Source organism: Sulfitobacter sp. F26169L, from assembly GCF_026410285.1.
GTDB lineage: Bacteria > Pseudomonadota > Alphaproteobacteria > Rhodobacterales > Rhodobacteraceae > Sulfitobacter.
On the sequence record NZ_JAPMLP010000001.1, the window covers coordinates 400,598 to 457,102 of the forward strand.

A 56,505-nucleotide genomic window follows, 5' to 3' on the forward strand; every position below is an offset into this window, starting at 1 on the left:
TACGGAAAGATCTCCAACTGGGCGTTCAAGACGGTTCCGCAAAAAGGGTTGAACGGACGCAGGGGCTATCAGCCGCGTGGCAAGGCACTGGGCGGGTCCAGCGCGATCAATGCGATGTTATATGTGCGCGGGCATCGCGGGGATTATGACGGTTGGGCAGAGCAGGGGTGCGATGGTTGGGATTGGGACAGCGTATTGCCCTATTTCAAAAAGTCCCAGAACAACGAAGACGGTGATAGCGAAATCCATGGCGGCGCTGGGCCGTTGCAGGTGTCGCACCAGAAATCGCCCCGCCCGATCACCCGCGCGTTTATTGATGCGGCCACGCGATTGCAGCACCGCGAGGTTGCCGATTTCAACAGTGGCGATAACGAAGGGGTCGGCCTGTTTCAGGTGACGCAGTTCCATGACCCCGCGCGCAACGGCGAGCGGTGTTCGGCGGCGGCGGGCTATCTGCATCCGGTGATGGAGCGGCCAAACCTGACCGTCATCACCCGCGCCCACGCAACCCGCCTGGCGCTGGACGGCAAGCGCGCCACAGGGGTGCATTACCGACAGGGAAAAGAAGACAAGCACGTCAGCGCAAAGCGCGAAGTGATCCTGTGCGGTGGTGCGTTCAATTCGCCGCAATTGTTGCAGCTGTCCGGTATCGGGCGGCCAGAGGATATAACCCCGCATGGTATCGAAATGGTGCATGAGTTGGCCGGCGTCGGGCAGAACCTGTCGGATCATCTGGATTTTACGCTCGGCTATAAATCCAAAGACACCGACAATTTCGGCATCGGCCTGACCGGAACGGTTAATCTGGTGAAACACATTATGGACTGGCGCAGAACAGGCAAAGGCATGATGGCCACGCCCTTCGCCGAAGGGGCAGCTTTCCTGAAAACCGACCCGTCGTTGGACTATCCCGATATCCAGCTCCACTTCGTCATTTCAGTTGTCGATGATCACGCGCGCAAACTTCATGCGGGATATGGCTATAGCTGCCATGTCTGCGTGTTGAACCCCGCATCGCGCGGCAGTGTCACGCTTGCCAGCGCTGATCCGATGGCCGCACCTGCCATTGACCCCAACTATCTGGCCGAAGATTCCGATCTGCGCACCCTGATCAAAGGGGCAAAGATGTCGCGTGAGATTATGAAAACCCCGCCGCTGGCTGCATACGAGCATAAGGAACTGTTCGGCATCCGCGACGGGATGAGTGATGCGGACTGGGAAAAGATCATTCGCAACCGCGCCGATACGATCTATCACCCTGTCGGAACATGCAAAATGGGGATTGATGACACGGCCGTAGTTGATCCACAGTTGCGCGTACACGGGATGCAGGGATTGCGGGTGGTTGATGCCTCCGTGATGCCTTCTGTCGTCAGCGGCAATACAAATGCGCCGACCATTATGATAGCCGAACGGGCGGCAGACCTTATCAAAGCAGAGACAGCGGAAGCTGTTGCTGCGTAATAGTTACACCAGACGGGAGAAAAAGTTCATGCTTGGACAAATGATGCACATGCCGCTGACCATCGGCAGCCTGATTGACCATGCCGCGCGGTTCCATACCGCGGGCGAGATTGTCTCGGTAGAGACAACCGGCGGGATCGAAAAGTCGACTTGGGGTGAGGTCGGCGCCAACGCGCATCGTCTTGCAAGCGCGCTGCGTAAACTCGGGCTTGAGCAGGGCGCACGCTGTGGCACGATTGCATGGAACAACCGCCGCCACCTCGAAATTTATTTTGGCGTCGCGGGGGGCGGTTTTGTGTGCCACACAATTAATCCGCGCATGGGACCGGAACAGATGGTCTATGTGATCAACCACGCCGAGGATCAGGTGCTGTTCATCGACGCCACCTTTGTGTCTGCCGCAGGCAAGCTCGCGCCGGCGTTGAAGCACACAAAACACATTGTGCTGCTGGGCCCGCGCGACGAGGCCGCGGCAGAGGCTGTTCCGGGGCTGTTGTTCTTTGACGAACTGCTTGAAACCGGCGACCCGTCAGAGCCTTTCCCCGATCTGGACGAACGCGCCGCATCGAGCCTGTGCTACACGTCCGGCACCACCGGCAATCCCAAGGGGGTGTTGTATTCGCATCGTTCGACAGTGTTGCACACGCTTGCAGGAAACCAGCCCGACGGACTGGGCATTTCTGCAAAAGACACGGTGCTGCCGGTTGTACCGATGTTCCACGTCAACGCGTGGGGCGTGCCGTATATCTCGGCGATGACGGGCTGCAAACTGGTGTTGCCGGGGCCAAATCTGGACGGCAAAAGCCTTGTGAACCTGATTGACGAAACCGAAACAACCATGGCGCTCGGGGTGCCGACAATCTGGATGGGCCTGCTGGGTGCGTTGAAAGAAACCGGATCGAAAATTCCCAGCCTGACGCGCACCCTTGTGGGCGGGTCGGCGTTGCCGCCCTCGATGATCCCGAAGTTCGCGGAATACGGTGTGGAATTGATCCATGGCTGGGGGATGACGGAAACATCGCCGCTTGGCACGATGAACCAGTTGTTGCAGCGTCATACCAACCTGTCCGAAGACGAGCAGGCCGAAATCAGGGTCGGTCAGGGGCGGCCGCCCTTTGGTGTCGATCTGCGGGTGATGGACGAAGAGGGCAACGTGCTGCCCCATGACGGAAAGGCGCAGGGTGATCTGCAAATTCGCGGACACTGGATTGCCGAGACCTATTTCGGCAAGGAGACATCCGCGCTGACCGATGACGGATGGTTTGACACCGGCGATGTGGCCACAATCAACGAAGAAGGGTATATGATCATCCGCGACCGGTCGAAGGATATCATCAAATCGGGCGGTGAGTGGATTTCCACGGTGACGCTGGAAAACATCGCTATTTCCCACCCCGCCATTTCCAATGCCGCAGCCATCGGTGCGGTGCATGAAAAATGGGATGAACGTCCGGTTGTGGTGGCCATCAAATCTGGCGAGGTGAGCGAGGACGAGCTGATCGCCTTTTACAAGGGCAAGGTCGAAAGCTGGCAAATTCCCGACCGCGTCGTCTTTGTCGACGAACTGCCCATCGGCGCCACAGGCAAGGTGCAGAAAAACAAGCTGCGCGACGAATACGGCAAGATCCTGTTGGACGCGTAAAACACATGCGCGCCGCCTGATTAACAGGCGGTGCGCAGATCGGGAGTTCGATGCGAAACAGGTTCCTTCTGAAATTGTTGCTCGCTCGGGTGCGGGTTCACGAGGGTTGCATTGGCAACCAATTCAGTAGGCAGGCACTACACAGTCCGGCAAACCGTATCCAGTGCTTAATCTCGTTGCGCATAGACCTCCTTCACAGTCTTTGGAGGTTCCGATTTACTGCGCAGCTCAGCTAAATGGTAATTGGGAAGCAGCGGGGTAAGACAACCGATTCATATTGCCGGTTGCGATAAACAGATACGCCTCACCAAACCCACGGCACGCCATACCCGTGTTTTCGTACCAAACGTGCAGTCCCGGTGTGGTTTCATAGAACGAAACACACTCATCAAATTGCTCGGTTCCGAGAAAGATGATGCACGAGCAGATTTTGACATAAAACCAGACTAGCGGGAGCCCCCAACCGAAGCGTTAGACTCTGCACGCTCGGCCACATCCGGCAAAACACCAATAAAAGTTAAGGAAATTATTTCAGATCTTTGGTGACCTTTTCAAAAGCAGGATGGCTTGCGGCCGCTTGGCGCACCAGTGCGGCAATGGCACTCAACTGCTCGGACAAGGCCGATGTCTTGCGCCAGATCATCCCGACGGTACGCTTGGGGCGGGGCGAGCCGAGAGCGGCAACGCTTACATTGGCCGAGCGTGTTTCCACCGGTACGGCCATTTCGGGGATCAGCGTCACGCCGATGCCGGCCCCCACCATCTGCACCAAAGTGGACAGGGATGATCCGTCCAGCCCTTCGCGGGGCAGGGTGTTCCGCATCGCGCAGAATGACAGCGCCTGATCGCGGAAACAGTGGCCTTCCTCAAGCAACAGAAGTTTCATCCGGCCAAGGGCGTTCATGTCGGGTACGGGACGGTTGGCATCACTGGCGGGGCGCACCAGCACCATCGCCTCGTCAAACAGGGCAACTTCGCTGAAGGCGGGTTCGGAGACAGGCAGGGCGACAATCGCGCAATCCAGCTTTCCGTCGCCCAACTCATCAATCAGCTTGTGGGTCATTGTTTCGCGCACCAGCAGATCGATTTCGGGATGTGCGGCGGTGATCTGCCCGATGACAGAGGGCAGCAAATAGGGCGCGATTGTAGGGATTACGCCAAGGCGCAGACGTGTAAGGGCGGACCCGCCTGCACTGCGCGCCAGATCCGATACAGCCTCGGCCGCGCGCAGGATATCGCGCACCCGCGGCACAAGCTGCTCGCCCACAGGGGTGAGCCTGACGTGCCGCGCGCTGCGTTCGAACAATTGTTGGCCAAACGAGGCTTCCAGAGCCGCGATCTGCGCCGACAATGCCGGTTGCGAGATCGCGCAGCTTTCGGCCGCGCGGCCGAATTGCCCCTGCCGAGCGACGGCTTCGAAATAGCGCAACTGTTTGAGTGTGAAATTGATCATAACTCAATCCTATCACATCTATCGGAAAAACAAACTTAAACATATCATCACCACAGGTTAGAACCGTTCTAGAGAGGGGTGCGAATCCCTGCGAGATTCACAAACACGGGAGAGTGACATGGACGGATCAGATAACGGACAGCAGGGCGGTTGCCCGATGGGGTTTGGCGCAAGTAAGGCCGCAAATAATTCAGCGCGATCAAACCGCGACTGGTGGCCGAACCAGCTTAACCTGAAGATGCTACACCAGAACACGCCGGCATCAGACCCGATGGGCAATGATTTCAACTATGCCGAAGCATTCAAGCAGCTTGATCTGGATGCGGTAAAGGCCGACATTTACGCCCTGATGAAAGACAGTAAGGACTGGTGGCCAGCCGATTACGGTCATTACGGCCCGTTCTTCATTCGCATGGCGTGGCACTCGGCAGGGACGTACCGCACGGCAGACGGGCGCGGCGGTTCTTCATCGGGGACACAGCGGTTTGCACCGTTGAACTCGTGGCCTGACAACGGCAACCTGGACAAGGCCCGCCGCCTGCTGTGGCCGATCAAGATGAAATACGGCAACAAACTGTCCTGGGCCGATCTGATGATCCTGACAGGCAACTGCGCGCTTGAGGATATGGGCTTCAAAACCTTTGGGTTCGCCGGTGGACGTGAAGACATCTGGGAGCCTGAGGACGATATCTATTGGGGTTCCGAAGAGGTCTGGCTGGAAAACTCGGGCGGTAAAAACAGCCGCTACACCGGCGAGCGTGATCTGGAAAACCCGCTTGCCGCTGTGCAGATGGGCCTGATCTATGTGAACCCCGAAGGACCGGATGGAAACCCCGATCCGCTGGCCTCTGCCCGTGACATCCGCGAAACATTTGCCCGCATGGCGATGAACGACGAAGAAACCGTAGCGCTGACCGCGGGGGGGCACACATTTGGCAAAGCCCACGGCGCAGGGGATGCAGCCCACGTGGGAGCAGAACCTGAAGCCGCAGGTCTGGAAGCACAAGGCTTTGGCTGGTTGTCGACCTTCGAGAGCGGCAAAGGTGTACACACGATCACCTCCGGCATCGAAGGGGCGTGGACGCCAACGCCGACAAAATGGGACATGTCCTATTTCGACACTCTGCTGAACAACGAATGGGAACTGACCAAGTCACCGGCAGGTGCAAACCAGTGGCGTCCAGCCAATGGTGCGATGGCCGATGCTGTGCCGGATGCGCATGATGACAGCCGCCATGCGCCAATGATGACCACCGCCGATATGGCGATGCGCGAAGATCCTGCGTATCTGGAAATCTCCAAGCGGTTCCATGCCAACCCTGACGAGTTTGCCGATGCCTTTGCGCGCGCATGGTTCAAACTGTGTCACCGCGATATGGGCCCGACCACCCGCTATCTGGGCAAGGAAGTCCCGACGGAAGAGCTGATCTGGCAAGACCCGATTCCGGCGCCGGATCACCCGCTGGTGAATGACGCAGATGTGGCCGACCTGAAGAAGCAGATCCTCGCCTCGGGCCTCAGCACGGCTGAACTGGTGTCCACTGCGTGGGCTTCGGCATCGACGTTCCGCGGGTCTGACAAGCGCGGTGGGGCAAACGGCGCGCGTATTCGTCTGGCACCGATGAAGGATTGGGAGGTGAACCAACCCGATCAACTGGCCAAAGTGCTGGACAAGCTTGAGGAAATCCGTGCCGGTTTCGGCAAGCCCGTTTCGATGGCGGATATGATCGTGCTGGCAGGGACCGCAGCGGTTGAAGCAGCTGCAAAAGCAGGCGGCCATGATGTAACCGTTCCGTTCACACCGGGCCGTGGGGATGCCACCCAAGAGCAGACAGACGTGGAGAGCATTAATGTGCTCAAGCCCGCCATTGACGGGTTCCGCAACTATCAGTCACGTCAGTTCAGCGTTTCTGCTGAAGAACTGCTGGTGGATCGCGCACAATTGCTGACGCTGACCGCTCCCGAAATGACTGTTCTGGTCGGGGGGCTGCGTGTGCTGGGCGCAAACTATAACGGCACACAGCATGGTGTCTGGACCGACAAGCCCGGAACGCTGAGCAATGATTTCTTCCGCGCTCTGATGGAAATGGGCATCACATGGAAAGCAGTCGACGACAGTGAACAGCTGTTCGAGGCACACGATATCAATACCGGAGAAGTTGTGCGCACGGGTACACGGGTGGATCTGGTGTTCGGCTCCAACAGCCAGTTGCGCGCGCTGGCCGAGGTTTATGCCGCCGGTGATGGTGAAGCGCTGTTTGTGCAGCAGTTTATCAAGGCTTGGGTGAAAGTGATGGAGCTTGACCGCTTCGATCTGGACCGTTCTGTCCTGCGCTAAGAGATCCGAATCCAAAGAACGGCACCTTTGAAGTTGGTGACGCATTCCGGCTTTTGGGGCACAAAAATAGCGCTTGCTGAGACTTATCTGGGCAGGCGCTTTTTTTATGGGTCATTCATTTTTACACTGCATTCAGTGGTGAGGGACCTTTGTGCCGTAGCATCATCAAAAATAATGCTATCAGCGCTTCTTGTTTCGAGAAAATGGCAAACATCTTTGTTGGCTTACGGAGCCCATCTTGACCCAACGCCGGAGAGGCAAACTAATGGTCAAGAGCATTCGCCAGCTTTCGCTGATAGCAGCGATACCCTCATCCAACGTCAAAAATCAACATGAACACCTGTTGTGATATTGATTGCGGAAACTATGGTTTTGCGCCAAATTTTCTCCTTTAGTGGTCAAGCGAAGTGGGGCCGCACAAAGGAAACTTCTGGCTTCCGTACAGACGTCTGAACTTGCAACTGGACTGGGCGGATATTCATTTATCAGCAATAGCAAAAGAGCACGATCTCCAAAGCATTTAAGTATCAAGACGACCCAAGGGCATGGGATTATGGAAGGGAGATCGCGTGCCATCACCAAAAGGGGAATAGTGAATGCGGTATAGAGTTCAACATTATGTCCAACGAACTTCACTCGGAGAAATCGACCGACTGCGGACGTAAAACGGGCCCTTGGAAAGTCCTCAGTGCGGTCATTGAGGCACCCCGCTATCTTGATCCGCCGGATGAGCTCATCTTCAATAGCGCACAGGGCAAGCTTGCCCCTGAGGGAGACAGGCGCGAAGAAAAAGCAGCCGGATTTCGAATGAACCACAAGCCCTGCAAGGGGAAGCCTGGCGCACGGCTTTCGACCACACTTGTTCATCAGGGCCAGAAAAAACAGCATGATAACCTTCGAATACTTCTATCGTTGGTCAATAGCGCGAGCATCAACGACCTTGCGCGGCTGCTGTCTGATCGAGATTTGGGCAAGAAATGCGGTGTCAGTCCGACATACAGCCGCATAATCCGGCTTGAGAAGACAATGCATGCTTTTGAACAGGCCAAGCTGCGCGATTGAAAGAAAAAAAGACGATACTGGACGCTTCAGTCACACGCGTATCGCCCACGACGGTGTCCACATTTCAATCAAACGGGGGAAAGCCGTCAGGATCGCCGACTGATACCCCTGACCGGTTCGATGAGGCTGCATTCTTTGCGAGTGCAGAAGAAAGTCGACGTGTTTTCACTGACCGCATTTAGCGCGCCTACGAAGACGCTATCGCTGCGGGGTTGGCATTGCCGCCAGATACCCAAGGAAAGCGGGAAGATGCGCGTGATCGATGTGCGCTTCCTGACAAAAATCGCAATGGATGTTTCGGGTTTGGTGATGGCGATCGCGACTTTCGGGGAAGTTTGAAGGGTATCATCGTCAAGCTGACCTACACGAAAACCGCCCATCTCGCGCGTTTACAAGAAATGTTTCCAATTAGTAAAATCACCCTCGTCGGTAAGCGCGAAGCCGCGATGGGTTGCGTCGTGCCACACATCTTTCGCGATATGGTTAAGGCCGACTTTTTCGAGTGATTGGTGATTGCCTTCGACAAGGAAACATCCACACCGAAGAGCCAGAGCCGCATCAAGAAGTATGAGGAGGCATTTGTAAATCAGGAGATAGTTTCAGCGGGTAAGGTAAATCCCAGATACGAGCTTTTACGCCGCTACTGTTCCAAACACTTAGAGCCCGCTGTCAAACAGGATCGACAAGGAAATGCATTGTCCTTTGCCACTGCCAACTTCAAGTCTGCGCAGTTCCCGAAGTTTTTTGGCAGCATCACCGGTGCAGCACTTTGGCGAAGCAGAGAAGGTGGTTGGTTTTCCGTATCAGGGATCAGAATTGCAAGGCACTTCGGCCGGTAGGGTTCAACCAAAACGTCACGGATACCGATCTACGAAATGCGCTCGCACGGCGCGTGCTTCATACAACGATCCAGCCGGTTTCTTCATTTGTGAACTCACTGCGGACACGCGTCAGCCTCACCAAGCGGGCCGGCGGAAAATCCGCAAGAAACGGCCCAAGCTATATAAACGGCGCTGTATTCAACACAGCGGTCCTGCTCGCAATGTTCAACATCTATCGGTTCAATTATAACTGGTTCGAGGCGCGGCAATATGTCGGGCCAGGACCTGCTGACAAAGCACCCTCAGATGTTGAAATGGCATTCGCCTCGGTGCGTGTTCCAGGTTCGCTTGAGGCCGTTCAAATTCCAAAGCGTCGATCAACGACACCGATGATGCGGACGCCTGCGATGCGCCTTGGACCCGCTGATGAAAAGGAAAAGGCACCCGCACCCTCTCTATGTCCCGGCACTCGGAATGCGCCATGCAGTTTCAGGGGGGCCTTTTTCATTTGCGATGGTGGTGCAACCGGATCAGAACAGCGCCATCCAGATACCGGCGAACATGAACACACCGCCCAGGTTCACGCACAAATGCCAGATTGAATACCTGAACGGCATGGATTTGCGCGCGTAAATCGCGGTGCCAATCACATAGCTGAGCGCCCCTGCAAGGATGCACCACAAAGTGGCAATCGGGACATCGCCCAGATCGGGCAGGGCGGACAGACCGATTGCGCCCAGGCCAAGATAAGAGGCTGTAGACCAGCGTGATTTGATTGTCTCGTTGGTGATTTTGTTCCAGATCGCAACAGCGGACAGCGCCCATGACACGACCAGCAATGTCAGCGTCCAAGTGGTATCTGCCTGCACAAAAAACGGCGTGAACGTGCCTGCGATGCTGGGATAGATTGCGGCATGATCAATGCGGCGCAGCAGCTTGCGATAGGTGTGCCATGTCGAGAAATGATAGGCAATCGACGCCAGATTAGAGACAAGTGCGCAGATCACATAGACGGCCACAGCCAGCACCAGCGGCATTTCGAGCGTGCCGGCGGCTTTGGTGATGATCGCAAAACCGGCACCAATGATCAGCGCAAGGCCAATAAGATGCACGTATAGATCGGCGCGTCTGTGGTGCGCGACGGGACTGGGAAAGGTGGCTGCGATCATGGAAATCTCTGACAGTTCTTTATCCCGCCCTAGTGGCGAAACCTGTCAAAGTCCATGATGCCGCGCTGGTGACGCAGCGGCAGATCAGCCGCGTGCGCCTTTGGTCATCAGCGTACCTGCAATGCCACGCGGAAAGAAATAGACCAGCAGAATAAAGATAATGCCCAGCCAGAACAGCCAGCGATCGGGCGCCAGAAGCTCGGGGAGGAGGGGGATAGCGGCAGTCGCCTCTGATGCGGCGCCCATAAGATCGCGCAGATAATACTGCGCCATTACCATCAGCACCGCACCAATTACCGCCCCCCACATGGTGCCCATGCCACCGATCACAACCATCAGCAGAATGTCGATCATAATGGCAAACGACAGCGCCGTGTCCGGACCGGTATATTTCAGCCATACTGCATAAATCGAACCGGCAAGCGATGCCGCAACCGCCGACAGGCAGAACACAAACGTGCGATAGGCGACAACACGGTAACCAATCGCCTCTGCGCGGCCTTCGTTTTCGCGGATCGCCTTTAGCACCGTACCCAAGGGGGATACAGTGATGCGCAGCATGATCAGGAACAAGACCAGCGACGTGAAGAAGACAAAGTAATAGCCCGCCAGCTTGCCGTTCAGTTTTACACCGAACCAGCGCACAACCTTGCCGTTTTCATCGACCATAAGCTTGGTTGCTGTTTTGAACAGGTCGGGCGCGCGGTAGGTGATCCCGTCTTCGCCCCCCGTCAACTGCGACAACTGCGACGCCAGCACAAGCACGACAGACGCCGCCGCGAGGGTGATCATTGCAAAAAAGATCGCCTTCACCCGCAGGCTGACCAGGCCGATCACCGTGGCAACCACCAGCGATACACCAACGCCTGCAACCGTGCCTAGCGCCACAGCGTCCCATCCCGGGCCCATCTGTTTCAGCGCAATCGCTGTCCCGTAAGAGCCGAAACCGAAAAACATCGTATGCGCAAAGCTGACGATACCCGTGTACCCGATCAGCAGATCATAGCTCGCCACCAGCACGATAAAGATGCAGATGCGCGCCGCCACTTCCAGCGCGCGCACATCCTGAAACAGGAACGGCGCAAACAACAGCAGGGCCGCAATCAACATCATTGTGGTTTTGACGGCAAGCGCGCCGTAGGTATCCTTTACCGGTGTCATATTATTTTACCGCCGGACGCAGGCCACTGGGCCGCCACATCAGAATTGCCATCATCAGGATCATGTTCGAGGCCAGCGCCAGCTTTGGTGCGAGGTAGCCGATGTAGTTGGCTGTCAGCCCCACGATGATCGCGCCCAGCAGCGTCCCCTCGATCGAGCCGAGGCCGCCGATGATCACAACGATGAACACCACAATCATCATTTCGCCGCCCAGTGCCGGGGTGATCAACGTCTCGTATCCCGCCCACATCGCGCCGCCCAGTGCCGCCAGCGCAGAGCCGAGCATGAACACACCGATGAACAGACGGTTGATCTTGAAGCCGAGGCTTTCGACCATTTCACGGTTTTCCACGCCCGCGCGGATCAGCAGGCCAACACGGGTGCGGTTCAGCAGGCCCAGCAGGCCGACAAAGACCACCGCGCCGACACCGAAGGCGAAGATTCGGTAAATTTCGATGCTGACATCGCCGATGATCCACGCACCATCCAGAAAGGACGGGCGCGGCACAGTGACAGGGGTGCCACCCCAGACCGCAAGAATGATCTGCTCGGACACGATCAGCGCGCCCATGGTGATCAGAATTTGGCGCAGGTGGTCACGGTACACAGGGCGAATAATCACGGTTTCAAAGAACAGCCCCGCCGCCAGACCAAAGGCAATTGCCGCCAGCAGAGCAAGCCCCAGCGCGGCAGAGGCGAGCAGCACGCTGTCACTATCAAGCCATCCGCCCAGTGCCGCCAATACACTGGCCGCAACAAAAGCGCCAAAGCTGACAAAGGCGGAGTGGCCGAAGTTCATCACATCCATCAGGCCGAACACAAGGCTGAGGCCTGATGCCATCAAAAACACCATCATCCCCATCGACAGCCCCGCGATGGTCAGCGTGACCCATGACGAGGGCGCGCCGATCAGCACAAATGCAATGGCGGCCAATGCAACAGGCAGCAGGTTCACACCGCCGAACCGGCCTAGTGTGTTTGACAGTTTATCCATGGAATTCCTCATGCGGACAGCCCCAGAAGCTGTCCTTGCAAATCGCTGTTTGCGGCGAAATCGGCCATTGATCCGCGATGAACCACGCGGCCATCCTCGATCACGGCCATATCGCGGCCAAGACCACGGGCAAAGTTGAAATTCTGCTCGACCAGCAGAATGGTTGTGGTTTGCGAAATCTCGCGAAAGGCCTCGCTCATCGCGGCGACAATTGACGGGGCGAGGCCCTTGGTCGGCTCGTCGATCAGGATCAGGTCACGCTGCTCGATTATGGCGCGTGCCACAGCCAGCATCTGTTTTTGACCACCAGACAAGCTCCACGCCTGTTTTGACCAGAACTTTTCCAATGCGGGGAACAGATCATAAATTCGTTTCAGGCGGATCTGGTCAAACTTTCCCTTTGCAGTGGCGAGGATCAGGTTTTCCTCAACTGTCAGCCCGCCAAAGATCCCCATATTCTCAGGAACGTAGGCAATGCCTTTTCGCGCAATATCGGCAGTGGCCATGCCTGCGATATTACTTCCCTGAAATGTGACAGAGTTCGGAGAGGGCTGCCACAGCCCCATGATAGAACGCAGCGTGGTGGTTTTGCCCGCGCCATTACGGCCCAACAGCACAAACACGCCGCCCTCGGGAACATCAAAACTGATCCCGTGCAGCACGGCATATTGGCCGATATCGGTTTTCATGTCTTGGACGGACAACAGGGTCATGCTGTTTCCTCTGTCGCGGTGCCAAGATAGACATCACGCACGATCTGGCTGGCCATTACCTCATCGGGTGCGCCGTCTGCCAGCAATTCGCCGTTGTGCAGCACAATGATCCGGTCGGCCAATGCGCGCACCACGTCCATCTTGTGTTCGACCAGCAGAACAGTTTTTGTCGGGTCCGATTTGATTGTCGCGATCAGGTCCAGCACGGCAGGGGCCTGATCCAGCGACATACCGGCAGTGGGTTCGTCGAACATATAAATGTCGGGCTCCATCGCCATCAGCAGGGCCACTTCCAGCTTGCGCTGATCGCCGTGGGGCAGGGCAGAGGCAGGCATGTGCGCCTTGTCGTTCAGCCGCGCGGCCTCCAGATATTTCTCGGCGCTGTTTTTCAGGGCGCTCAGACTGTTTGCAGGGCGGAACAGGCCCCATCCCGCACCGGCACGGGCCTGCACCGCAAGGCGGATATTCTCAAGCACCGAAAGTTGCGGAAATAGGTTGGTCAATTGAAACGCCCGCCCGATCCCGTGGCGTGCACGCGATGACGGTGACAGATTGGTGATATCTGTATTGCCCTTGTGTACCTTGCCCGAAGTGGCAGGCAACTGGCCGGAAATCAGGTTGAAATAAGTTGTTTTACCAGCACCGTTCGGCCCGACGATTACTGTCGTCTCACCGGGGTGAAAGGCACAGGTGACGCGGTTGACAGCAACATGGCCGCCAAAGCGGATCGTGAGATCAGTGGTGGTGAGGGAGGGCTGGGGCATGGGGATTTTGCAATTCGTTAAAGTGTCCGGCCCGCGCATGTGTGGCGGGCCGGACCAGTTGGTTAATCGTTTGTACGACCAACGGGGATATTCATCTCGTCCGCTTCGATGATGCGCACCAGATCGGGGATCGCCCAGTCAACATCATCATCAACACGGATTTTGAAGTGGACCATGGATTGCAGCGCCTGATGGTCTTCGGGGCGGAATGTCATTGTGCCTTTCGGGGTTTCCCATGACATGCCTTCCATTGCGGTGATCAGATCTTCAGTCTCATAGCTGGTTGCGGTTTCGAGGGCTTTGACCACAGCCAGAGCAGCCGCCATACCACCTGCGGTAAAGAAATCAGGCGGGCCGTCGAAACGCTCCTGATGGGTTTTCACCAGCCAGTTGTTGACCGGATTGTCATAGGCTTCGTAGTAGTAATAGACCGCGCCCTCCATGCCGGGGAAACGCTTGTAGGTCGGCAGAACGGGCAGGATATGACCACCCATCGAAATTTCGATGCCGTAACGATCAGGGTCAAGCGCCTGAATCTTGCCCGGTGCATCACCGCCACCGGCAACATAGACCAGAATGACCTTGCGGCCTTCCTTGTCCTTTAGGGCGTTGAACATACGCTCGGTTGCGGCAGTGAAATCTGCGGTGCCCTGGGGCACGTACTCTTCGGTGACAACAGTGGCACCACTGCCATCCAGCGCATCCTTGAACGCGGTAATGCCATCACGGCCAAACGCATAATCCTCGGCCAGTGTCGCCACAAACAGGTTCTCGTCAGGTTTCAGCGCAAGCGCCTGCGCCTGCATGTCCATGGATGAGTTGCGCGACGTTTTAAAGATATAGCGGTTGCTGTCCGGCCCGGTCAGGCTGTCGGCAACAGCCGGTTCTACGATGAGGATTTTTTCGTATTCTTCAGCGATGGGCAACATACCTTTGGTCACACCGGATGATGTGGCCCCGACGGCCAGCAGCACTTCGTCATCGCCATAGGCTTCGGCCAGTACGGCGCGCGCGACATCGGGTTTGAACTGCGTGTCCTTGATGATCACTTCGATCGGGCGGCCCTTCACCTCATTGGTGCCATCGGTCGCGTACTCCAGCCCCAGTTCAAATCCCGTCTGCGCCTGTTTTGAGAAAGCTTCGAAGCTTGAGCCGGACAAACCGTGGATCAATGCGATCTTGATCGGGTCCTGCGCCCATGCCGCGCCGCACAGGGCCAGCGATGTTGCAATAGTTGCGGCGAACCGCGTGAATGTCTGCATTTTATCCTCCCAGATCAACAGGTCCGGCAGTTGCGCCACCGGTTCCCATCGTTTACGTATACTCCATCATCCGGGACATCAGAGCGCGGGGCAAGATCGTGGAAATACGTATCGATGACTGCTACAAAGAAGGCCGCTTTGCCGAGCTGGCATTCGCTTATGCGCCAATCGGTCTGGTGGTGACGGAAAACAGGGTGATTTGCGAATGTAACAAGGCGTTTGCGCAGATGTTCGGCTATGCGCCGGCAGATTTGCGCGGACAGTCCTTTGCCATCCTGTACCCGTCCGACGCAGAATTCGTAAACATCCGTGACCGCGGGGTCAGCAAATTGCGCGAATTCAATTCCTACTGGGACGAACGGATCATGGCGCGGCGCGATGGTAGTTTGTTCTGGTGTCGTGTGCGGGGCCACTCGTTTACGCCTGACACGCCGCTGGCCCGCGCGGTGTGGAGCTTTGCCGATCTCTCTTCCGAGCGGCCATACTCTCCGCTGACACGGCGCGAGCGTGAAATCCTCAGCCACCTCAGCGAAGGTCTGACCAGCAAGGAAATTGCCCTGCAACTGGACATCTCGCACCGCACCGTTGAAGTTTACCGTGCAAAACTGTTGCGGAAATTCAAGGTGAATAACACCGGCGGTCTGTTCCACTCCATCGGTGGGATCGGCGGCGAACATCTGGCATCACCAGCGGATAAACCGTAATGCCGGCAATAAAAGCGGTCAGGGCAGAACGCCGGATATGCCCGTGACATCAAAGAACAAGTCGCCCGAACGAGGACCAGATTACAATATGGACAAAGAACTATTGCACCGTGCATCCCTGCTTTCAAAGGAAGGCAGGCCGCAAGAAGCTTCTGAAGTTTGGAAGCGTGTCCTTTCAATGAATAAAGTAAGTATTCCAGCGATCAAGGGGGCTTTGGGCGCAGGATTACAAAACCGGTAATTTCGACGTTTCCCTACCATTTCTGACAGCAGCCTATGGCGAGTTGCCTGACAATCAAACCATCGTTGATCTGCTTATCCGAAGCTATCATGGTTGCGATCAGCCCGCGAAGGCGGTCGCGTTGATAACGCAGCATTATCCAACCATTCAGGATATCGCGGCATCACCTAATTGCGTAATTTTCGCACGTATTCTTGCAGCCAACAATCGGATTTCAAAGGCAATCTCGGTTTTGCACGAAAGAATTGCCTTGAAACCGGACGATATAAATGCACGCAAATCAATGGCTGTCCAACTGGGGCGGCAAGGACGGGTAAGTGAGGTTGAAGCCATTTTGCCAGCCGAACCGGCAGCGGGAAATCCGGCGCTGCTGTCCGTGCTGGCGCGCGCGGCACTCCATCGGGATGATGCAAGCCAATGTCTTGCTTATGCGGAGATGATGGGCGCCCTGCAAACAAGCCCCGAAGCCGCGCACAGGTTCAGAAAATCAGCTTTGCGTTTGCAAGCTGAACTGGAAGCGGAGTCAAATTCATCTGCATCCGATATCAATGTTATCGCCATTCTGGGCATTTCGTTCTGCGGCAGTACGATGCTCAGCTCCGTCTTGGGAGCGTTGGACGGGTGTGAAAATCTAAGCGAAAGCCACGCAATTACAAAGTATCGCCGCGCAGCACGGGAAAGCGGTGAGTTCGACTTTGACAACGGCAAGGTCGAAGACCTGGTGCCATGCAGTTCTTGCGGTAGCAACTGTGAGGTATTTGACTTTGAGTTCCGAAAAGCCCTTCAGGCAGACCCGACAAACCGACTTTTAAAGATTTGCAAACACATCGGGTGCAAAACAGTCATCACGGCTGACAAGACCGAAATAAGGGTAGTGGACCCGCTGCAAAGGTACAAAGCGGTGATCCTTTTCAAGACGCCGTACAATGCCTTTTGTTCCTTTTACAAACGTCAAAAACGCTGGCTCAAAAGTGATACGGTAGAAGGCAGTATAAATGCGTTTCTGACGGTGTATAAACGCGCTTATTCCAGCTTCTTAAATGAACATGCACCTAAAGAAGGTCGTGTCTTCATGCACTGGGACAGCTTTGTCACCGACCAGGCAGACCATCTTGAAATACTGTGCAAAGAACTGGATCTCGTTTTTGACAAAGACGTTCTTACTTCACGACCAGACCCGCAACATACGTTTGGCGGAAATGGTCCCGTGCGAAAGGCCGCGAAAGAAAGCGAAGGAACCGTGAAGATCACCAGAAAAGCCATATCAACTTCCGAACAGGACTTGTTCAACCGTTTGGCAGATCAGGACGAAGACCTTCAGATCCTCTATCAACAGCTTATGGACCAATACCGAGAAACATTCGGGAGAATGTAGAAAACAAGTTTAAGGATTAATTTGTGATCAAGCACTCGTCGCTCCCCTATCCCGACGCGTTTGTTAAGGATTACCTCGAACTGGCCACCGGCCCGAGGCAGACTATATCCTAAACAACCCGCCATTTATCCGGGCCAAGCGGATTCGTTGGGGGATGGCCATGCCGAGACTTTGCGGAAAGCCCATCCGCAAATGCCGCGGAGTCCGGATCTTGGTATGTTTTGTTGGGAAAAAGGGGCTTTGGCGACGCGGGACCACAAAACGATTACCCCAGCGCGAGGGCCAAGGCCACCCCTCATCCTACCAAACGTGGGCAGTTTGCGGCGTAATGAAAATCAGTGTCATAGAGACGCGACGGCCGTTTATTGCTGGAAGAGAGGTTGATTCCCTAAGTCACATCGAAACAGATCCGGGGCGGCAGCTGGTTTGTGAGCAATCGTTGGTTGGGAGTTTCCCGTCTATTAAGGATTAGAAGGGGACCCAAGGGCATATTTAACGGGATGGCAGAAAGGAGAAGTGTGATTTTGTGTTCAAAATTTTGCGTATACTTCCCTCAGTGAGGATATTTGGTTCCAATATCTGAGGAGGGGACGGCCGCCGCGTTTTCGATTGTATCGTATAGCGGCAACTTCTCAAAGCACTGGCAGTGATCTGGTTGAAGGAGGGGCTATGCGGCAGAAGCGGATGTTAAACTGCGAATACGTTAAGGAACTGCGTCCTCAACGAAACACCAGGAATGATTTCATCTGAAACCTTCAGGCTCCTTCCCCCTCTCGAATGTCTGTGCGCGGGGGGGGCGTCTTCACCAAGTAAAATCGTGTAACTCTCACGATCAAAGTTAACGGCGATGAGGAAACCGTTCCGTGCCCCATCGCCATGATCTTTACGTTGCCTTGCGCGATTTCCTGCGTGAAACAATGCCGAATGCGCCTAACGCTCCCAGCAACAAAGGAAGACCTGCTGGCAGAGGTACTACACTAACAGGAGGACCGGAATTACAGAAGTTATTTGCCGGTGATGGAAGACAAACTTGAGTAATAGTACCTAATCCGACCGAGTGGCTCAAACCGCCTTCTGCGCCAGTAGCCTTAGCATACGAAAATTCTTGCTCGCCGGTGTGATCGTTTCGAATCATGAGGTAGGTAGGGCTATTACCGATTTTCATGATCGCATACAGCGCATCAGTGGTGAATGGATCGCCGTTGTCTTGTTTGCCGTATTCCACGTCAACCCCAGTGAACAACGGGCTAGTGCCCGTCATTGACAGAATTACAGAATTCACCCATCCGGCTTCACTTGCGCTGCCCGAATTACTGGGTCCATCAAACATCTCACCGGGATCGCCGAACCCAAATGCATTGCCAGTATAATACAGCGCTGAACATGCCTCCGAACATGTCACCGTGCCACGCAACGCTCCTTCTACACCGCCGACGCCAGTTGATGCTGGATCAGTAATATCGGTGTCATTGAAAATCTGTATCGTGGTCGCACTTGCTGCGCCCGTCATGGCGATGCAGGCAAATAAGCCGGCGGCAATTGTCTTCTTCAGGTCAAGCATTTCGAAACCCTCTCGAATAAAATTTTAGTTTTGCATAAAAATTGCAGCGAACTCAAATGTACTTGAGCCTATAATTACATAGTGATGCCCCATAATCAACTTATTGTTGCCGGAATGGTAGTTATTCACGTTAAGGTAGATTTGGCATGCGGCGTGACCCCATAGTTCGCCTCAAGGTAGTAAAGACATGTCAGTTCAGGACTGATTTTTAGCGCTCACAAGGAAATTTGTGTTCATCTGTTGACCTGTTTCGGTTCTGCTGCCCGACAGATTCGCAGGTATTTGATGGGTTGATATCGTCAGGATGGAAAGCTGAGCGAGCTTGAAGCCGCCCGCTGCCGCAAGACGATCTGGTCGCAAAATAACGGCGCGGTCAGGAGTCGCTGGCCACTTCTAAGTCTGTTGGATCAGGAGAATGTTCGACTTGCGCCGCTTGGGAGACGCCCGGACAGATCCGATCTGTTCTCCGACGTCGCGATCGCGTTTGAGCTGTCGACCAATCCGCCGGAATGGCGGACAGCGTTGTGGGTTCTACTGTCGAGACCACCGCCGTTTGCGATCACTGGTTGCTGTGAGCGGGTCGCGCACGGACCGCGTATCATCTCTCAGCCGGTCCTCTAGAGCGCAGGACGGCTGAAATCCAAATCCGAGTGGCCGTGATGCATCGATTCTCTATACTAGACACTGGCGAAATCTTGAGCGTGGTTCGTGTGTTTGAGCCGAACCCAAGGGCAGGGCACGCACCAGTCGCCGGTTCCTGCAAGACGAACTTGACAGTGCGCCTTATTTTGGTCCTTACGTGCGCCTTATTTTGGTCCTTTTCACAAAATAAAAATTAATAAGAAGGCCCGTGGGGGCTTGGATCTATTGAGTGAGCTGTAGAATGAGAAAATCAAAAGCGGCCTTTGCCGCCCAAAAATCTGCGGGTGTTCAAATCTTGCCACCTGAGTTTGACGCCGATTCCATCCATGCGTTTTTCGAAAGCGGAAAGCCAACTTCAAACCAAAGCAACTACAACGCATTCTCGGCGCTTCAGTCGGCGGATAATATGGCACGCGTCGATTTGAGCGACCGTGCACGGCCCTTGCGCGACAGAGAAGACAAAATTGTAGAAGAAGATAAGGACACTGGTCTGGGCTTTGATGACACGGAGGGCGCTTTCGCCAAACCGAGCCATGCAGGTGGTGGCGGAAAAGGCCGCACTAAAAACAAAGATGCTGAGCCGGAGCCAACACCGGAACCCACGGAAGAGGCCGACCCGACGCCAATTGCGACTAGCCCGGACGTGGAGCCGGAGCCAACTTCGGAACCCACGCCAGAGGCCGACCCGACGCCAATTGCGACCAGCCCGGACGTAGAGCCGGAGCCAACTCCGGAACCCACGCCAGAGGCTGACCCGACGCCAATTGCAACCAGCCCGGACGTAGAGCCGGAGCCAACTCCCGAACCTGCTCCTCAACCAATGGCTGGCGAGTTCAATATTGATGTCGAGTTTTATGGTGCGTGGACACAAGAGTACAAACAGGTTTTGTACGAGGTTATCGATCAGATCGAAACGATAATCTATGGCGATCTTCCTGACGTTAACGGAACTGACGATTTCAAGCTATGGGCAGGTGTCGGATCAATCGACGGTGCAGGCGGCGCTTACGCAATGGGAAACACTGTTTATCAGCGCGCCGACAGCGATCTTCCGTACGAGGGTTTTTTCAAGCTGGATGAGGCCGATGTTGCGAAAAGCTACTCCGACGGCAACCTTGATGATGTAATAGTACACGAAATTTTCCACGCACTGGGCTTTGGTACCGCATGGGATGAAATGGGGCTGACCAAGGAAATCGGTGGCGTTACTCGGTTTACCGGTGAGAACGCTATCGAAGCGTACAACACCAGCTATTCGGGTTTGGCCGCGTCGGACCCCTATTCACATTTGGGTGTTCCAATGTCGAGCGATGATGCGCATTGGGATCATGCGACATTTACAAAGGACGTTATGACCACATCTATCTACAAGGACGGCAATGTGTTGTCTGATATGGACATCGCCGCGCTGGAGGATATGGGGTACGAAACCATCTACGGGGATGATTTCCTCTTCGTCTGACCCTTAGGCGCTGACGCCATTTATTCAGCGGCGGGTTTGCCACCCGCCAGCTTGGGCGCTGCCCATTCTGTGTAGGGGTATTCAGGCAGGACAGGGCGTTGAACGGTTTACCTTCCATCTGCGCTTTGGCCTGCCGCTCTTCCTCAAGTTCATCGAGGTATTTGAGGAAGAGCATCCAAGATGATTGCTCTGCATAATCCAACACCGAGTTGCAGTCGAATTTTTGAAACATGATGCCGTCGAGGGTTTTGAAGGTTTGTTCAAACTTGAAAGCTATTCTTTCAGCGATTTGCCGCGTAAGGCGGCGGGGCGGTTGGCAAAACGCTAGGCGGGCTGAACTTTCTTGATCAATTCGCCCTGCCGCTCAGTTGAGACGGGGCAATAGGCGCTGACAGTGGTGATCACGCTGGAATGCCCGATGTTCTGGAAAAAGGCTTTGAATGCTTCGCGCGTTAGGTAGGCGGTGTCTGTCCATTTCACCAGAGTTTTGCGGAAAGCGTGGGGCGTGAAGGGGGTTAGGTCGGCGCGCGTGAAGGCGTCTTTGATTGCTGCCCGAATAGCATTGGCGTTTCGGTAAGTCTCACGCCGCAATCCTACGACTTTGACCTCTCCGTCGATGGGCTTGTGCATCGGAGGCGGGAAAAGCGCGTCATCTGGCCCGAAGAGTGCGGCGTCTTTGAGGTGGGCCACCCACAAAGTGAAACAGGTGAGATATTTGGGATCAACGGGCAGGACGTACGTTGCGATTGTCTTGGAGTTCTTGGTCTTCACGTCACGGGCATCCTGATAGAAGCAGCCGTCGATTATGTTAATGTGTTTGAGGCGGAGAGAGGCAACCGCGCCATCGCGCGCGCCTGTGAGCATTAGTAAAGCGAAGAGCGCTTTGTTGCGGCAATAGATCTCCGTCGCTTCGGGCATGTTTGAGCACCCATGTCGCGCCATTTGCATAGAAGGAGATGGGGTGTCGCGCACTATGCTGGCAATGCGCGCACCTTTGGCATCCATGTTGAACTAGTCGGCATCAGAATGGCGGTTGCGGCTCTTGTATCCACTCTGCTCGGCTAGGGGAACGAGGTGATCACGCCGCATCTTCATTTTTCAAGCTGGGATGGCCCAAATCTTGTTTGTAAAGTCGAACTCGGCCCGCTTGGCGTTTCTGATTTCGCCCGGGCGCTGGGCGAGCATGGCAAGTAACTGCAATCCGATGCGAGTTGAGGCTTGACCGTCGAACTGTGCAACTTTGCGCATGAGCTGGCCCAGTGCCTTTGGGTCTGTGATTGCTGCGCGATGCAGGCGGGTAGGGCGGATCAATGCGTCTCGCAGAGCATAGGTAGGGTCAGCATCCGCAACACCACTCGCGACTGCATAGCGAAAGACAGAGCCGATGCGGGCGCGTAGACGGTGCGCGGTCTCGTAGTTGCCCTTGGCTTCTACCTTGCGTAGCGTTTTGAGAATAAGCGGCGCGGTGATCTCTGTGATCGGCTTGTGTCCAAAGTCTTGGTTGGCAAGTTTGAGGTGGTATTCGGTCTTGTCCAACGTGGCTTTGGATTTCCCCTCTTTGCGTTGTTTTGCCAAAAATGCGTGACCCAACTTCTTGAAAGTCTCTCCCTTGGCCGCTTCTCTAACGCGCCTTTCTTCTTGTTTGGCTTCATTGGGATCGATGCCCTGCGCCAATAGAGCCTTCGCCGCGTCGCGGGCTTTTCTGGCCTGTGCCAAGCTGTGAGCAGGATAATCGCCAATGACGAGCAGTTTTTCTTTGCCATCGACTCGATATTTGAAGCGCCATGACCTCGAGCCACTAACTTTGATCAAGATAAACAGGCCTTCGAAGTCGCTTACCTTGTAAGCCTTTTGGGCGGCTTTGAGATTTTTGATCTTTATGTCGCTCAACGGCATGGTGGGGGTACGCACCTTTTTCAGATTTCATCGTACCCCCAATAATACCCCCAAACAGGGGGTACGTTGCTGGATGCTATAAAACAGCATCGGACGAACGATCTCGATAAAACCTATATAACACAGGGTGTTTCGGATGTCTTTGGACTATTCTGGATGATGAAATGGTGCCCCCACACGGACTCGAACCGCGGACCTATTGATTACAAATCAATTGCTCTACCAGCTGAGCTATAGGGGCACTGGGCGGTTCTCTAATGCCTATGATCCGAACGTGCAAGAGGATTTTATCATCCTTTTGCAGGTTTTACAGCAGAGTTACAGACGGCTATACGGAGACGGAAACAGATGGACGGATAAGAATGAAACTGGTCTTACATGTAGGTGTGCATTTTACGGAAGAAGACCGGCTGATGAAGTGCCTATTGCGTAACGCGGACGAGCTTGCGGCGCAGGGGACAATGGTTCCCGGCCACGGCAGATATCGCGGTATCATGCGCGAAACCCTCAATGCTATGGTGCGCGCAGAGCCGTCGGATATGGCGCGCGATGTACTGCTGGATGCGATGCTCGACGATGTTGAAGCGCAGAGGTTGATCCTGTCGGATGCCAACTTCTTCCGGACCCCGAAAACGGCAGTGCAAAACGGTGTTCTATACCCCGCCGCGGCAGAGCGTATGTTGAATATGTCGCGTATATTCGCCCAGGACGACATCGAAATCTTCATGGGGATTCGCAATCCCGCGACATTGCTGCCAATCTTGCATAGTAAATCGGGCGATCAGTCGGTCGAGAGATTCTGGGGGGGGCGCGACCCGCGTGATATTCAATGGTCGCACACGATCGGCATGATCCGCGATGCAGCGCCCGAGGTGCCGATCACCGTCTGGTGTAACGAGGATACACCGCTGATCTGGGGGCATATTATCCGCCAGATGGCGGGGCTGTCGGATGACCAAAAGATTATTGGCGGGTTTGATTTGCTCAGCTCGATCATGAGCGCAGAGGGCATGAAGCGGTTTCGTGCCTACCTCAAAGACCATCCGATCATGACCGAACACCAAAAGCGCCGCGCAATCGCGGCGTTTCTGGATAAATATGCGCTCGAGGGCGAAGTTGAGGAGGAACTCGACATGCCCGGATGGACCGAGGAACTGGTCAGCGAGATGAGTGAAATCTATGACGATGACGTTTCTGAAATCGCTCGGATGTCAGGTGTGAGGGTGCTGATGCCTTGATGTCCCGCGCTTTTCGGGGGCCATTGTTCTGTGTGGATTTGACGTGCTAGGCGTTGGGCACAGTGCCGCATAAGGAGCAGGGATGAGCAATTTCGAAAAGGCCGCTGATGGCGCGAAAATGGATTTTTCGCAAGATATGTCCTATACGGATTATCTGGGCCTTGATCCGATCCTGAACGCGCAACATCCCCTGTCGGATGCCCATGACGAGATGTTGTTTATCATCCAGCACCAGACATCTGAATTGTGGATGCGGCTGGCGCTTCACGAGCTTGAGGCGGCGCGGCGCGCGATGCAGTCGGGCGAATTGCCCACCGCGTTCAAGATGCTGACGCGGGTGGCGCGGATATTTGAACAGTTGAACTCGGCTTGGGATGTCCTGCGCACGATGACGCCCAGCGAATACACGGCCTTTCGTCCCAGCCTTGGTAATTCGTCCGGCTTTCAGTCACACCAGTACCGTTTGATCGAATTTTTGCTGGGTAATCGCAATCAGGCGCTTATGAAGCTGCACAAACACCGCGCCGCTGCTTTTGCGCGGTTGGAGGCGGAGCTGGCGCAGCCCAGTCTGTATCAGGTGGCGATTTCACTACTGTGCACGCGGTTTGGCCATGCGCCACTGGCGGGTGATCCCGGACAGAGCGACTGGACGGCCGACACCGCCGTGCAGGATTTGTGGCAGCGCGTCTATGAAGACCCGCGCGCGCATTGGGATTTGTATGAACTTGCGGAAAAGCTGGTTGATCTGGAGGATTATTTCCGGCGCTGGCGGTTCAATCATGTCACAACGGTTGAGCGGATTATCGGATTCAAACGGGGTACCGGAGGTACTGCGGGCGTAGCATATTTGCGCAAGATGCTCGAGGTCGAGCTTTTTCCCGAATTATGGAATGTAAGAGGAGCGTTGTAAGTGGCTGACATATTGAGAAAAGAATCATTCGTTCTCCCTGAGGGAGTAATCTATCTCGATGGTAACTCCCTTGGCCCGATGCCAAAAGCAGTAGCTGCAAGGGTGCAGGGCATGCTGACTGACGAGTGGGGTGAAATGCTTATCCGTGGCTGGAACGCAGCGGGCTGGATGGATCAGCCCAGCCGCGTAGGCCAACAGGTTGCGCGGATTGTGGGCGCCGAGGCCGGATCGGTTGTGATGGGTGATACGCTCTCGCTCAAAGTGTTTCAGGCGCTGGCAGCCGCAGTCAAAATGGTGCCGGATCGCCGTGTTATTCTGAGCGATACGGGCAATTTCCCGTCCGATCTGTATATGGCCGAAGGTTTGGTTGGTCTGCTGGAGCAGGGGTACGAGTTGCGCACCGTTGCGCCGGAAGAAGTGCTGGATGCCATTGATGAAAGCATCGCCGTGGTGATGCTGACGCAGGTTGATTACCGCACGGGCCGTATGCACGATATGAACGAGCTGACCAAAGCTGCACACGCCAAAGGTGCGGTCATGCTGTGGGATCTGGCGCATTCGGCGGGCGCTGTCGAAGTTGATCTGGCCGGATCGAATTGCGAATTCGCCATTGGCTGTACCTACAAGTATCTCAATGGGGGCCCGGGGGCGCCTGCGTTTATCTATGTGCGTCCCGATCTGGTTGATACAATTCAGCCTGCGCTGAGCGGCTGGTTGGGTCATCGCCAGCCCTTTGCGTTTGATCTGAATTACAAGGCAGGCGAGGGGATCGAGCGGATGCGCGTTGGCACGCCGCCGGTTATCCAGTTGACCGCGCTGGAAGTCGCAATGGACCTTTGGGCAGATGTGGATATGGCGCAATTGCGTGCCGCCTCTGTTGAGTTGCAAGAACAATTCATCGCCGAGATCGAGCGGGATGTACCTGCGCTGACCCTTGCAAGCCCCCGCGACAGTTCTGTGCGTGGCTCGCAAGTGTCTTTCCGTTTCCACGAAGGCTACGCCGCGATGCAGGCCGTGATTGAGCGCGGCGTCATCGGCGATTTCCGCGCGCCCGATATTATGCGATTTGGATTTACGCCCCTGTATCTGGATAGTGGAGATATCAGTGCGGCTGTCGCGATTATCGCTGATGTGATGAACAACAATCTTTGGGATCAGGATAAATACAAGGTGAGATCAAAGGTTACTTGATTTATCAATTACTTAGCGTAGGTTTTTCATCTGTTGGATTAACGCATCGGGGATCGTTAAGATCAGATATCTTCTTGTTTTTATTCAATGGTATATCGGGTGATCTTAAACGAATTTGATCACCGATATGTGCCTGCAAATTAGCGAGGTTGACGTGTCAGCAGCGGCGCGACGACAGCGCTCAGCGCGAATAGGATTGCGGCGGCGGTCACGATACTTGGGCCGGCTGGGGTGTCAAAGGTGAACGCGCCGGCCAGACCACCCAACGCGGCAAAGCTGCCCACGGCCACGGCATAGGCGGCCATTGCTTCGGGGGTGCGCGAGAACGGACGCGCGGTGGCGGCAGGGATCACCAGCATCGCAGCAATCAAAAGCGCGCCCACAACCTTGATCGCAACGGCAACCGTGATGGCCAATGCAAGCGTCAGGATCAGTTGTTCACGCTTTGGTGCAATGCCGCTGGCAGTGGCAAGGTCGGGCGACAGTGTGGAGGTCAGCAGCGCCTGCCAGCGCCAGACCAGCAGCGCCAGCACCAATCCCGCCCCCGTCCAGATCACCACCAGATCAGCCACCGTAACAGCAAGGATTTCGCCGAACAGATAGCTTTCCAGATTGACGCGCACACCGTCGATCAATGATACCGCGACAAGCCCCAGCGCCAGCGCCGCATGTGCAAGAACGCCCAGCAGGGCATCTGTGCCGACCTGACGTTCTGCGAGGGTGCTGATGACCAGCGCCATTGCCAGTGCCACGCCAAGTACGCCAGCAAAGACCGGCAGGTCGGTGGCCAGCGCCAGTGCTACCCCAAGGATTGCAGCGTGGCTGGTTGCATCGCCGAAATAGGCCATCCGCCGCCAGACCACAAAACACCCCAGAGGGGCCGCAGCCAGCGCCACACCCAGCCCGGCGAGCGCCGCGCGTATAATGAAATCGTCCAGCATTATCGGGCATCCTCGTGCGGGTGGTCGTGATCATGATCGTGGTGGTGATGGTCGTGGTCATGGCGGTAAAGCGCCAGCGCGCCTTGTGTGCCGGTGCCGAACAAGGCGCGATACTCCGGCGCGTCTGCCACAACCTGCGGCGTGCCTTCGCAGCAGACATGGCCGTTCAGGCACAGCACGCGGTCCGATGCGGCCATAACGACATGCAGATCGTGGCTGACCATCAGAACAGCGCAGCCGTGGGTTTGGCGCACGGTTTCGATCTGTTGGTAAAATCGCGCCGCACCGGGCTGGTCAAGACCTTGAGTCGCTTCATCAAGGATCAGGATATCGGGCGATTGCAGCAGCGCACGGGCCAGCAGAACACGCTGGAACTGTCCACCAGACAGCGCGCCCAGCTGCCGCTGCGCCAGTTCCGGCACACCGGCATCACTCAGCGCCCCAAGGGCCGTGTCGGCGGGCACGCGCGCAGGAAGGTTCAGAAATCGCGCCACGGTCAGGGGCAGGGTGGTATCGATCGCCAACGCCTGCGGCACATATCCGATACGCAAACCGTCCGCGCGAATAACCTGACCCGTGACAGGCCGGATTGCCCCGATCAACGCGCGTAACAGGGACGATTTGCCGGATCCGTTCGGCCCCACAATCGTTACGATTTCACCGCGCGATATAGAAATATTCACATCGCGTAGCACAGTGCGCCCGCCGTACGCCAGCTCCAGATTGCGGGTTTCGATCAACGCCATCAGGCGGCCTCGCCCACGCAGTCGGGGCATAGCCCGGTGGCCTCGACAACCGTGCGCTCAATCACGAATCCCGCAGCGCGGGCAGCATCCCCCAAACGGCCCTTTGCCGGTGCCGTGTCGGCCTCTGCCACGCTCTGGCAGTTGCGGCAGATCAGAAAAGCCGGCGCGTGATCCTGTCCGGGATGCACACAGGCCGTGTAGGCGTTCAGGGCTTCGATCTTGTGGGCAAACCCGGCCTTCACCAGAAAATCTAGCGCGCGGTAGGCAACGGGGGGCTGCGTGCCCAACCCTTCGGCAGCAAGATGTTTCAGCACGTCATACGCCCCCAACGCGCGATGCTCTGCCAGCAGTATTTCAAGCGTGCGGCGGCGCACAGGTGTCAGGCGCAGACCAAGCGCCGTGCAATGGTCCTGTGCCTGTGCCAACATCGTGGACATGCAAACGCTGTGATTTTGGCATTGAAAGCCGATAGGGCCGGACATGGTGCAGAACCTTTGCTTTGGCGAATTTTTCGTATTGATATGTTATAACATCCGGTCTAGCAAGAGCCGCATCAGAGCCTGAAGGGATTTATTTTATGCGCCGCCTGTTTGCCATCCTGCTACTTTTGTCATCCCCCGCTGCCGCGCGTGCAGCCCCCGAAGTAGTTGTAGATATCGCCCCGATACGCGCGTTGGTTGCGCAGATCATGGAAGGTGTGGGGGAGCCTGCGCAGATAATTCCGACAGGGTCGTCACCGCACGATTACGCCATGCGCCCGTCAGAAGCGCGCGCTTTGCGCAACGCCGATCTGGTAATCTGGGTTGGTCCCGCGCTGACCCACTGGCTCGAAGAGCCGCTGGACAGTCTGGCGGGAGATGCCGGGCGTATGACGCTGATGTCATTGCCGCTGACTCATAAACTTCCTCTGCGCGAGGCTGATACAGACGCGCATGATCATTCGCACAGCCATGAACATGAAGGCGATACTGATCCGCATGGCTGGCTGTCACCCCTAAACGCCGCTGTCTGGGCCGAAGCTGTGGCGGAAAAGCTGGCGCAGATCGATCCGGAAAATGCACAGATTTATGCTGCAAACTGGCAGACCTTGCGCGGCGAGCTTGCCGCGCTGGTGCGCGAACTCGACGCGCTTTTCCTCCCTTACCGCGAAACCCCGTTCATTGTGTTACATGACAGTTTTCACTATTTCGAAGCGGCATTCGATATCGAAGCGCAGGCGTCCATCATCCCCGCTGACGGGAGTAGCCCGGGCCCCGCGCGCCTGAAAGCATTGCGCGATGATCTGGCCGAGCATCCCGTCGTTTGTGCCTTCACCGCGCCGCAGGAAAATGACGCGCTGCTGCGTACAGCGCTGGCAGAGCAAGGGACGCATATAGCCGTGTTGGACCCGATGGGGGATGGCGAAATGTCGTACGCCACGCTGATGCGCCGTTTCGCCGATGACATGGTGTCGTGTTTGGCAAAAGGGACGCGCTGATCAGCGTGCAAATCGATCCAGCAGATCGGGGATGTGTTTGCGAAACTTGAAGAAACCGGCAGTGGCGTGGGGCCATGCGGCTGTGTCGATGTCGCGCCTGATCTGCGTGAGCGGCGCACTATCGGACCCGCGCAGGTGCGCCAAAGCTGCCGGCGTTGTCCCTACAGGGGCATAGGGTGTGATGATTTGGTCAAGCGCATTGTCGCGCGCCCAGTCAATCACACCCTCGGGTGTGTCGGTAAAATGCGCCATCGGCGCGATATCGCGCGCAAGGTCGCGGCGGAACGCGGTGACCTTGGCGGCCATATTCCACGGGCTTTGTGCTGCTTCGGTTGAGAGATACGCGGTGGAGACGGGCGTGATTTTCATTTTTGCCAGGAAAGGCGCGCCCAGATCATCGGAGTGCAGCAAAAGCCCGACACGCGCATCGGGCGCGCCTGAATAGGGCGCGATCGCGGGAACGGGCTGGCGTTCGGGCAAAGGGGGCGCATCGAGCGGATCAGCGCGGGTGGCCAGCCCCCGCACATCTGTAAATCTGCCGTCCGTGAATTTTTCGATGTTTGACGGATCGGCAAGGTAGGTTTTGCCCTGTGTCTGTATCCCCGCCACCCACCGCCAGCTAAGCGTATTTACAGCGGCATCACCGTCCAGCAGATGACGCAAAAAGAAATCCGCGCCCAATTGCCACGGCAGTTTCAATGTAAAAATCCAGATTGATGCGAACCACATGCGCGCGTGGTTATGCAGATATCCGGTTTCTACCAGTTCATTTGCCCAGTGATCAAAGGGAGCAATACCGGTATCGCCCAGACAGGCGGCTTCCCATTTTTGGCGCAGGCCTGATTGTGTTTGCACCGCGTTGTGCAGACGCGTGAGATCGGCGCGGTACTGTGCCCACACCGCAGGCCGCTGCTCCATCCAGCCTTTCCAATAGGTACGCCACCAGACCTCTGCCAGAAACTTGTCGGCGCTGCGCGCATCATTCTGCGCCAGAACCGCGCGGGAGACATCGGCCTCGTCCAGGATCTTCATCCGCAGATAGGGCGACAACCGGGAAACATGATTATGCGCGCCGCTGCCAAGATCGTAATTGCGCAGACGGGTATAATTTGAGACTGCATCTGGCGCGAAATCGGCCAAACGGGCGGTTGCAAACATGGCGTTGGGCGGGAAGATTAAGGAGGATCTATTCATCCCGTGCAAACTAGGGCAGGGCGGACGCTGTTCAACTTGGGGCAGATCGGCTGTCAGCCCCCCTTGAAGCTCCCCAGTCACGCGACTAATCTTGTGTAAACACTTGTGCGGGTATTGTCCCGCGCATCCCCATTAAAGGCAGAGCACATGCAAGATCCCGTCGAGACGTATATGAACCTTGTTCCCATGGTTGTGGAGCAGACAAGCCGTGGCGAACGCGCCTATGACATCTTCTCGCGTCTTCTGAAGGAACGTATTATTTTCGTAAACGGCCCGGTGCATGATGGCATGTCACAGCTGATCGTGGCCCAGTTGTTGCACCTTGAGTCGGAAAACCCGTCCAAGGAAATCTCGATGTACATCAACAGCCCCGGCGGCGTGGTGACGTCCGGTCTGTCGATTTACGATACCATGCAATACATCCGCCCCAAGGTTTCCACGCTGGTGATCGGGCAGGCGGCCTCTATGGGCTCGCTGTTGCTGACGGCGGGTGAACATGGGATGCGCTTTTCTCTGCCCAACTCGCGGGTGATGGTGCACCAGCCTTCTGGCGGATATCAGGGGCAGGCCACGGATATCATGATCCACGCGCAGGAAACCCAGAAGCTAAAAACACGCCTGAACGAAATTTACGTCAAACACACCGGAAACTCCCTCAAAGACGTAGAGGCGGCGCTGGAGCGCGACAACTTCATGTCGCCCGAAGAAGCCAAAGACTGGGGTTTGATCGACGAGATCGTTGAAAATCGTGGCAAACAGGACGACAAGGACGCGCCCAAGAAGGGCAAGTAAGACACAACGTCACGCTGCGCGCTTTTCGCGATTGCAGGACCGCGGAGCGTGACTTAGACTTACCGGCAAATACAATTTCGTGCTGCCTGTTTGTAGGCGGCCAAACCTACGCTCTAGATCTGAAAGGGCTCACATGGCCAATTCAACCACCGGCGACAGCAAAAACACCCTCTACTGCAGTTTTTGCGGGAAAAGCCAGCATGAGGTGCGTAAGCTGATTGCTGGACCAACCGTGTTCATCTGTGACGAGTGTGTTGAACTTTGCATGGATATTATCCGCGAAGAGACAAAGGCATCGGGCCTTAAGGCCACTGACGGCGTGCCGACACCAAAAGACATCTGCGATGTTCTGGACGATTATGTGATCGGTCAGGCAATGGCGAAACGTGTGCTGTCTGTTGCGGTTCACAACCACTACAAACGTCTTAATCACGCCCAAAAGGGCGGCGACATCGAACTGGCAAAATCCAACATCCTGCTGATGGGCCCCACGGGCTGCGGCAAGACGTTGCTGGCACAAACGCTGGCACGGATTCTGGATGTGCCGTTCACCATGGCTGATGCAACCACACTGACCGAAGCGGGATATGTTGGGGAAGATGTCGAAAACATCATTCTCAAACTGCTTCAGGCGTCCGAGTACAACGTCGAACGCGCACAGCGCGGGATCGTCTACATTGACGAAGTTGATAAAATCACCCGCAAATCGGAGAACCCTTCGATCACGCGTGACGTATCGGGTGAGGGCGTGCAGCAGGCGTTGCTCAAGCTGATGGAAGGCACTGTTGCCTCTGTACCGCCACAGGGCGGGCGCAAGCATCCGCAGCAGGAGTTTCTGCAAGTGGATACCACGAACATCCTGTTCATCTGTGGTGGTGCGTTTGCGGGTCTGGACAAAATCATCGCGGCGCGCGGTAAGGGTTCGGCGATGGGCTTTGGCGCGGATGTCCGTGATCAGGATGCACGCGGCATCGGCGAGATTTTTACCGATCTGGAGCCTGAGGATCTGCTGAAATTCGGATTGATTCCCGAATTCGTGGGCCGTCTGCCTGTTTTGGCGACCCTCGAAGACCTTGACGAAGATGCGCTGGTTACAATCCTTACCCAGCCCAAAAACGCTTTGGTCAAACAGTACCAGCGCCTGTTCGAGCTTGAGGATACGCAGCTTACGTTTACCGATGACGCGCTTGTGGCGATTGCCAAACGCGCCATCCAGCGCAAGACCGGCGCGCGCGGGCTGCGCTCTATACTTGAAGATATCCTGCTGGATACAATGTTCGATCTGCCCGGTCTGGACACGGTGACGGAGGTGGTCGTGAACGAAGAGGCGGTGACATCCGATGCCAAGCCATTGATGATCCACGCCGACGCAGAAAAAGAGAAAGAGCCGGCTTCTGCAGGCTAACATACGGATAGATTTGTCCAAAAGGGCGGGCCAGTTGGTCTGCCCTTTTCTTTTGTTATGAAGGAACTTGTTATGATGCGTATTTCATCCGGCGGGGAGTTCGAAGCGAAGATCGGTTATTGTCGCGCTGTTGTTGCTGGTGGTTTTGTGCATGTGGCGGGCACCTGTGGTCAGGGCACCGACGTGGTTGCGCAATGCCGCGATGCGCTGCGTATTATCAGCAACGCGCTGGAGGAAGCAGGGGCAGGTTTTAAAGATGTGGTGCGCGTGACCTACATGCTGGCTGACCGTGCAGAATTTGAACCGTGCTGGCCCGTTCTAGCAGAGGCATTTGGCGAAAATCCGCCCGCTGCGACGATGATCGAATGTGGACTGATCGACCCGAAATTCCGGATCGAGATCGAAGTGACGGCGCTCGCGCCAACTGGCTGATGCGCAGGGGCAGATAAACAGTTGTGGTAACAGGACCGCTGGACCTTTGGCGTTTTTTTGACCATAAGCACAGTAGATAGCAGGAGTCTCCCATGGGTATTGTAAGCAAAATCCTGAGCGCGTTCACATGGTGGAACGGTCAAACGCTCAACACGCAGTTTTTCACGTGGCGCAAAGGTGAAAAAGTGGGCGAGGATGCGCAGGGCAACATTTATTACCGCAATGCCGATGATAGCAAACGCTGGGTGATCTTTAACGGCGAGATCGAGGCGAGCCGTATTAATCCCGACTGGCATGGCTGGTTGCACCGCACCTTTGATGCCCCTCCGACGGAAAAGCCGCTGATCCATAAGGAATGGCAGAAACCGCATCAGGAAAACCTGACAGGTACGGTTCTGGCCTATGCGCCTGCGGGGTCAATCCGTCGCGAACATCCGGCAGATCGCAGCGATTATGAGGCGTGGAGCCCCAAGTGATGCGCAAACTGGCCCTGATGATGGCCCTATGCGCCACCACCGCCCTGGCCGAGCCGACAAGCAACGGGCAGGGCGCTGTGCTGCGCGCGCTGGACAAAACCTCAGGGACAACCACCGATCTGACCGTGAGAAACGGCCAAATCGCAAGCTTGGGGCGATTGCAGATCGTTCTGAACGAATGCCGCTATCCGCAGGGCAACCCCTCTGGCGATGCATTTGCGGCATTAGAAGTGTCCGAAACAGGGCATGCGGGCACGGTATTTACCGGCTGGATGATTGCATCTGCACCCGCGCTGAACGCAATGGAACATCAGCGCTATGACATCTGGGTGATGCGCTGTATCACCTCCTGAGGTGAGCTATCGGCGGCTGCTGTAAAGGACGCGCGCTGCGTTTTGGCAGCAGCGAGCCTTGAGTGATATTCTGCGCGGCTGATCTCCACCGCGCCCAGTGATGCCAGATGATCGGTGATGAACTGGGTGTCAAACAGGGTGAAACCGCCCTGCGTCAGACGATCCACCAGACAGGCCAGCGCGATTTTTGAGGCGTTGGTACGCCGCGAGAACATGCTTTCCCCGAAAAATGCCGCCCCCAGCACCACGCCATAAACGCCGCCAACCAGCGCATCCTTTTCCCAGACCTCAAGAGAGTGTGCCTGTCCGCAGGCGTGCAGCGCGTTGTATAGTGCGCGAATTTCGCCATTGATCCAAGTATCTTCACGGTCGGCGCAGCCATCGACCACGCCTTCAAAACTGCGATTGATTGTGATGGTCCAGTCACTGCGCCGCATGGCCCGTCGCAGTGAACGGGACGCGTGAAACCCGTCAAGCGGCAGTACGCCGCGCCTGTGCGGATCGACCCAGAAAATCTCTGGATCGTTCCTCGATTCGCTCATCGGGAAGATACCGACACTATATCCGTGCAGCAAAAGCTCCGGTGTCAGTTCGCCCATGAGGCTCAGGCATCCCCGAGATTTGTTTCCAGCCAATGTTCAAGCCAGTGGATATTGTAGTTGCCCGAGTGGATGTCTTCCTCTTGCAGCAGCGCGTGGAACAGCGGCACGGTTGTATCCACTCCGTCCACGATCAACTCGCCAAGGGCGCGGTTCAGACGGGCAATCGCTTCGGGGCGGTCACGGCCATGCACAATCAGCTTGCCGATCAGACTGTCGTAGTAGGGCGGAATTTTATAGCCGTCATAAAGCGCGCTATCCATCCGCACCCCAAGCCCGCCGGGCGCATGATACTGCGTGATCTTACCGGGACAGGGGGCGAAATTGGGCAGTTTTTCCGCGTTGATCCGCACTTCGATGGCGTGGCCGTTGATGGTCAGGTCATCCTGTGTGAACGACATCGGCAGCCCCTCGGCGACGCGGATCTGCTCACGCACCAGATCGACGCCAAAGATCGCTTCGGTGACCGGGTGTTCCACTTGCAAACGCGTGTTCATCTCGATGAAATAGAACTCACCGTTTTCATACAGAAATTCGATGGTGCCAGCGCCGATATAGTTGATGTTGGCCACAGCATCGGCACATACCTTACCGATGCGCGCACGCTCTTCAGCAGTGATGGAGGGTCCGGGCGCTTCTTCGAACACCTTCTGGTGGCGGCGCTGAAGCGAGCAGTCCCGCTCACCCAGATGCACGGCGCGGCCCTTGCCATCACCAAACACCTGAATTTCGATGTGGCGCGGCGTGGTCAGATATTTCTCGATATACACTTCGTCATTGCCAAAGTTCGATTTCCCCTCGGCGCGCGCGGTCTGATATGCTCTTTCCATGTCTTTGGCGGTCTGGGCAACTTTCATGCCTTTGCCACCACCACCGGCAGTGGCTTTGATAATCACCGGATAACCGATTTCCTCACCAATGCGCTTGGCGTCATCCAGCGTGGCGACACCCCCGTCAGAGCCGGGAACACAGGGCACACCCAGCGCCTTCATGGTATCCTTGGCGGTAATCTTGTCGCCCATGATGCGGATGTGTTCGGCTGTGGGGCCGATAAACGTCAGGCCGTGATCTTCGAGAATCTGCACAAAACCGGCATTTTCCGACAAAAAGCCGTAGCCTGGGTGGATCGCCTCGGCACCGGTGATTTCACAGGCGGCCACAATGGCGGGGATAGACAGGTAAGATTGCTGCGAGGACGGCGGCCCGATGCATACGCTTTCGTCTGCCATACGCACATGCATCGCGTCACTGTCGGCGGTCGAGTGGACAGCAACAGATGCAATGCCCATTTCGCGCGCGGCACGGATAACACGCAGCGCAATTTCACCGCGATTGGCGATAAGGATTTTCTTGAACACGGGCTGACCCTCCTTATTCGAGGATCACAAGCGGGGAGCCGAATTCGACGGCGGCCCCGTCTTCGACCAGAATACGTTTTACTGTGCCTGCGCGTGGTGCGGGTATGTGGTTCATGGTTTTCATGGCTTCCACAATCAGCAGCGTATCCCCTTCGGAAACCTGCGTCCCGACAGCGACAAATGCGGCTGCACCCGGTTCGGGGGCTGTATAAACAGTGCCAACCATGGGGGAGGTCACGGCGCCGGGATCGGCGGAAGGATCGGCGTTTGCCGCTTCGGATGGGGCTGCAGCAGCAGGGGCCGCGATGGATGCTGCTGGCGCAGGAGCAGCCTGCATTGCCTGTGGTGCCATGATCTGTTGCGGCGGCTTGCGGGACACACGCACATTCAGGCTATCGTCCTCTGCATAGTCGCGTTTGACCTGCAATTCCGTCAGATCATTTTCGTTCAGAAGTTCTGCCAAAGCGCGGATAAATGCGACGTCGGCGTCATGTGTATTTTTAGTCATAAAATTCCTCGACCATTGCGAAGGGGCGGTTTTACCATGCTCTTTGAGGGGGCTTATATGGCATGGACAGTGGCAAGGAAAGGCGCGACTTTAACACCGGGTTGACGAAAATGGAGGTTCCGCAATGAACATCGCACACTGGCTGGCACGGCGCGCAACAGCACAGCCCCAAAAAGCGGCGTTGTTTCACGGTGCGAAAGCCGTCAGCGACTATGGCACGTTTCATGCCGATGCCTGCCGGATTGCCGCAGGGCTGACAGCGCGCGGAGTGTCGTGCGGGGACCGTGTGGGCATCTTTATGGACAACCACCCCGATTGGGTGCTGGCCCTCTACGGTATTCTTTATGCCGGCGCGGCGGTGGTGCCGGTCAACGCCAAGTTACACGGACGCGAAGCGGCGTTCGTTCTGGCCGACAGTGGTGCCGTCCTCTGCCTGACCGATGCGCGCCATGAATCGGCGCTGGAGGCTGAAAATGCGCCCTGCCGGTGCGCGCCGCCCCGCGCGTTGTTGGGAGAGGACGCGCAGGAGATTGTTCACCGCCGTCCCGACGATCTGGCGTGGTTGTTCTATACTTCCGGCACCACAGGCGCGCCCAAGGGGGTGATGATCACCCATGAAATGATTCAGGCAATGACGCTGAGCTACAGTATCGATGTCGACAGTGTAACGGGCGAGGATGCGGCGCTCTATGCGGCACCGTTCAGCCATGGGGCGGGATTGTATAACTTTATTCACGTTCTGGCGGGCGCGCGCCACGTTTTTCCAACCTCGGGCGGTTTCGATGTGCCGGAAATCCTTGACCTGGCAGAGGAGTTGGGCCGTTGCCACATGTTTGCCGCCCCGACGATGGTTAAACGTCTGACAGATGGCGCTGTTGTCGCGCAGCGCAGCGGCACGGGTTTGCGCACTATCGTTTATGCAGGCGGGCCGATGTACACCGCCGACATCATTGCGGCGGTCGATCATTTCGGACCTGTATTCGTGCAGATCTATGGGCAGGGCGAATGCCCAATGGCAATTACCGCGCTGTCACGCGCCGATGTTGCAGACCGGACGCATCCCGATTGGCGGCAGCGCCTTGGCTCTGTCGGGCGGGCGCAATCGGTGGTGGAGGTGCAGATCGGTGATGAAAACGGCATGCCGCTGCCCGCAGGGCAGGCGGGCGAAATCATGGTGCGCGGCGCACCTGTGATGCCGGGATACTGGAACAACCCCGAAGCAAGCGCCAAGACACTGCTGAACGGCTGGCTTATGACCGGTGACATCGGCCATCTGGATGCTGCGGAATACCTGACGCTGCAAGACCGCTCGAAAGATGTGATCATCACCGGTGGATCAAATGTTTATCCCCGCGAGGTGGAGGAAGTGTTGCTGCGTCATCCGCAACTGCAAGAGGTGTCGGTGGTCGGAACCCCCCACGCAGAGTGGGGCGAGGAGATTGTTGCTTTTGTCGTCGGCGATGCGCCGGACGATGCACTGGATGCGCTGTGTCTGGAAAACATCGCGCGCTTCAAGCGGCCCAAACGGTATATCCGGCTGGATGCACTGCCAAAAAACAACTACGGGAAGGTTTTGAAAACAGAACTGCGCAAGCAGTTGGCCGACCCGCACGGACAGCCACCCGCCCCGTAGGGCAGGTGGTATGGCGTCGATTTAACCAATTTCGTAGAAGTCGTTGATCAGGTTGAAGGCATCTTCATCAAGATCCCCGGCTGTAACATTGCGAACCGTCAGGATCGAACCGCGGTCTATGATGGTGCCGTCCGTCGTGCCGTTAAACAGCGCGCTGAGGTCGATCACCGCGTGATCGCCGGTAAAGCTGGTGTTCGCAATCAAATCGGCATAGCTGATGCTGCCCCAGCCCGGACCATAGATATCAATACGGTCGCCTTCGCTGAAGTCGCGAATGTCATCGCGGCCGGAATAGCCCGAGAACACAAACACATCCGCGCCCGTGCCGCCAAACATGGTGTCGTGCCCTGCACCACCTTCCAGCGTGTCAGAGCCTGCGTTGCCAACCAGACGATCATTGCCCGACCCGCCAAAAAGGTCATCGTCGCCGATGCCGCCCATCAGCTTGTCGTTACCCTGTCCGGCATAGATTACGTCATTTCCGGATGAACCATAAAGCACGTCGTTCTGGCTGCCGCCGTCGATGAAGTCGTCACCGTCGCCGCCGAAGATTTTATCGTTGCCCTGACCGCCGAATAAACTGTCATCGCCACTCTGACCGAACAGCTGGTCGCGGCCTGCGCGGCCTTCGATGGTGTCATTATCGGCCCCACCGAAGAAGCGGTCATCGGCATCGCCACCAGTAATTTCATCATCACCGTCGCCGCCGTGTATATTCCCTGCAACGCCCACTGCGAACAGGCCGTTATCGAAGGTGCCGCCAACAGAATAGGTGTCGTTGCCAGCCCCCAGAAAAACATCATTCAGGATACCGGTGTTCAGCACGGTGTCATTTCCGTCACCCATAAAAACGCCGCCCGTGATTGTGCCAACCGTTACAGGGCCGCCATCGATGCCGGGGATGATCTGGTTGACCAGCAAATCGTTGCCGCTGCCCAATATCAGTTTCCCCTCGATCAGACCGCTGTTGAAAAAACTGTCCCAACCATTTCCAAAACGCGCGTCGCCAAAAATATCGCCGTCATTTGAAAAATTGCGCCCGCCATTACCGAGCAGGGATACGGCAAACGGTGTGCCGGCCACTTTGGTAATTTCTCCGCCCAACACGTTGGATACTTCAATTCCCGCGTCGCTATTTGCGCTTAGGGTTCCGGCAATTGCTCCGCTGTTGGTAATCGCACCGCCAAAGACAGAAAAGTCGAAACCGGCGAGCGTTTGTGTGCTGAAATTTTCGCCTTCGTAGCCGTTGGTTTCTTCATTGAATATAATTGGCATTCGTTCATCCCCAGGAAAAAGTATGGCCACATTTACGCCTTATTTTTTCAACGACATAGTAAATTCTGTTTTTGTTTCCACTGGATGAACAAAGGCGGTGGACGAGCCGGACTGGTCCGCGAACCCATGAAAAACCCCGCAAAAGCGGGGCATTTCTGTGTCAATTTTTGGGCAGGTCGAATCAGATGGCCAAGTATTCCGCGCGCAATGCCTCGTTCTCCAGCACCTCTTGGGCGCTGCCGTCAAAGACCACACCGCCGGTATCCAGAATCACCGCACGATCCGCCAGTTTCAGGGCGCGCACGGCGTTTTGTTCAACCAGAATGGTGGTGATGCCCTGGGCCTTGATGATCGAAAGCGTCTTTTCAATCTCGTCCACGATGACGGGCGCCAGCCCTTCGTAGGGTTCGTCCAGCAGCAATACCTTGATGTCGCGGCACAGGGCACGGGCAATCGCTAGCATCTGCTGCTCGCCGCCCGACAGGGTGGTGCCTTCCTGCTTTCTACGCTCTCCCAGACGCGGGAACAGCTCGTACACCCGCTCCAGCGACCAGCCGATAGGCGGGGCGATCTGCGCAAGTTTCAGGTTTTCTTCTACCGTAAGGCCCGAGATGATGCGGCGGTCTTCGGGGACCAGCGCCAGACCTGCGGCGGCCGCTTCATAGCTTTTCATCAGGTGCAGGGGTTTGTGATCCAGCCAGACTTCGCCGTGTGTCAGTTCCGGATCACCGATTTGCGCGATGGTGCGCAGGGTTGATGTTTTGCCCGCACCGTTGCGCCCCAGTAGGGCGAGGATTTCGCCTTCGTGTACGTTAAAGCTGACGCCTTGCACAATATAGCTTTCGCCGTAGGAAGCGTGAATGTCCCAGACCGACAGAAAAGCAGGGGCGGTCGCCGCGTGATTGGCGTTTTTGTTAAAGGTTTGTGTGTTCATGTGATGTGTCCTTTTGGATGCGAGGGGAGGGCGCGCGGTTAAACGGCCTGAGTCTCGCCCAGATAGGCTTCTTTGACTTTCGGATGGCCCTTGATCTTGTCGGGCGTGTCCTCGACCAGCGGGGTGCCTTGGGCCAGCACGGTAATCCGGTCGGCCAGTGAAAACACCACATGCATATCGTGTTCGATAATGGCGATGGTGATATCACGCTCTTCCTTGATCTGCTTGAGCAGGTCGATGGTGTTGTTGGTATCTGCCCGCGCCATGCCGGCGGTGGGTTCGTCCAGCAACAGCAGGCGCGGCTCTTGTGACAGGCACATGGCAATTTCCAGACGCCGCTTGTCGCCGCGCGACATCGACGATGCCTGCATCTCGCGTTTGTCATAAAGCTTCATATCGACCAGCATCTGTTTTGCCTTTTCGATCACATCCCTTTCACTGTCGATGCTGCCGATGGCATGCAGGCTGAAACCGCCATCGCGTTTTGCAAAACACGGGATCAGCATGTTTTCCATGACGCTCAGATCGCCGAAGATTTCAGGCGTCTGGAACACGCGGGAAATGCCCATCTGGTTGATTTCATAAGGCTTGCGCCCCAGCACCGATTGCCCGTCAAACATGACGGATCCTGTATCGGGGATCAGCTTGCCCACCAGACAGTTGAGCAGGGTGGATTTACCGGCCCCGTTCGGGCCGATGATCGCATGCACGGTGTTTTCGGCGACAGAGAGGTTCACGTCCCCCAATGCCTGCAACCCGCCGAAGCGCTTGTTCACGTTTTTGACTTCAAGAATACCCATGTCGTGCGCTCCTTATTCGGCAGGTGTGGTTTTGCCGGATGGCGTTTCGGGATCGGCTTTCTTGCGGCGGAACAGGTTGCCGATGCGTTGACCACCTTCGACCAGACCACCGGGCAGGAAGATCACAACCAACATGAACAGCAGGCCCAGTGTCAGGTGCCAGCCCTTTCCGACGAACGGATAGACCAGCGTGATCAGCAGATCTTCGATGCCGTCCGGCATGAAGGCAAACCACTGTTCCAGAACACCTTTGTTTATTTTGGATACAATGTTTTCCATATATTTGATGAATCCGGCACCCAGTACTGGCCCGATCAACGTGCCGGCACCGCCGAGGATGGTCATCAGGACAACCTCACCCGATGCGGTCCAGAACATCCGTTCGGCTCCGACTTGCGTATCCATCGCCACCAGCAGGCCGCCCGCCAGCCCCGCATACATGCCCGAGATGACAAATGCCGCCAATGTGTAGGGTTTGGAGTTCAGGCCGGTATAGTTCATCCGCTGCTGGTTCGATTTCACCGCCCGCAGCATCATCCCGAAGGGCGAGCGGAAAATGCGGATCGACAGGTAGAACGCGATCAGCATGATGATCGCCGCGATGTAGTAGCCCGCGTTGAAGGTGAATATCCAGTCGCCTACGTTCCATTCAGTCGTCGCCTTCATATCCAGACCAAACAGGTTGGCACGTGGCGATTGGCCGGCTTCCAGCGCGCCGTCAAGGATACGTGGATCGGTGTATTTTGGCTGAAGGCCTGTCTCGCCGCCCGTGATGGGCGTGAGAACGGAATAGGCCAACGCATATGACATCTGGGCAAAGGCCAGCGTCAGGATCGAGAAGTAGATGCCCGAGCGGCGTAGCGATATCCACCCCACCACAAGAGAGAACAGCCCCGCCACGATCACCGACACGATGATCGCAGGCACCACGTTCATGGTGAGCAGCTTCATCATCCAGATCGCAGCATAGGAGCCGACACCCAGAAACGCGGCATGGCCAAAGCTGAGGTATCCGGTGAGGCCGAACAGGATGTTGAACCCGATGGCAAAGATGCCAAAAATCACCAGACGCTGCATCAGATCGGGATAGCCCGCGTTGAACTGCGCCATAGCAGAGCCTTCGGGGAAGGGGTTGAGGATAAAGGGCGCAAACAGCGCGAGAATTGCAACAACAACCAGCAGCCCGGCGTCACGTTTTGTTAGTCCAAGCATGGTTTAGTCCTCCATCACGCCGGCACGGCCCATCAGGCCACGGGGGCGCGTCAGCAAAATGATGATCGCAACGAGATAAATAATGATCTGGTTGATGCCGGGAATGAACTCCAGCACAACCGCCATGGAGGCAAAGCTCTCCAGAATGCCCAGCAGGAAACCGGCCAGCACCGCACCGGGAAGGGAGCCCATGCCGCCGACGACAACCACAACAAAGCTGAGCACCAGAAAATCCATGCCCATGTGATAGTTGGGCGAGTTGATGGGCGCATACATCACACCCGCCAGACCCGCGACAGCCGCGGCAATCCCGAACATAATGGTAAAGCGCTTGTCGATGTTGATGCCGAGCAGGCCTACGGTTTCACGATCCGCCATGCCCGCGCGCACCACCATACCGAAGGTGGTGAATTGCAAGAAGGCAAACACAGCGCCGATGATCACTGCCGAAAAGGCGAAATAGACCAGCCGCCAGTAGGGATAGATGATGGTATTGGGTTCAAATCCCAGCATCGCACCAAAATCGAACGATCCGGCAAATGCGGCCGGCGCGGGTGTGGGGATCGGGTTTGCGCCGTAGTAATATTTGATCACTTCCTGCAGCACAATCGCCAGACCGAATGTCACAAGGATCTGGTCGGCGTGTGGACGGTGATAGAAATGCTTGATCAGCCCCCGCTCCATCACAAAGCCGATGAGGATCATAACGGGTATGGCAAACAGGATCGACAACGGCACGGCCCAGTCGACCATCCACGCCCCCGCGGCTTCGCCGAACCATTCCTGAATATACAGCACGTCATCGAACTTCGGGTTGCCCAGAAAATCGGTTCCCGACGGCTCGCTTGCCTTATGGCTGAGTGTCAGAAGGTTGCTAAAGGTCACGGCACAAAACGCGCCGATCATGAACAGGGCACCGTGGGCAAAGTTGACCACACCAAGGGTGCCGAAAATCAGCGTCAGACCAAGGGCGATCAGCGCATAGGCTGACCCTTTGTCGAGGCCGTTGAGAATTTGAAGTAGAATTGCGTCCATGGTCGGTCCCATCTGTCACAACTGCTGCGCGCCCGACTTCACTGGTCGGGGCGGTCTGCGAATCTGTGATCTGTCTGTTGTAGAAAAAGGGATGCAGGGCAGGCGTATCGGCCCGCCCTGCATAGCCGTCTGGCTGTTATGCGCCTGCGTTACATGTACCCAGTGAGCCGCCGGCAAACTGCGGGTGGTCGGGTGCATAGGTAACCTGCTCGGCAGGTGTCACTTCGACGATTTCCACCAGATCGTACTGGTTCTCGGGGTTCTCTTTACCCTTCACAACCACAACGTCCTTAAAGCACTGGTGATCATCGGCGCGGTAGAGGGTCGGGCCGTTGCCCAGCCCGTCAAACTCGAACCCTGCAAGTGCTTCTGCAACGGAGCACGGGTTGAACGATTTGCCACGTGTGACCGCATCAGCATAGAGCAGCGTTTGAACATAGCAGGTGTGCGCCGCCTGTGACGGCGGGAAGCCGTATTTTGTACCGAAGGATTTTACGAAGGCGTTTGTCCCTTTGTAACGCTCGCCCAGCTTGTCTTCCAGCGTCCAGTCCCAGTTCTGCGAACCGATGATGCCCTTGATGTTGGCACCTGCACCGCGCGCCATAAGCTCGGAGTAGAGCGGCACAACGATTTCGAACTTCTTGCCGTTGACAGATTGGTCGCGCAGGCCGAACTGCACCGCATTCGTCAGCGAGTTGACCATGTTGCCGCCGTAGTGGTTCAGAACCAGAACATCGGCACCGGATTGCAGAACAGGCGCGATGTAGGACGAGAAATCGGTCGCTGTCAGTGGCGTTTTTACCGCGTTGACAGTTTCCCAACCCATCGCCTCGGTTGAGGAGCGAACAGCCTCTTCTGTGGTGTAACCCCAGTTGTAATCAGCCGTCAGGTGATAGGCCTTGCGATCCTTGCCGTATTCGTTGGCCAAGATCGGCGCAAGGGCCGCGCCGGACATGTAGGAGTTGAAGAAATGGCGGAAGCCGTTGGCGCGCTTATCTTTGCCCGTTGTGTCGTTGGAGTGGGTCAGACCCGCCATAAAGATAATGCCGGCCTCTTGGCACAGCGCCTGCACAGCCACAGCCACACCGGAGGAGGAGCCACCGGAGATCATCACGGCGCCGTCTTTTTCGATCATCGACTTGGCAGAGGCGCGTGCGGCGTCTGATTTCGTCTGCGTATCGCCGGTGACGAACTGAACCTTTTTGCCCATGATGCCCGTGCCATCCAGCACCTTTGAGCTGAAAGTAGACAGCATACCGCCATCGCCTTCGCCGTTCAGATGCTCGACCGCCAGTTCAAACGCGCGCAGCTCGTCCGCGCCCTCGTCTGCGTAGGGGCCGGATTGCGGGACGTTGAAGCCCAGCGTAACGGTGTCGCCCTGTGGGGCGTTGGTGAATCCAGAATGCGCATCGGCGCGCAGGTAGGTTGGCAGCGCCAGACCGGCACCGGCCACAACGCCGGTTTGGATCAGACTGCGACGTGTCGGATTGAAGATTGACATGATGTCCTCCCGAAAGTGTTAAACAGCGGCCACGCTCTTCTATGGGGCGTTGGCGCTGGCACGGGTTACGTGCTGTGTCACTATCGTGGGCGGGCAGGGGTTTTCGCAACAAGGGCCTTGATTGCTGCGATAGGTTTGTAAATAACTGAACAATGAACTTTACGAAGGTGTAAATTAAGTGATGTTGCAGCGCAGAAAGCCTCTGATACTTTTTGTTATTCTTGAATGCTTTCCCTGTGGAGTCTGAAAGCTTGACAGGCAGCCGCATCCGCGAGCGGCGTGTTATGCAGGGGCTAAAACAGGCGGACCTTGCCCAGAGTATCGGTATATCGCCAAGTTATCTGAACCTGATCGAACATAATCGCCGCAGAATCGGCGGCAAGTTGTTGTTGAACATCGCCGCTGCATTGGAGGTAGAGCCGCAGGCCCTGACCGAAGGCGCCGAGGCGGGTTTGATGGGGATACTGGAGGAAGCCGCGCTGGCCGCGAACTTGTCAGCAGAAGACGCAAGCCACGCCGAGGCATTTGCAGGCCGCTTTCCCGGATGGGCAGAGGCACTCGCCGTCAGCCAGCGCCGAGTGGCCGCGCTGGAACGCACCGTTGAGACATTAAGCGACCGGATGGCGCATGACCCGCATCTGGCAGAGTCGGTTCACGAATTGCTGACCACAGCGGCGGCTGTCAGGTCCACGGCGGAAATTTTGGCGGGAGATGACACGCTGGAGCGCGAATGGCAGGATCGTTTCCACGCGAATCTGGATTCAGACAGTGACCGTCTTGCCCGAAGTGCGCAGACCTTCGTGCGTTATCTTGAGCAGGCCAAGGGGCCGGTGGCCGCCGGGAACGCGCCCCAAGAGGAAGTAGAACAATACCTTGAGGCGCATAATTTCCGCTTTCCGGAGCTTGAATCAGGGGGCGGCACGACAACAGTGGCCGAATTGGTGGCGGACGATGGTGCAGAAATGTCTGAGGCGGCACGATTCATTCTTCAAAATGTGCTGGACCAGACCCAGCAGGATGCACGCGCGCTGCCGATCCGCGCGTTGGAAGACGCGCTTTTGTCACAGCCCGTTGAACCGGTTACACTTGCGCACCATTTTTCCGTGCCGGTTGGCCTGATGTTGCGCCGTTTGGCGGCATTGCCTGAACTGGGCGCCGGTCTGGTGGTGTGTGACCGCTCGGGCACGGTAATTTTCCGCAAATCCGCTGACGGGTTTTCGGTGCCCCGCTATGACAGTTGTTGCCCGCTTTGGCCGCTGTTTGCGGCCCTCGGTGCACCGGGGACGGTGCTGCGTGAACGGATCGGGCAACTGGGGCGGGGGCAGGTGCAATTCGATGCCTTTGCCACCGCCGAAGTATCGACAGTGTCGGCCTATAATACACCAGCACTGGCCAGAGGGGTGATGCTGTTGCTGCCTGCGCCTGCGGGGGATACAAGCGAAACCGTTCGCGCGGTTGGCGCGACTTGCCGGATATGTCCGCAGGAGAGTTGCTCGGCGCGGCGCGAACCCTCGATCATGAAGGTCGACAGGTAGGGGGCGGGCCCTATTGATTTTGACACGCCTGCCGGATGGGTGCATCGTGCGCGCTATATTGCCTGTGCTGTGGGGGAGAAACACAACACGGCATCGTAGATAAGGCTGGGGGGAGAAGGCTCGCATGGGCAAACATGTCGTGCTGGTAGAGGATGAAACCAACATCGCGGAGGCAATACGCTTTTTGCTGGGTCGTGAAGGGTGGCGTGTTGAAACGTTGGCCAACGGTGGCAATGCCGCCGAAGTGATCCGGGCGGCCGGACCTGATCTTGTGATACTGGATGTCATGCTGCCGGGAAAAACCGGTTTTGAGATTCTGGCCGAACTGCGTGCTGATTCCGCTCTTGCAGACTTGCCGGTGCTGATGCTGACCGCGCGGGGACAGGCGCGCGACCGCGAAATGGCGATGCAGGCAGGTGCAAGCCGGTTTATGACGAAACCATTTGCCAACAATGAAATGCTGGCGGCTGTTCGCGAACTTACTCAGGGGCGCGTAGACTGATGGCAAAGACGCCGCTGTTTCTGGAGCGTCAAAGCTATCGCCGTCGCCGGATGATGGATGCAGTGCGCATACTGCCGCTGCTTTGTGCGGTACTTTGGATGATCGTACCCATGATGTGGCCGAACGGGACAGAACAAAGCGAGCCCACGTCCCTTTCCCATGCGATCGGATATGTCTTCATCGTCTGGGCGGTGGGGATCGTGGCCACAGCCGGTTTGTGGCACCGCATCCGCAGCCGCGATGACGCGGACGAAGCCCGCCAGACAGAGCCGCGCAGCTGATGGTCACGCTTAACCTGCTGATTGCGGTCTGCCTAATCTACGTGGCGGGGTTGTTTCTGGTCGCCTTTCTGGCAGAGCGCGCGGCCTTGCGAGGGCGCGGTGGGTGGCTGTTGCGCTCGCCGTTGGTTTATACGCTGTCGCTGTCGATCTATTGCACGGCATGGACATTTTATGGCGCGGTTGGTTATGCGGCGCGCTCGGGACTGGAATACGTAACGATTTATCTGGGTCCGACGCTGGTGATGATCGGCTGGTGGTGGGTGCTGCGCCGCCTGGTACGCATCGGCCGCGCGCAGCGCGTCACCTCGGTGGCCGATCTTATTTCAGCGCGATTTGGCAAATCAAACCTGCTGGCGGTGATGGTAACCGCGATGGCGGTAATCGGCGTGACCCCTTATATCGCGCTGCAACTGCAATCGGTCACACTGTCTGTTTCAATCTTTGCCGCTGATGATGTCAGCAGTATGCAAAGCGGTGATCTGAACGATTACGCGGCCTTTTGGGTCGCGGCGGGGCTGGCGGTGTTTACGCTGGTATTTGGCACGCGAAACCTGAATGCAAACGAACGCCACCACGGGGTTGTGATTGCTGTCGCTGTGGAGGCGGTGGTCAAACTGGTGGCGTTGCTGGCGGTCGGGGCGTTTGTGGTCTGGGGCGTAGCTGGCGGGCTGGCCGATACAATCTCGCGTATAGACGCCTCGCCGATCGGCACATGGCAAACAGGCGGCGGACGCTGGAGCGCGCTGATCGTGTTGTCAGCTGCCGCTTTTGTCTGCCTGCCGCGTATGTTTCAGGTTCTGGTTGTCGAGAACGAGGACGAGCGACACCTGCAAATCGCTAGCTGGGCTTTCCCGATCTACCTGCTGGCGATCAGTCTTTTTGTTGTGCCAATTGCCGTTATCGGCCTTGAACTGATGCCGACTGGTGCAAACCCCGATCTGTACGTCCTGACGATCCCGCTCAGTCAGGGGCAAAGCGGTTTGGCGATGCTGGTATTTCTGGGCGGCTTTTCGTCGGCAACCTCAATGGTGATTGTCGCAACACTGGCGTTGAGCACGATGATGTCGAACCATATCGTCATGCCGCTATGGCTACAGCTCAGCGCGCGCGGGGCGCAGCAATCGGGCGATGTGCGTGCTGTGGTGATCCGCGCGCGGCGGCTTTCGATCCTGCTGATTATCTCGCTGGGGTATCTCTACTATCGCGCCTCCGGCGGGTCCGGCGCGCTGGCGGCGATTGGTCTGATCTCGTTCGGCGGTGTTGCACAGTTCTTACCCGCATTGCTGGGCGGTATTTTCTGGCGCGGTGCCACGCGCACCGGTGCTGTGGCAGGGCTGGCTGCCGGTTTTGTGGTGTGGATGTACACGATGCTGCTGCCCAGCTTTGGCCCCGACGGGGCACTTCCGGCGGCTGTGTTCGAACAGGGGCTTTTCGGGGTGTCGCAGCTGCGCCCAAGGGCGCTGTTCGGGATCACGGGGCTGGACCCGACGGTTCATGCCGTCTGGTGGAGCCTGTCATTGAATACATTACTGTTTATCACGGTCTCTATTTTCAGCTTCCCCACGCCGCTGGAACGTCTGCAAGGCGCGCAGTTTGTAAACGTCTTTGACCGGTCTTCGCGGCACGCGCGTGGCTGGTCTGCATCCGAGGGCGAGGCCGAAGACCTGATGATCATGTCACAGCGTATTCTGGGCGCGCCCGAGGCGCAGGCGTTCTTTCGCGATCAGGCACTGCAACAGGGTCGTGTCGGCAGATCCCCCGCACCAACACCGGAGTTTGTGCAGGCGCTGGAGCGGGAACTTGCCGCTTCTGTCGGGGCGGCAACGGCGAATGCGATGATCGGCCAGATCATCGGCGGGCAGGCTATTTCGGTTGAGGAACTGATGGCTGTGGCGGACGAATCCGCCCAAATTCTGGAGTATTCAAGCAAGCTTGAACTGAAATCCCGTCAGTTGGCCGAGACAGCGCATGAATTAAGCCGTGCGAACGAAAAACTGACGCAGCTTTCCTTACTTAAAGACAGCTTCCTAACCCAGATCAGTCATGAATTACGCACACCGATGACGTCGATCCGATCTTTTTCAGAAATTTTGCGCGATATGGCGGACCTGAGTGATGTGGACAAAACCCGCTATGCCTCGATCATCCATAGCGAGACAATCCGCCTGACGCGGCTGTTGGATGATCTGCTGGATCTGGCGGTGCTGGAAGGCGGGCAGGTATCGCTGAATTGCAAGACGGTCAATCTGCACGATATCCTGGAACAGGCGGTTACAACCGCGCAGGCGAGTTCTGCCAGAGAATTCGACATTCGCCGGCAGGTTGCGAACGAGGACGTGACGCTGGTCACAGACGGGGACCGCCTTGCTCAGGTGTTCATCAATCTGGTGAGCAACGCGCTGAAGTATTGTGATGCTGCCGAACCTGAGCTGGATATTGCCGTGCGCCGCGAGGCCGAGAACGTGATCGTAGCCTTCACCGACAACGGCAGTGGCATTCCGGCGGACGGCGAAACGGTTGTTTTTGAAAAATTCGTACGGCTCGGCCGTGGTGAAGGGGATGGCGCGGGCCTTGGCCTTGCGATTTGCCGCGAGATTGTGACGCGACTCGGCGGTGCGATCAGCTATGTGCCGCTGGAAAAGGGCGGCCGGTTCGAGGTGCGCCTGAGTAGTGGTCACGCCGGCAAGGAATTGCCGCGAATGTTGCTTATATAAATACACTGGTAACCATTCAGCGATACCACAGAAGGCAGATCTCCATCCTGCATAGAGACGCAGGCACTGGATTTGTGGCGCGAGGAGGGGCAGCACTAATGAGCGTGGAACAGGCGGCATCACTGTTGCAGCGCAAGGCGCGCACGGGGAGCGAGGCACATGCCGCGCGCGCAATGTCGCTGGGGCGCGCCCTGCGCTTGACCGCCGCAAGAGAGGCGGACCGTTTGATAGGATTGGCGGTAGGCGTTCTTAGTGTCACACGCAAACCCTTGGCGGCAATTGATGTTGCTGCGCAGATTGCCGCGGAAAATCTGACGTTGTTGATGGATGGCCCGGCGGGGCAGGCGGCTGCGGCCATGTTGGAACCGGTACTTGTTACCGGCCTGATCCAGCAGCAAACCATGGGCAAGGTGATGCCCGCGCCCGAAGGCGCGCAAGACCGCCGCCACACTGCGACCGATGCAGCACTTTGCGCACCATTTATCGAAGCGTTACTTGTGCGGGCATCCGCCTTGCCGGAAGAGGAATCGGATCGGGACCTGCTTCAAGGATACCGCTTTGGCGTATGGGCCAAGCAGCCCCGACAGGCGCAATTGGCACTGGATGCCCAAGCTTACGAACTGGTTGAAATGACGCTCGATCTGGCAGCGGGCGCGCGTGTCGGCAAGCTGTCCCTGATCCTGCCGGAAGCTGCGCGCGTCATACCCCCAACTGATGTGGAATCAGATGCGCCGGTAGTTGCCGAACAAGGCAGGAATCTGGAAAAGAACGTCTTGGGCCTGAAGGCAGAGCTGACTATTGCGCTGACCCGTCTGAAAATGCCGATCCAGAAAATTGTCGGGTTCAAGGCCGGTGATTTGCTGGATTTGCAACTGTCCAGCATGGCGCAGTCATTGGTACTGGACCAAACCGGAAAAATATTGAGCCGCGGAACACTGGGCCAGATAGATGGAAAACGGGCCGTGCAGGTGGAGCAGCAAAAAGGCAAGCATTACACGCAGCCCCGCAGGCGCGCAGCAGATCGCGAAGAACTGGACCTGCCCGATGTCACCGCACCGGTGTCTGTGCAAGACACTGTGCCGTCCGATGCCGCCTCCCTGCCGCGTTTGTCGGACGTGGATATTTTCGGCGATATGGATGATCTGCCTGAAATGCCCGATATGGAAGATGCCGCAGAAGCTGCGGATGCCCGCATGACACAGACGGAGGAGCCGGAACACGAAGGGAGCCTCAAACGCTCGGTCTGGTGAACTCGTGGAAAAGTAAACACTACGGGATATGTTTGCGACCCCTGGGCTAATCAGGCCGCGTGCTGTTCCAGATAGGGCCGAAGGTTCTCCAGATCATAACCGGCCGATTTTCCGGCTGCGATGATTTCGTCGGCAGATTGCTTGCCGGCCTGACCCAAAGCCCACGCGATGCACGAACGTGTGCCTGAGGCGCAATACGCAAAGGTCACACCGTCTTGATCCGCGCCCAACGCACGGTTTCGCGCGACATTTTCTTCCGTCATCGTGGAATGTGTCAGCGGCTGCACGGCAAATTCCAGACCGGCGGCTTGCGCTGCGGCTTGCAGGGATTGCGCACTTAGCTCTGCCGGTACTTCTTCGTCTGGGCGGTTGCACAGGATGCGGGTGATGCCGGCCTCTTTGAGAGCGTTCATCTGGTCGGGCGCGATTTGCGGCCCAACAAAATAGCGGGGGGTAAGTTGTCTGATATCCATGCGGGCATATGTACTTGGCCACTGCGGCCCTGTCCAGCGGCGCCGCGCTGCTTTATCGCGCAGATTCACCGTGATCCCGAACCACACGCGCGCGCCAGTCCTGCTCGCTCAACGCAGGGCTGGATCAGGAAAGAAAGATGCCGATAATCACGGCCATCAGCCCGATCACTGACAAAAACAGCGCTCCGAGATTGAATGGCACCACTTTTTTCAACTCGTCCCGCATCGCCGCATCATCCAGACCCGCGCGTTTGGCACGGCTGACGCGAATGATGCAATAGACCAGCCCCAGAAGGCCCAGAACCGAAAGCGCAGTGCCGCCCCAGATGATTGCGTTAAAAAGCGATGATGTCGTTTGTTGTTCCATATCCCCCCGATAGGATAATCCGCGCGCAGCGGCAAGAGCACCTTGCGGGGCGGTAGGGGGCAGGTTAGCTAGGCGCATCACAACAACAGACATCGCGCGCGCCTGCGCGAACAGTCCAAGGAGCCCCCAATGAGCGAATTCAGCACAAATCCCGCCCCCGCCGAGGACGCGATCGGTGATGCAACCTATAAGGTGACTGCCAACGAACTGCGTCAATTTGTAGAGCGGATCGAGCGTTTGGACGCTGAAAAGAAAGACCTTGCCGAGCAGCAGAAAGAAGTGATGGCAGAGGCCAAATCCCGCGGCTACGACACCAAAGTGCTGCGCAAGGTGATTGCCCTGCGCAAGCGCGAACCCGACGACATTGCCGAGGAAGAAGCGGTGTTGGACATGTATAAAGAAGCGCTGGGCATGTAGTCTGCGCAAATTGCAACGGGGACATGGCGAAAGGGTGCTTGCACGTTTGCCTTCGCCCCCCTAGAAGAGCACAAATTTTCTCTCCGCGCAGGTATGTGCGGCCAAACGCTATGGAGCACACATGCAGGTCAAAGAGACGCTGAACGAAGGTCTGAAACGCGGCTATAACATCACCCTGACAGCAGACGAGCTGGACGCAAAGGTGAACGAGAAGCTGAAAGAAGCGCAGCCCGACGTCGAGATGAAGGGATTCCGTAAAGGTAAAGTGCCGATGGCGCTGCTGAAAAAGCAATTCGGCCAGCGTGTTATGGGCGAAGCGATGCAGGAAGCCATCGATGGCGCCATGAACGAGCATTTTGAAAAATCCGGCGATCGTCCTGCGATGCAGCCCGACGTAAAAATGACCAACGAAGACTGGAAAGAGGGCGACGATGTCGAGGTCGAAATGACCTATGAGGCATTGCCCGAGATTCCCGAACTTGACCTGTCCGGCATCAAGCTGGAAAAAATGGTCGTCAAGGCGGACGATGCGGCAATTGACGAAGCACTCGCGTCGCTGGCCGAAACCGCACAGGATTTCAAAGCCCGGAAGAAGGGTTCGAAAGCCAAAGACGGCGATCAGGTTGTCATGGATTTTGTCGGCAAGGTTGACGGCGAAGCGTTTGAGGGTGGTTCGGCCGAAGATTACCCTCTGGTTCTGGGCTCGAACTCCTTCATCCCCGGCTTTGAAGAGCAACTGGTCGGTGTGAAGGCGGACGAGGAAAAGGACGTGACAGTCAGCTTCCCCGAAGATTATCAGGCAGAACATCTGAAGGGCAAAGAGGCTGTATTCTCTTGCACCATCAAAGAAGTGAAAGAGCCTGTTGCAGCCGAGATCAACGACGAAATGGCAACAAAGTTCGGTGCCGAAGACCTTGCCGCGTTGAAAGTGCAGATCGGCGAGCGTCTGGAAGCGGAGTATGCAGGCGCATCACGCGCGGTGATGAAGCGCGGTTTGCTTGATGCGCTGGACAAGATGGTTGATTTCGATCTGCCGCCTTCATTGCTGGACGCCGAAGCCGGTCAGATTGCCCACCAGTTGTGGCATGAGGAAAACCCCGATGTTCAGGGCCACGACCACCCCGAGATCGAAACTACGGACGAGCACAAGAAGTTGGCAACCCGCCGTGTGCGTCTGGGCCTGCTGTTGGCCGAACTTGGCCAGAAGGCTGAGGTGGAAGTGACAGACGCTGAGATGACGCAAGCGATCATGAATCAGGCGCGCCAATACCCTGGTCAGGAACGCCAGTTCTTTGAGTTTGTTCAGCAGAACCAGCAAATGCAGCAGCAGATGCGCGCGCCGATCTTTGAAGACAAGGTCGTGGATCACGTGTTCGAGCAGGCAACCATCACGGAGAAAGAAGTCTCCAAGGATGATCTGCAAAAGGCCGTTGAGGCGCTGGAAGAAGAGTAAATCTTTTCACACGAACAGATTTAAACAGGGCCATCCAGTCGGGTGGCCCTGTTTTATTTCAGGGCAGGGAGCGGTTTCTTCAACCGGCGCGCAGGCCTGTTTCGACCAACATACCGCGCCTTTTTGCTTCGTAATAATAGCCGCGCGCATACCACTTGATTGCGGTTGCGTGATCGCCGTTGGAAAGCAACCATGCGCCGCGCAGGTATTTTACTGCAAATTCCAGATTTGTGTCTGCATCCAATAGATCGCGGGGCTTGCCGCGAAAGCCCATGGTTCGCGCGGTTTGGGGCAGAATTTGCAAGAGACCATAGTACGGGCCGTTACGCGCCGCCGGATTGTGGGTGCTTTCGCGGATTGCCAGACGGTGGACAAGGGTGCGTGGCACTTCGTAGTGATCTGCCCAGCGATTGATCGAGGCCCGCAGTTGGGGCGTCTCGTTTGGGTGGAGGGGCAGCGACGGTTTTACCGTCCGGGGTGCCGCGCTTTTACTTGCGGAGCAGGCGGAGACAAGACTGGCCGTACAAAGTACGAGAAAGCGGCGGCGGGGGAAAGTGCGCATTGCGGGTGTCCGGCATTGTTGACGTGGCCGGACGTTAATGCGGGTTTTCACCATGCCGCAAGACGGCACGGTATTCTCGGCAGGGTTTCGCCATTTTTCGAAGGCTGGGGGATATATCCGGCTTCTGTCAGACCGCCGGGCGGATCGGCAGATTCTGCGTTGGTTGTGTAGATCGCGACTGCGTCAGGGCGCCTGTGTAGTCCGCATACCCCCAAACGAAAAACCGCCGCGCAAGAGAGCGCGGCGGTTTATTGTCGTTCTGATCGTCTCGAAGTTACTTGTCTTCGTCGGATGTTTCTTCGTCGGAAGAAACCACTTCGGCAAGATCGTCATCTTCGGACGCGGCTGAGCCGATATCGTCAAACAGTTCAGAGATTTCGAATTCGGCTGCGGCTTCTTCTTCTGCCGCCAGTTCCTGAATGGATTTACCGGCTGCCTGAAGCTCTGACTCTTCAACGGAACGTGCAACGTTCAGTTCGATTGTCGCCTCGACTTCCGGGTGCAGAATAACCTGTACGTTATGCACACCAAGGTATTTGATGGGCGCGGACAGGACAACCTGCTTGCGGTCAACGGTAAAGCCTTCGGCAGTTGCTGCCTCGGCTGCGTCACGTGTGGTGACGGAACCGTAAAGCGCACCTGCGTCGGACGCGGAGCGAATCACAATAAACTGCTGGCCGTTCAGTTTAGCGGCCATTGCGTCGGCTTCTTTCTTCGTCTCGAGGTTCTGTGCCTCAAGCTGGGCTTTCTGGCCCTCGAAAGCTTCGATGTTTGCCTTGGAGGCAGACAACGCTTTTTGCTGTGGCAGCAGATAGTTGCGCGCATAGCCCGGTTTGACGTCTACGACGTCGCCCATCTGGCCCAGTTTCGCAACACGTTGGAGAAGGATAACTTGCATGATCTCTGCTCCTTATTTCACAGCATAGGGCAGCAGGGCGAGGAAGCGGGCGCGTTTGATGGCACGGGCCAGTTCACGCTGCTTTTTCGCTGATACTGCGGTGATACGGGACGGCACGATCTTGCCACGCTCGGAGATGTAGCGCTGAAGCAGGCGTGTGTCTTTGTAGTCGATCGCCGGTGCATTGTCGCCCGAGAAGGGGCAGACCTTGCGGCGGCGGAAAAATGGTTTTGCGGCCATGGTTTAGTGTCCTTTCAACTGGCTAAAATCAGCGGCGTTCACGGCGCTCGGGGCGCTCGTCACGTTTTTGCATCTGAACGGAAGGCAGGTCTTTGTGCTCGTCCATCTTGATGGTCAGAACGCGCATGACATCGTCATGCAGGCGCATCAGGCGTTCCATCTCCTGCACGGCGGTGGCCGGTGCATCGGAGCGCAGGAAGGCATAGTGGCCCTTGCGGTTCTTGTTGATTTTATAGGCCATCGTTTTGACGCCCCAATACTCGCTGTCCACGAGTTTCCCACCGTTATCGGAAAGGACGGTGCCGAAATGTTCGATCAGGCCTTCGGCTTGTGTATTGGACAAGTCCTGGCGTGCGATCATGACATGCTCATATAGCGGCATGTGTGCTCCACTTATTTCAAGGCGCATTTCATAGGCAGGGCAATGATCCTTTGCTGCCCCGACACGAGAGTCTGCGCGGTTAAATCGTCTTGCAAAGGAAGCCCCGCTATACACCCTTTGGCGCGCGGTGCAAGCGCCCAAGTTGTCGGGCAGGCAGGGATAGATAAATTTTCGAATAATTGCCGCGCTGCTGCCGCTTTTTGGTCTTTTTTGGTTAGCAATCTACCCAGAGTAGAACGAGGGGAACCGTGCCATGACCATGACAGCCAATCACGTTTCGGAACACGCAACGATACTGGGGGCAACACATGTATTGAATGGCAACCGTCTGGTGATGCGGATTGCACAGCGGCTGGGTGCGGTATCGCTGGCGCTGGTCGGTGTGTTGGTCTGGCTGGCCCCCGGGGCGGGTTGGGAAAGCGAGGTAATGTTGTTCAAACTAACTGCATCGTTGATTTCCGCGCTATTGTCCGTTGCGCTGTGGCAGTACAGTCTGCCGCCGTTGCCGCCCATGGTCGAGGTTGACGTTGCCGCCGCCGAACTGCGTCTGATCCGTGATGGCGCGCCTGCCGCGTCCCGCGTATTGGAGCGGTGCGCATTCAGTGACCTGCATCTTGTCGAGCTTGCAGGCCGTCGTATTACGTTCTGGGGACAGGGTAACCGCCTGCTGGCCGAAGTCACCCTGAGTAATGCAGCC

57 protein-coding genes and 1 tRNA gene (2 of these 58 only partly in view) are annotated in these 56,505 nt (G+C 56.7%); 27 read left to right on the forward strand and 31 right to left on the reverse strand.

The annotated features are described in order from the left end of the window. Positions 1–1,464: the 3' portion of a GMC family oxidoreductase gene (locus OS189_RS01850; RefSeq protein ID WP_267165575.1), read on the forward strand. The gene continues 165 nt to the left of window position 1, outside the view; the window shows 1,464 of its 1,629 coding nt (coding positions 166–1,629); its start codon lies beyond the left edge, outside the window; its stop codon occupies positions 1,462–1,464. 28 nt (positions 1,465–1,492) lie between these two features. Next, positions 1,493–3,106, forward strand: a complete 1,614-nt coding sequence (locus OS189_RS01855; protein WP_267165576.1) for a long-chain fatty acid--CoA ligase — start codon at positions 1,493–1,495, stop codon at positions 3,104–3,106. 526 nt (positions 3,107–3,632) lie between these two features. Here OS189_RS01855 and OS189_RS01860 read toward each other — a convergent pair. Beyond that, complete coding sequence (locus tag OS189_RS01860) at positions 3,633–4,559, reverse strand: hydrogen peroxide-inducible genes activator (RefSeq protein ID WP_267165577.1); 927 nt, start codon at positions 4,557–4,559, stop codon at positions 3,633–3,635. A gap of 118 nt (positions 4,560–4,677) precedes the next feature. Between OS189_RS01860 and katG the strand changes: the two genes are divergently transcribed. The 3 genes from katG (at position 4,678) to OS189_RS01875 (ending at position 8,465) form a co-directional block, all read left to right on the forward strand. Continuing rightward, the gene (gene katG, locus OS189_RS01865; protein ID WP_267165578.1) at positions 4,678–6,897 is read left to right on the forward strand and encodes a catalase/peroxidase HPI; all 2,220 of its coding nucleotides are present in this window, start codon (positions 4,678–4,680) and stop codon (positions 6,895–6,897) included. Positions 6,898–7,515: 618 nt separating this feature from the next. Then, positions 7,516–7,959 (forward strand): hypothetical protein, encoded by a 444-nt coding sequence (locus OS189_RS01870; protein WP_267165579.1) that lies wholly within the window; start codon positions 7,516–7,518, stop codon positions 7,957–7,959. 218 nt (positions 7,960–8,177) lie between these two features. Next, a complete protein-coding gene (locus OS189_RS01875) occupies positions 8,178–8,465 on the forward strand; it encodes a hypothetical protein (RefSeq protein WP_267165580.1) in 288 nt (95 codons plus the stop codon). 845 nt (positions 8,466–9,310) lie between these two features. Here the strand turns inward: OS189_RS01875 and trhA are convergent. From trhA to OS189_RS01905, 6 genes are all read right to left on the reverse strand, one after another. Continuing rightward, positions 9,311–9,949, reverse strand: a complete 639-nt coding sequence (gene trhA / locus OS189_RS01880; RefSeq protein ID WP_267165581.1) for a PAQR family membrane homeostasis protein TrhA — start codon at positions 9,947–9,949, stop codon at positions 9,311–9,313. 84 nt (positions 9,950–10,033) lie between these two features. Beyond that, entirely contained in the window at positions 10,034–11,110 is a 1,077-nt protein-coding gene (locus OS189_RS01885) for a branched-chain amino acid ABC transporter permease (protein ID WP_416237434.1), read from the reverse strand. Position 11,111: 1 nt separating this feature from the next. Beyond that, entirely contained in the window at positions 11,112–12,104 is a 993-nt protein-coding gene (locus OS189_RS01890; RefSeq protein WP_267165582.1) for a branched-chain amino acid ABC transporter permease, read from the reverse strand. Positions 12,105–12,112: 8 nt separating this feature from the next. Further along, entirely contained in the window at positions 12,113–12,817 is a 705-nt protein-coding gene (locus tag OS189_RS01895) for an ABC transporter ATP-binding protein (protein WP_267165583.1), read from the reverse strand. Next, entirely contained in the window at positions 12,814–13,581 is a 768-nt protein-coding gene (locus OS189_RS01900) for an ABC transporter ATP-binding protein (RefSeq protein ID WP_267165584.1), read from the reverse strand. The genes OS189_RS01895 and OS189_RS01900 overlap by 4 nt, the downstream gene beginning before the upstream one ends. Before the next feature lie 62 nt (positions 13,582–13,643). Next, positions 13,644–14,843, reverse strand: coding sequence for a substrate-binding domain-containing protein (locus tag OS189_RS01905; RefSeq protein WP_267165585.1), 1,200 nt, complete (start codon positions 14,841–14,843; stop codon positions 13,644–13,646). A 98-nt stretch (positions 14,844–14,941) separates the two neighbouring features. Between OS189_RS01905 and OS189_RS01910 the strand changes: the two genes are divergently transcribed. From OS189_RS01910 to OS189_RS01920, 3 genes are all read left to right on the forward strand, one after another. Further along, on the forward strand, positions 14,942–15,547 hold the full coding sequence (locus OS189_RS01910; protein WP_267165586.1) for a LuxR C-terminal-related transcriptional regulator: 606 nt from the start codon (positions 14,942–14,944) through the stop codon (positions 15,545–15,547). A gap of 88 nt (positions 15,548–15,635) precedes the next feature. Then, positions 15,636–15,788: a hypothetical protein gene (locus OS189_RS01915; protein WP_267165587.1), complete on the forward strand. Its 153-nt coding sequence runs from the start codon at positions 15,636–15,638 to the stop codon at positions 15,786–15,788. 43 nt (positions 15,789–15,831) lie between these two features. Beyond that, positions 15,832–17,163 carry a tetratricopeptide repeat protein gene (locus OS189_RS01920; RefSeq protein ID WP_267165588.1) on the forward strand — a complete coding sequence of 444 codons (1,332 nt, stop codon included), beginning with the start codon at positions 15,832–15,834 and terminating at the stop codon, positions 17,161–17,163. Positions 17,164–18,046: 883 nt separating this feature from the next. On the opposite strand, the gene OS189_RS01925 is transcribed toward OS189_RS01920, so the two are convergent. Continuing rightward, positions 18,047–18,724: a VPLPA-CTERM sorting domain-containing protein gene (locus tag OS189_RS01925; protein WP_267165589.1), complete on the reverse strand. Its 678-nt coding sequence runs from the start codon at positions 18,722–18,724 to the stop codon at positions 18,047–18,049. An 883-nt stretch (positions 18,725–19,607) separates the two neighbouring features. Between OS189_RS01925 and OS189_RS01930 the strand changes: the two genes are divergently transcribed. Next, a complete protein-coding gene (locus tag OS189_RS01930) occupies positions 19,608–20,828 on the forward strand; it encodes a hypothetical protein (RefSeq protein WP_267165590.1) in 1,221 nt (406 codons plus the stop codon). Here the strand turns inward: OS189_RS01930 and OS189_RS18680 are convergent. From OS189_RS18680 to OS189_RS01945, 4 genes are all read right to left on the reverse strand, one after another. Next, positions 20,728–21,060, reverse strand: coding sequence for a type I restriction-modification system subunit M N-terminal domain-containing protein (locus tag OS189_RS18680; protein ID WP_416237435.1), 333 nt, complete (start codon positions 21,058–21,060; stop codon positions 20,728–20,730). The genes OS189_RS01930 and OS189_RS18680 overlap by 101 nt on opposite strands. 92 nt (positions 21,061–21,152) lie before the next feature. Next, positions 21,153–21,746 (reverse strand): site-specific integrase, encoded by a 594-nt coding sequence (locus tag OS189_RS01935; RefSeq protein ID WP_267165591.1) that lies wholly within the window; start codon positions 21,744–21,746, stop codon positions 21,153–21,155. A 180-nt stretch (positions 21,747–21,926) separates the two neighbouring features. Continuing rightward, entirely contained in the window at positions 21,927–22,739 is an 813-nt protein-coding gene (locus OS189_RS01940; RefSeq protein ID WP_267165592.1) for a tyrosine-type recombinase/integrase, read from the reverse strand. 150 nt (positions 22,740–22,889) lie between these two features. Continuing rightward, positions 22,890–22,965: transfer RNA gene (locus tag OS189_RS01945), tRNA-Thr, on the reverse strand. Between the two features lie 121 nt (positions 22,966–23,086). Between OS189_RS01945 and OS189_RS01950 the strand changes: the two genes are divergently transcribed. The 3 genes from OS189_RS01950 (at position 23,087) to kynU (ending at position 26,063) form a co-directional block, all read left to right on the forward strand. After that, entirely contained in the window at positions 23,087–23,962 is an 876-nt protein-coding gene (locus OS189_RS01950; protein WP_267165593.1) for a hypothetical protein, read from the forward strand. Positions 23,963–24,044: 82 nt separating this feature from the next. After that, a complete protein-coding gene (locus tag OS189_RS01955) occupies positions 24,045–24,872 on the forward strand; it encodes a tryptophan 2,3-dioxygenase (protein WP_267165594.1) in 828 nt (275 codons plus the stop codon). Next, a complete protein-coding gene (gene kynU / locus OS189_RS01960) occupies positions 24,873–26,063 on the forward strand; it encodes a kynureninase (protein ID WP_267165595.1) in 1,191 nt (396 codons plus the stop codon). Positions 26,064–26,203: 140 nt separating this feature from the next. Here the strand turns inward: kynU and OS189_RS01965 are convergent, their stop codons facing one another. The 3 genes from OS189_RS01965 to OS189_RS01975 are packed head-to-tail and all read right to left on the reverse strand — an operon-like array spanning position 26,204 to position 28,187. Beyond that, positions 26,204–27,004: a metal ABC transporter permease gene (locus OS189_RS01965; RefSeq protein WP_267165596.1), complete on the reverse strand. Its 801-nt coding sequence runs from the start codon at positions 27,002–27,004 to the stop codon at positions 26,204–26,206. Further along, a complete protein-coding gene (locus OS189_RS01970; RefSeq protein WP_267166051.1) occupies positions 27,004–27,750 on the reverse strand; it encodes a metal ABC transporter ATP-binding protein in 747 nt (248 codons plus the stop codon). Before OS189_RS01970 ends, OS189_RS01965 begins: the two co-directional genes overlap by 1 nt. Next, positions 27,750–28,187 carry a Fur family transcriptional regulator gene (locus tag OS189_RS01975; protein WP_267165597.1) on the reverse strand — a complete coding sequence of 146 codons (438 nt, stop codon included), beginning with the start codon at positions 28,185–28,187 and terminating at the stop codon, positions 27,750–27,752. Before OS189_RS01975 ends, OS189_RS01970 begins: the two co-directional genes overlap by 1 nt. 140 nt (positions 28,188–28,327) lie before the next feature. On the opposite strand from OS189_RS01975, the gene OS189_RS01980 reads away from it, so the two are divergent. Then, positions 28,328–29,227 carry a zinc ABC transporter substrate-binding protein gene (locus OS189_RS01980; RefSeq protein WP_267165598.1) on the forward strand — a complete coding sequence of 300 codons (900 nt, stop codon included), beginning with the start codon at positions 28,328–28,330 and terminating at the stop codon, positions 29,225–29,227. Here OS189_RS01980 and OS189_RS01985 read toward each other — a convergent pair whose 3' ends face one another. Further along, entirely contained in the window at positions 29,228–30,421 is a 1,194-nt protein-coding gene (locus OS189_RS01985; protein WP_267165599.1) for an FAD-binding domain-containing protein, read from the reverse strand. A 147-nt stretch (positions 30,422–30,568) separates the two neighbouring features. Between OS189_RS01985 and OS189_RS01990 the strand changes: the two genes are divergently transcribed. From OS189_RS01990 to OS189_RS02010, 5 genes are all read left to right on the forward strand, one after another. Beyond that, complete coding sequence (locus OS189_RS01990) at positions 30,569–31,213, forward strand: ATP-dependent Clp protease proteolytic subunit (RefSeq protein ID WP_267165600.1); 645 nt, start codon at positions 30,569–30,571, stop codon at positions 31,211–31,213. Positions 31,214–31,346: 133 nt separating this feature from the next. Then, positions 31,347–32,618, forward strand: a complete 1,272-nt coding sequence (clpX, locus tag OS189_RS01995; protein WP_267165601.1) for an ATP-dependent Clp protease ATP-binding subunit ClpX — start codon at positions 31,347–31,349, stop codon at positions 32,616–32,618. Between the two features lie 72 nt (positions 32,619–32,690). Next, a complete protein-coding gene (locus OS189_RS02000) occupies positions 32,691–33,050 on the forward strand; it encodes a RidA family protein (RefSeq protein ID WP_267165602.1) in 360 nt (119 codons plus the stop codon). Positions 33,051–33,142: 92 nt separating this feature from the next. Beyond that, positions 33,143–33,526, forward strand: coding sequence for an NADH:ubiquinone oxidoreductase subunit NDUFA12 (locus OS189_RS02005; RefSeq protein ID WP_267165603.1), 384 nt, complete (start codon positions 33,143–33,145; stop codon positions 33,524–33,526). Next, entirely contained in the window at positions 33,526–33,879 is a 354-nt protein-coding gene (locus tag OS189_RS02010; protein ID WP_267165604.1) for a DUF2155 domain-containing protein, read from the forward strand. Before OS189_RS02005 ends, OS189_RS02010 begins: the two co-directional genes overlap by 1 nt. Here OS189_RS02010 and aat read toward each other — a convergent pair. From aat to accB, 3 genes are read right to left on the reverse strand one after another with little or no spacing between them, the layout of a single operon-like run. After that, a complete protein-coding gene (aat, locus tag OS189_RS02015; RefSeq protein WP_267165605.1) occupies positions 33,843–34,478 on the reverse strand; it encodes a leucyl/phenylalanyl-tRNA--protein transferase in 636 nt (211 codons plus the stop codon). The two genes, OS189_RS02010 and aat, sit on opposite strands and share 37 nt — an antisense overlap. 5 nt (positions 34,479–34,483) lie before the next feature. Next, positions 34,484–35,836, reverse strand: a complete 1,353-nt coding sequence (gene accC / locus OS189_RS02020) for an acetyl-CoA carboxylase biotin carboxylase subunit (RefSeq protein ID WP_267165606.1) — start codon at positions 35,834–35,836, stop codon at positions 34,484–34,486. Positions 35,837–35,849: 13 nt separating this feature from the next. Continuing rightward, complete coding sequence (gene accB, locus OS189_RS02025) at positions 35,850–36,344, reverse strand: acetyl-CoA carboxylase biotin carboxyl carrier protein (protein WP_267165607.1); 495 nt, start codon at positions 36,342–36,344, stop codon at positions 35,850–35,852. Between the two features lie 124 nt (positions 36,345–36,468). Here accB and OS189_RS02030 point away from each other — a divergent pair, with 124 nt between their 5' ends. After that, entirely contained in the window at positions 36,469–37,977 is a 1,509-nt protein-coding gene (locus OS189_RS02030; protein ID WP_267165608.1) for a class I adenylate-forming enzyme family protein, read from the forward strand. 21 nt (positions 37,978–37,998) lie between these two features. Here the strand turns inward: OS189_RS02030 and OS189_RS02035 are convergent, their stop codons facing one another. The 6 genes from OS189_RS02035 to OS189_RS02060 all read right to left on the reverse strand — a co-directional run bounded on the left by OS189_RS02035 (position 37,999) and on the right by OS189_RS02060 (position 44,734). Continuing rightward, on the reverse strand, positions 37,999–39,252 hold the full coding sequence (locus tag OS189_RS02035; RefSeq protein WP_267165609.1) for a calcium-binding protein: 1,254 nt from the start codon (positions 39,250–39,252) through the stop codon (positions 37,999–38,001). 181 nt (positions 39,253–39,433) lie between these two features. Further along, the gene (locus OS189_RS02040) at positions 39,434–40,186 is read right to left on the reverse strand and encodes an ABC transporter ATP-binding protein (protein ID WP_267165610.1); all 753 of its coding nucleotides are present in this window, start codon (positions 40,184–40,186) and stop codon (positions 39,434–39,436) included. Between the two features lie 38 nt (positions 40,187–40,224). After that, positions 40,225–40,986, reverse strand: a complete 762-nt coding sequence (locus OS189_RS02045) for an ABC transporter ATP-binding protein (RefSeq protein ID WP_267165611.1) — start codon at positions 40,984–40,986, stop codon at positions 40,225–40,227. Positions 40,987–40,998: 12 nt separating this feature from the next. Next, on the reverse strand, positions 40,999–42,198 hold the full coding sequence (locus OS189_RS02050; protein ID WP_267165612.1) for a branched-chain amino acid ABC transporter permease: 1,200 nt from the start codon (positions 42,196–42,198) through the stop codon (positions 40,999–41,001). Between the two features lie 3 nt (positions 42,199–42,201). Continuing rightward, positions 42,202–43,233, reverse strand: coding sequence for a branched-chain amino acid ABC transporter permease (locus tag OS189_RS02055; protein WP_267165613.1), 1,032 nt, complete (start codon positions 43,231–43,233; stop codon positions 42,202–42,204). Between the two features lie 136 nt (positions 43,234–43,369). Beyond that, on the reverse strand, positions 43,370–44,734 hold the full coding sequence (locus OS189_RS02060; protein ID WP_267165614.1) for a substrate-binding protein: 1,365 nt from the start codon (positions 44,732–44,734) through the stop codon (positions 43,370–43,372). Between the two features lie 236 nt (positions 44,735–44,970). Between OS189_RS02060 and OS189_RS02065 the strand changes: the two genes are divergently transcribed. From OS189_RS02065 to OS189_RS02085, 5 genes are all read left to right on the forward strand, one after another. Next, positions 44,971–46,269 carry a helix-turn-helix domain-containing protein gene (locus OS189_RS02065; protein ID WP_267165615.1) on the forward strand — a complete coding sequence of 433 codons (1,299 nt, stop codon included), beginning with the start codon at positions 44,971–44,973 and terminating at the stop codon, positions 46,267–46,269. 124 nt (positions 46,270–46,393) lie between these two features. Continuing rightward, positions 46,394–46,771: a response regulator transcription factor gene (locus tag OS189_RS02070; RefSeq protein WP_267165616.1), complete on the forward strand. Its 378-nt coding sequence runs from the start codon at positions 46,394–46,396 to the stop codon at positions 46,769–46,771. After that, a complete protein-coding gene (locus OS189_RS02075; protein WP_267165617.1) occupies positions 46,771–47,052 on the forward strand; it encodes a hypothetical protein in 282 nt (93 codons plus the stop codon). Before OS189_RS02070 ends, OS189_RS02075 begins: the two co-directional genes overlap by 1 nt. Continuing rightward, positions 47,052–49,766: an ATP-binding protein gene (locus tag OS189_RS02080; RefSeq protein WP_267165618.1), complete on the forward strand. Its 2,715-nt coding sequence runs from the start codon at positions 47,052–47,054 to the stop codon at positions 49,764–49,766. Before OS189_RS02075 ends, OS189_RS02080 begins: the two co-directional genes overlap by 1 nt. 98 nt (positions 49,767–49,864) lie before the next feature. After that, entirely contained in the window at positions 49,865–51,016 is a 1,152-nt protein-coding gene (locus OS189_RS02085; RefSeq protein WP_267165619.1) for a FliM/FliN family flagellar motor C-terminal domain-containing protein, read from the forward strand. A 50-nt stretch (positions 51,017–51,066) separates the two neighbouring features. On the opposite strand, the gene OS189_RS02090 is transcribed toward OS189_RS02085, so the two are convergent. After that, positions 51,067–51,489 carry a protein tyrosine phosphatase family protein gene (locus OS189_RS02090; RefSeq protein ID WP_267165620.1) on the reverse strand — a complete coding sequence of 141 codons (423 nt, stop codon included), beginning with the start codon at positions 51,487–51,489 and terminating at the stop codon, positions 51,067–51,069. Positions 51,490–51,613: 124 nt separating this feature from the next. Then, positions 51,614–51,949, reverse strand: coding sequence for a hypothetical protein (locus OS189_RS02095; RefSeq protein WP_416237436.1), 336 nt, complete (start codon positions 51,947–51,949; stop codon positions 51,614–51,616). 36 nt (positions 51,950–51,985) lie between these two features. Between OS189_RS02095 and OS189_RS02100 the strand changes: the two genes are divergently transcribed. Both OS189_RS02100 and tig read left to right on the forward strand, forming a co-directional pair. Then, entirely contained in the window at positions 51,986–52,273 is a 288-nt protein-coding gene (locus OS189_RS02100; RefSeq protein ID WP_267165621.1) for a DUF2312 domain-containing protein, read from the forward strand. Positions 52,274–52,394: 121 nt separating this feature from the next. Beyond that, complete coding sequence (gene tig / locus OS189_RS02105; RefSeq protein WP_267165622.1) at positions 52,395–53,726, forward strand: trigger factor; 1,332 nt, start codon at positions 52,395–52,397, stop codon at positions 53,724–53,726. A 79-nt stretch (positions 53,727–53,805) separates the two neighbouring features. On the opposite strand, the gene OS189_RS02110 is transcribed toward tig, so the two are convergent. The 4 genes from OS189_RS02110 to rpsF all read right to left on the reverse strand — a co-directional run bounded on the left by OS189_RS02110 (position 53,806) and on the right by rpsF (position 55,808). Beyond that, positions 53,806–54,288 (reverse strand): transglycosylase SLT domain-containing protein, encoded by a 483-nt coding sequence (locus OS189_RS02110; RefSeq protein WP_267165623.1) that lies wholly within the window; start codon positions 54,286–54,288, stop codon positions 53,806–53,808. Between the two features lie 274 nt (positions 54,289–54,562). Beyond that, on the reverse strand, positions 54,563–55,186 hold the full coding sequence (gene rplI, locus OS189_RS02115) for a 50S ribosomal protein L9 (protein WP_267165624.1): 624 nt from the start codon (positions 55,184–55,186) through the stop codon (positions 54,563–54,565). Positions 55,187–55,198: 12 nt separating this feature from the next. Then, on the reverse strand, positions 55,199–55,426 hold the full coding sequence (rpsR, locus tag OS189_RS02120) for a 30S ribosomal protein S18 (RefSeq protein WP_005852865.1): 228 nt from the start codon (positions 55,424–55,426) through the stop codon (positions 55,199–55,201). 28 nt (positions 55,427–55,454) lie between these two features. After that, complete coding sequence (gene rpsF, locus OS189_RS02125) at positions 55,455–55,808, reverse strand: 30S ribosomal protein S6 (protein WP_267166053.1); 354 nt, start codon at positions 55,806–55,808, stop codon at positions 55,455–55,457. A 253-nt stretch (positions 55,809–56,061) separates the two neighbouring features. On the opposite strand from rpsF, the gene OS189_RS02130 reads away from it, so the two are divergent. Next, positions 56,062–56,505 carry the 5' portion of a hypothetical protein gene (locus OS189_RS02130; protein ID WP_267165625.1) on the forward strand. 51 nt of this gene lie beyond the right edge of the window, so the window shows 444 of its 495 coding nt (coding positions 1–444); the start codon lies at positions 56,062–56,064; its stop codon lies beyond the right edge, outside the window.

Excerpts from the sequence above, each read along its gene's own strand:
- accB (WP_267165607.1), bottom strand. The coding sequence starts at position 36,344 with ATGACTAAAAATACACATGACGCCGACGTCGCATTTATCCGCGCTTTG.
- OS189_RS02090 (WP_267165620.1), bottom strand. The coding sequence starts at position 51,489 with ATGGATATCAGACAACTTACCCCCCGCTATTTTGTTGGGCCGCAAATC.
- OS189_RS01970 (WP_267166051.1), bottom strand. The coding sequence starts at position 27,750 with ATGGCGTTGATCGAAACCCGCAATCTGGAGCTGGCGTACGGCGGGCGC.
- OS189_RS01985 (WP_267165599.1), bottom strand. The coding sequence starts at position 30,421 with ATGAATAGATCCTCCTTAATCTTCCCGCCCAACGCCATGTTTGCAACC.
- OS189_RS02010 (WP_267165604.1), top strand. The coding sequence starts at position 33,526 with ATGCGCAAACTGGCCCTGATGATGGCCCTATGCGCCACCACCGCCCTG.
- OS189_RS02005 (WP_267165603.1), top strand. The coding sequence starts at position 33,143 with ATGGGTATTGTAAGCAAAATCCTGAGCGCGTTCACATGGTGGAACGGT.
- OS189_RS02035 (WP_267165609.1), bottom strand. The coding sequence starts at position 39,252 with ATGCCAATTATATTCAATGAAGAAACCAACGGCTACGAAGGCGAAAAT.
- OS189_RS02040 (WP_267165610.1), bottom strand. The coding sequence starts at position 40,186 with ATGAACACACAAACCTTTAACAAAAACGCCAATCACGCGGCGACCGCC.
- OS189_RS02100 (WP_267165621.1), top strand. The coding sequence starts at position 51,986 with ATGAGCGAATTCAGCACAAATCCCGCCCCCGCCGAGGACGCGATCGGT.
- katG (WP_267165578.1), top strand. The coding sequence starts at position 4,678 with ATGGACGGATCAGATAACGGACAGCAGGGCGGTTGCCCGATGGGGTTT.
- OS189_RS01900 (WP_267165584.1), bottom strand. The coding sequence starts at position 13,581 with ATGCCCCAGCCCTCCCTCACCACCACTGATCTCACGATCCGCTTTGGC.
- OS189_RS18680 (WP_416237435.1), bottom strand. The coding sequence starts at position 21,060 with ATGTTTCAAAAATTCGACTGCAACTCGGTGTTGGATTATGCAGAGCAA.
- OS189_RS02070 (WP_267165616.1), top strand. The coding sequence starts at position 46,394 with ATGGGCAAACATGTCGTGCTGGTAGAGGATGAAACCAACATCGCGGAG.
- OS189_RS01870 (WP_267165579.1), top strand. The coding sequence starts at position 7,516 with ATGTCCAACGAACTTCACTCGGAGAAATCGACCGACTGCGGACGTAAA.
- OS189_RS01925 (WP_267165589.1), bottom strand. The coding sequence starts at position 18,724 with ATGCTTGACCTGAAGAAGACAATTGCCGCCGGCTTATTTGCCTGCATC.
- OS189_RS01965 (WP_267165596.1), bottom strand. The coding sequence starts at position 27,004 with ATGCTGGACGATTTCATTATACGCGCGGCGCTCGCCGGGCTGGGTGTG.
- OS189_RS02030 (WP_267165608.1), top strand. The coding sequence starts at position 36,469 with ATGAACATCGCACACTGGCTGGCACGGCGCGCAACAGCACAGCCCCAA.
- OS189_RS02060 (WP_267165614.1), bottom strand. The coding sequence starts at position 44,734 with ATGTCAATCTTCAATCCGACACGTCGCAGTCTGATCCAAACCGGCGTT.
- OS189_RS01885 (WP_416237434.1), bottom strand. The coding sequence starts at position 11,110 with ATGACACCGGTAAAGGATACCTACGGCGCGCTTGCCGTCAAAACCACA.
- aat (WP_267165605.1), bottom strand. The coding sequence starts at position 34,478 with ATGGGCGAACTGACACCGGAGCTTTTGCTGCACGGATATAGTGTCGGT.
- OS189_RS01855 (WP_267165576.1), top strand. The coding sequence starts at position 1,493 with ATGCTTGGACAAATGATGCACATGCCGCTGACCATCGGCAGCCTGATT.
- OS189_RS01950 (WP_267165593.1), top strand. The coding sequence starts at position 23,087 with ATGAAACTGGTCTTACATGTAGGTGTGCATTTTACGGAAGAAGACCGG.
- OS189_RS01930 (WP_267165590.1), top strand. The coding sequence starts at position 19,608 with ATGAGAAAATCAAAAGCGGCCTTTGCCGCCCAAAAATCTGCGGGTGTT.
- rplI (WP_267165624.1), bottom strand. The coding sequence starts at position 55,186 with ATGCAAGTTATCCTTCTCCAACGTGTTGCGAAACTGGGCCAGATGGGC.
- OS189_RS02085 (WP_267165619.1), top strand. The coding sequence starts at position 49,865 with ATGAGCGTGGAACAGGCGGCATCACTGTTGCAGCGCAAGGCGCGCACG.
- OS189_RS01935 (WP_267165591.1), bottom strand. The coding sequence starts at position 21,746 with ATGCCCGAAGCGACGGAGATCTATTGCCGCAACAAAGCGCTCTTCGCT.
- OS189_RS01975 (WP_267165597.1), bottom strand. The coding sequence starts at position 28,187 with ATGTCCACGATGTTGGCACAGGCACAGGACCATTGCACGGCGCTTGGT.
- OS189_RS02095 (WP_416237436.1), bottom strand. The coding sequence starts at position 51,949 with ATGTCTGTTGTTGTGATGCGCCTAGCTAACCTGCCCCCTACCGCCCCG.
- OS189_RS01860 (WP_267165577.1), bottom strand. The coding sequence starts at position 4,559 with ATGATCAATTTCACACTCAAACAGTTGCGCTATTTCGAAGCCGTCGCT.
- rpsR (WP_005852865.1), bottom strand. The coding sequence starts at position 55,426 with ATGGCCGCAAAACCATTTTTCCGCCGCCGCAAGGTCTGCCCCTTCTCG.
- OS189_RS02075 (WP_267165617.1), top strand. The coding sequence starts at position 46,771 with ATGGCAAAGACGCCGCTGTTTCTGGAGCGTCAAAGCTATCGCCGTCGC.
- tig (WP_267165622.1), top strand. The coding sequence starts at position 52,395 with ATGCAGGTCAAAGAGACGCTGAACGAAGGTCTGAAACGCGGCTATAAC.
- OS189_RS02080 (WP_267165618.1), top strand. The coding sequence starts at position 47,052 with ATGGTCACGCTTAACCTGCTGATTGCGGTCTGCCTAATCTACGTGGCG.
- OS189_RS01905 (WP_267165585.1), bottom strand. The coding sequence starts at position 14,843 with ATGCAGACATTCACGCGGTTCGCCGCAACTATTGCAACATCGCTGGCC.
- OS189_RS01895 (WP_267165583.1), bottom strand. The coding sequence starts at position 12,817 with ATGACCCTGTTGTCCGTCCAAGACATGAAAACCGATATCGGCCAATAT.
- OS189_RS01955 (WP_267165594.1), top strand. The coding sequence starts at position 24,045 with ATGAGCAATTTCGAAAAGGCCGCTGATGGCGCGAAAATGGATTTTTCG.
- OS189_RS01890 (WP_267165582.1), bottom strand. The coding sequence starts at position 12,104 with ATGGATAAACTGTCAAACACACTAGGCCGGTTCGGCGGTGTGAACCTG.
- OS189_RS02000 (WP_267165602.1), top strand. The coding sequence starts at position 32,691 with ATGATGCGTATTTCATCCGGCGGGGAGTTCGAAGCGAAGATCGGTTAT.
- OS189_RS01980 (WP_267165598.1), top strand. The coding sequence starts at position 28,328 with ATGCGCCGCCTGTTTGCCATCCTGCTACTTTTGTCATCCCCCGCTGCC.
- OS189_RS02050 (WP_267165612.1), bottom strand. The coding sequence starts at position 42,198 with ATGCTTGGACTAACAAAACGTGACGCCGGGCTGCTGGTTGTTGTTGCA.
- OS189_RS01915 (WP_267165587.1), top strand. The coding sequence starts at position 15,636 with ATGGACAAAGAACTATTGCACCGTGCATCCCTGCTTTCAAAGGAAGGC.
- OS189_RS02110 (WP_267165623.1), bottom strand. The coding sequence starts at position 54,288 with ATGCGCACTTTCCCCCGCCGCCGCTTTCTCGTACTTTGTACGGCCAGT.
- clpX (WP_267165601.1), top strand. The coding sequence starts at position 31,347 with ATGGCCAATTCAACCACCGGCGACAGCAAAAACACCCTCTACTGCAGT.
- OS189_RS01990 (WP_267165600.1), top strand. The coding sequence starts at position 30,569 with ATGCAAGATCCCGTCGAGACGTATATGAACCTTGTTCCCATGGTTGTG.
- OS189_RS02055 (WP_267165613.1), bottom strand. The coding sequence starts at position 43,233 with ATGGACGCAATTCTACTTCAAATTCTCAACGGCCTCGACAAAGGGTCA.
- trhA (WP_267165581.1), bottom strand. The coding sequence starts at position 9,949 with ATGATCGCAGCCACCTTTCCCAGTCCCGTCGCGCACCACAGACGCGCC.
- OS189_RS02045 (WP_267165611.1), bottom strand. The coding sequence starts at position 40,986 with ATGGGTATTCTTGAAGTCAAAAACGTGAACAAGCGCTTCGGCGGGTTG.
- rpsF (WP_267166053.1), bottom strand. The coding sequence starts at position 55,808 with ATGCCGCTATATGAGCATGTCATGATCGCACGCCAGGACTTGTCCAAT.